A 42,540-nucleotide genomic window follows, 5' to 3' on the forward strand; every position below is an offset into this window, starting at 1 on the left:
CCCGGACGTGCTCCGCCTGCATCAGCTCCCTGGTGGCGGCTCCGACCGGCTCCTCGCCGCTCGCACCCAGGTGGAAGGCGGCGTAGCGGAGCTGGTCGCGCACCGACGACACCAGCCCGCCCTCGGGCATGCCTTCGCGGAACAGCCCCCACGTGTGCGCGACCTGCGGGCCGTCCTCTCCTACGGCGTGCCCGACGGCGTGCGACCGCGTCGCGGCTTCCCAGGGGAAGAAGAAGCTGGAGCTCATGCCCAGGGGTTCGAGCACGATCCGACTGACCGCGCTCTCGTACGGCTCGCCGCACACGACCTCGATGACCCTGCCGAGCAGCCTGAACCCGGCGTTGTTGTAGGAGGCGAGCGCGTCGGGCGGGAAGAGCTGGGGCAGCTGGTCGTAGGTACCGATCGAGGCGGCCAGCGCGCCGGTGTCCCAGCTCTCGCCGTCGTCGATATCGCCGAGGAATCCGCCGGTGTGGGTGAGCAGGTGCCGGATAGTCAGCTCGTCGGCGGCCCGCTCGTCGGCGAGCTGGAAGCCGGGCAGATACTGGCGCACGCGCCCGTCCAGGTCGAGCCGACCGCGCTCGACGAGGTGCATGATCGCTGTCGCCGTGATCGTCTTGGTGGTCGACCCGATCTGGAACAGCGTGTCGCCCGTCACGGGGGCCGGCGCGTCAACGCTGGTGACGCCGGCGGTGAGGACGTGGTCCGCGCCATCGAAAAGCACGCCGACGGCGGCACCGGGGACATGGAGGGATTTCACCTTGCTGTCGAGCAGGCTCTGCAGATGGTTAAGGTCAGCCATCCGTTCATCCTGCCGACAGCGAGAGCGGTGGGCTTCGTCCGCCCGCACCATTTCCGTCGGGCTGTTCGTCCAGGAGTCAGGGACGCCACCGCTGGCCCGCCGTCTCCGGTCATGCATCCTGGGGTGCCGTTAAGAACCGCGCCACCAACCCCAAGCGGCAGCATCTTCCCAGGCCGGGCGGGGTGTCCTCCGGAGAAGCGTCGACTCGCCAGGGCCGCCGCAGCTCTCACGTGTAAGCCATTGACCTGCATATTCTCGCTCGTTTGGGGCTGGTGGCGCGGTTCTTAACGGCGCCCCTGGTTGGATGCTGGAGGGTGTCCGGCCGGATTGGGATGAGGACTCCTATAAATCGTGAGCTATTTTCAACCTGACCTGGCTGCTTGGGACGGGTATGGGGCGCCAGGAAGGCCACCGGTAAGACGGCAGGCAATCAAGATCAATAATGGAATGCACGGATCTTGGGCGTTGGATAGCGTGCGGCGATGAGCTTCCGACTGGCAGGGTGATCCCCGCGGCCGCCCGCTTGCCCGGCCTGTCCGAGCACCAGAATGTCGGCATCTTCTACCGGGTACGTATCACCGGTGGCCAACTCCGGCCTGAGCCGAGCGGCGAGACCGCCGAGTCGGTCTGGACCCCGATGGCCGACGTCGAACGCCTCCGCCGATCATCGTTGGTCGATATCGGTCTCGCTCTGGCGCATACGCTTCCGCCGACCGGCCATGTCGATCCTGTCCCGGTCGGCGGTTTGATCCAGCACTGAAGGCCCTCCGCTCGGGTCCGTGCGATAAGCCGCAAACTAGCGGCGTGTTCCCAGGTCAATGGGACCCGACGATAAGGGGTTGCCGTAGCGTCCGCCGAACATCCGACAGATTTTGGCTGACCAGCGGAAACGCTGCCCTGTGACCGGTGGGTCAAGCCGTTGCAGGCGCCGCTGCCGTGCTGGCGTCGTGTTCGCGCAGCATCCGCAGAACGGTGGCCGGGGACGGGTGCCGGCCCTTCTTCTTGCCCTTGGTGATGACGAGCCGGGCGGCGATGTCGCGCAGGCTGAGGTCCTGACCACGCAGGTGCAGGGCCATGGACAGCATGGCCTCATCGGTGACAGCGGCGCCGCCGATGGTCTTGCCGCGGCTGCGGGCCGATTCGTGGCCTTCCAAGGTGCGGTCGCGGATGTATTCGCGTTCCATTCCCGACAGCGCGGCCAGCACGGTGAATACCACGCCGGACGGGTCGTGGGAGCCCTGCAGTTCGCCGGTGAGGAATTCCAGGCCAATGCCAGCGGCGCGCAGCTGCTCGGCGAGGGAGGCCAGGTCGAGTCCGCGGCCGAGCCGTTTGTGCTCGTGCACCACCAGGGTGACCGCGACGCCTGCCATCCGGAGCTCGCGGGCCAGGGCGACGGCCTTGTCGAGCTCGGGCCGAATGATGGCGCAGGTAGAGATCTTCTCGGAGAAAACACGCGTGACGCCGGCGGCCTGGAGCGCGTCGAGCTGAGTGTCGAGGGACTGGCGGACGGTGGAGGCGCGGGCGTAGCCGATCCGTACGTGCCCGGCCGGTTCGGTGCCGACGGCGGCCGGGCGGGGCAGCTCGATCCAGAGCGTGCCCGGCTTGCGGACCGGTGGGGTGGCCACGGTGAGCGCCTTGGCGAGCGCGCGCACGAGCCGGAAGCGGGCGGTGTGGTACTGGACGGCCACCTTCCCCTTGCCGGTCCGGCAGGGAGAGCCGGCCGGGGCGGCACAGGAGGTCATCGGGCAGTCGTGGGCCTCCACATGGAGGTAGTCGTCGTCGTGCACTGCGCAAGTGTTTCATAGGAGCGTTTCACTCGACCATCTGTTTGCATCGCCCCCATGAAACAGCGTTCGCCCTGGATGCGTCCGGTCATGAGCGGTGTTCATAGGTGGTCGCCTATGAAACATCGAGACGACTACCCCCCATGGTCATTCTCAGGGGTAACTGCTGTCCGCCGGTTCCTCAACCTGTTGCTGACCAGTGAGCCAGGCCGGACTCAGCGCGCGAAGTCATCCAAGGCGGCGGGAACGGCCTTGGCCATGGTGCTGCTGCCGGTATGCCCCGAGTCGTCCACCACGACGAGCCGGGCGTCGGGCCAGGCCTGGGCCAGTTGCCAGGCGTTCTCCAGCGGGCAGCCCAGGTCGAAGCGGCCGTGGATGAGCACGCCGGGGATGCCGGCCAGCTTGTGTGCATTGCGCAGCAAGATGCCTTCCTCCAGCCAGGCGGCGTTGGAGAAATAGTGGGCGCAGATGCGGGTGAAGGCCAGCAGATCGGGCTCTGGCCGGTCGCTGTAGGCGTTCGGCTTGCCGTTGACCTCCAGGGAGATCACCGCGTCCTCCCAGGCCGCCCAGTCGTGAGTGGCCTTGGCGCGTACGGCGGGATCGGGATCGGACATCAGCCGTGCGTAGGCGGCCAGCAGATCACCGTCGCGTTCGGCCTCGGGGACGCCCTCGCGGAAGCGCTGCCACGGCTCGGGAAAGAAGCGGCCCACACCGCGGTAGAGCCAGTCGATCTCAGAGCGGCGGGTCATGGTGACGCCACAGATGACCATCTCCGACACCCGCGCCGGATGGGCTTGGGCGTAGGCAAGCATCAGCGTGGATCCCCACGACCCGCCATAAAGCAGCCATCGCTCGACACCGAGGTGCTCGCGCAACCGTTCCATGTCAGCGACCAGGTGCTGGGTGGTGTTGGAGCTCAGATCGACGGCCGGGTCGCTGGCGTGCGGCAGGCTCCGGCCGCAGTTGCGCTGATCGAACAAGATGATGCGGTAGAGCTCGGGGTCAAAGCCGCGGCGTTGATCGGGCGTGCAGCCCCCGCCAGGGCCGCCATGGACGACGAGGCAGGCTTGCCGTCGGGGTTGCCGCAGACCTCCCAGTAGATGAGGTGGCCGTCGCCGGTGTCGAGGTGCCCGTGGTCGTAGGGTTCGATCGGGGGATACATCGCCCCAAGCTACAAGCGCCGGCGCCCGAGTCAGCGGCTCCACTTGCCCATGCTTGCGCTGCTACTGCAATCAAGATCCTTCTCAGCGCCAACGGCTGTCCGCCGGTTCCTCAACCCCGGTGTCGGGGCAGGCCGGCGACGAGTCGGGCGCGCCCCTATCGGCGGTGCACGTACAGGTAGACGGTGAAGAAGCCGTCCTCTTCGCACTTGTAGGTGCGGTAGACGCCGTTCTGCACACCGATCCTGCCGGTGCTGTCGCAGATGGCATAGGCGCGCTCGATGGGCCACCTGGTCCAGGAATCGATCGGACCTTCCCACTCGTCGGCGTGCGCGGCACTTCCTACGGCAAGCCCTCCGGTCACCGCGACGACGGCAGCGGCGACGGCGATGATCTTTCGCATGTCGGTTCCCCTTGACTGTCGCTCTCCAAGAGCGACGCGCTTCACCCGTTCAGCTACTTAGCGTGTCATTGTCGTCACAAAGTTTGCCTGGGATCGCCTCTGACGGTGCCGGGCGCTCACCGCACCTTTGCCGGAATGCCGCAGACATCGCCGAAAGTATCGACTACCTGCGCGAGCGGCCCTTGGAGCGGACGGGGCGTGCCGGTGCTCCAGGTCGAGGTCCTCGACGTTGAGGGCGAGGACCTCGGCGGCTCCGGCCGCGGCCGCGGCCAAGACCGCGAACAGAAACGGCCCTCCTTCGGAGGCCAGATCAAAGTTCTCCGTCAGCGGACACCACGGTGATGCCGCAGTCGCGCAGCTCGTTGACCGTGGTCAGCACGTGCCCCGCTGAGCGGCCCCACCGGTCGGACTTCCAGAACTTCAGGGTGGCACCCGCCTTGGGCAGCGCCAGGAGCGCCTCCCATGCCTGGCGGGTGGGGCGGCATGGAGCCCGGTCAGGCCCAGGCGCTGTACCCGATGGCGTCTCGGTAGACGGTGGCGGGGCATTCGAGAACCTCGCCGCCGGGCATGTGCAGGTTGAGTCGTCCGCCGTTGGTGGGTTTGCAGTGCGTGACGAAGACCGGCCCGGGATAGCGGACGCTCTCGGGCCGGATGCAGTCCACGTCGTACAGTCCCAGCGGGTTGCGGAAGCGAATGGCGCCAACGAATCCTGGATCGGTGCACTCACCGACCACGCGGGCCGTACCGGAGACACCCGCCCGGTCGGTCCGCACACCGTCAGCGGCTGCCGGAGCCACCGAGACACCCGTGGCTAGCGTGGCGAACGCCGCCACGACTATGGTCGCGCGTAGGGGGGAACGCACATGAACTCCTCTCTCCAGCCGCTGGCATCCAGCGGCTGAGCTTCTGAAACCATGGCTCCTGCCTGGTATCGGGGCCGGTTGGCCGCCATGCGAGTCAGCAAAGCCATGCAGCCGAGGCGTCCAACAGGGACTCGGACGGACTCGTCCAGACTCGACCACCGGCCGGCCGGTCCCCGGCCGGTCCCCTGCTGGAGCTGGAGGCGTTACCGCGCCGCACCCGGCGCTGGGACCAGACCGAGCCACCGCAGCGCCAGATCCCCACCCGTTCGGGCGAGCTCACCCGATCCCCAGCTGGATACCGACCGCTCAGCCGTACGGTGCGGTGGACTTGGGCAACGGCGGCAGTGTGGACCTCAACCCGTACGACTGACACAAACTGGGCGGGAGCCACCTCATTAACGTGTCGCGGTCATTGACAAGAGCTTGTCGCGCAACACGGGCCGCACCGCGTCAGCCTGGACGGCGATGTTCGTTTCAGTCTTGACCACCGGCCCAGCGCGCCGGCCGACACCCACGCATCGCGAGGCGGCTTCCGGACAGCACGCCACCCGGTTTCGCCTCCAGGCGCGCAGTGACCGAGTGTCACCCTCACTGACATCTACTTGTCGCGAGCCACTGCCAAGAACCTGTCGTTTCCACTGACAGAAACTCGTCGCTCAACATCGGAATTTGATGATTGCCACTTCTGACCTACAGGACTCATCATCAAATCAGAGCCAAGATCGCGATAAGGACCAAGGCATCTACGAAACGGAGAATCTCTCCGGGGGCGGGCGGACAGCACAGCCCGACCAGACCATGATCGGGTGCAAATTTTCTCTACCTCTATTCAAAGCCCCCGTTGCGCGAGCTCGCACTCCTCGCCCGCTGCCAGCCGCTCGACGGCGGCCAAGGTGCCCCTGCGGCCCCGGCTCAGCGCAAGGCCCGCCGCGAGTACGAGAACCGGGTCAGCGCACTCGCATTCTGACCATGATCGTTCTCACCGATAACCGCTGTGCCGATGTTCCCCGAGGCCGGAGTGCCTCCAGGCAGGACGCCCGCGCCCCCGGCCTGGAGTGACATACCTCCAGAACCTACTCAGATAGCTGTTACATCTGGAGGAACGGAGTGGAACGCCATTGGGGTGACACGTTCACACAATCAGGAGGAAATCGTGCACCGCTCATTCCTGGCCCTTCCCTTCGCGCTCGCGCTGGCCTTCGGCCTGTCGTCGGCCGCGCAGGCCGACACGCCGACCGCCATCCGGTCCGCCGCCTCCTTCAGCGCCAAGTGCATCGGCCTGGCCAACAACGGCAGCACCGCCAACGGCACCAAGCTGGTGTTGTGGGACTGCCACGGCGGCGTCGACCAGTCCTGGTTCGGCCGCTCCGACGTCTCCATCCGCAGCTTCGCCGGCACCAACAAGTGTGTGGGCCTGGCCAACAACGGCAGCACCGCCAACGGCACCTCCCTGGTGTTGTGGGACTGCCACGGCCACAACGACCAGCGGTGGGTCCTCACCCCCACCTTCGACGGCAACCACCACTACCTGATCCGCAACTCCAAGTCCGGCAAGTGCGCGGGTCTGGCCAACAACGGCAGCACCGCCAACGGCACGTCGCTGGTGTTGTGGGACTGCCACCAGGGCGCCGACCAGAGGTGGGTGCTGCCCGAGCCGTACAACTCCGGCAACTCGCAGTTCGTCTACGGTTTCAGCCGCTGACGATCTTTCCCGCTATGCTTGCGGTGTAATTATGATTACACCGCAAGACAGAGGGCGGCGCGTCCACGAGGACGACGTCGAAGGCATGGACACCGACGGCGGCCTGCCCCTGCGGGTCGGTGTCCACGATGAGCGTGCGCTGCCCATGGTCTGCCAGGAAAGCGCTCAGATTGACCGCAGCCGTGGTCTTGTCCTCGCCGCCGCGGTGGAGGGCGGCAAGGGCCAGTCCGACCGCTCGTGGTGTGTCCATGAGAGCAGCGTACGCTTCGGCCGATGTCGTGATGGATGAGTCAGGAGGCCGACCGCCGGGTCGAGGCCGCCAAGGAGGACGCCCGCGAAGCCTGGGCCCAGGTCGCCGAGCACGAACGCGCCCGGGGCGCGGCCGAGCAGGCCCGCGACGACGCCCTGGGCGAGCGGGATCAGGCCCAGGCCGAGCAGCACCGGACGTCCGCCGCGGTGCCGGCCACCCAGGCGGCCAGGGCCGGGCGCCGCTCGGCGGCTGGCCGGGCGAAGAAGGCCAGCCCGACGCTGCTGGACGCCGGAGCGCCCCAGGCGCCCGGCTCGGGCCGGGCCCAGTAGCTCGGTCACGGTGTCGTCCCAGGGGCGGACTGGTCGTCTGGATGCTCACGCGCAGGCGCGGTGGCGCGGTCGTAGGCGGCGCCGAGGGCGCGCAGTACGCCGTCCCAGTCCAACAGGGCGCGCGCGTCGGTGGCCAGGGTGCCGTGCAGCTCACCCTTCACCGCGATGCTGTCGCCGGCGAGCTCCACGTCCAGCAGATCGCGCGGGCCGCCGTAGCTGTCGCCGTGCTCGTCGGCGGTCAGCAACTCGGCGGTGACGCGGGTGGTCAGGCTGTCGCCGAGCGCGGTGTGGTTGTCGCGATCGGCGGCGCGGTCAGCAGCCAGCGTGAGCACAGGCACGCCGGCGGCCAGCAACGCCTCCTGCACGCACAACGGCAGGACGGTGGATTCGGACATGGTCGGCCCCCGCCCCTTCACCTACAACACTCCCCTCCTGGCCGACATCTGCGTCCTTCACGCGCTCGGAAGCGTGACCTCCTCATTCGCCGATCCTGGACACAGCCCTAGCGCACCGCTCCCAGACCGGCGTGCTTCGGCTGCCCCCTTAGCGCCCGGCGGCCGATCCCCTCGCGACCGAAAAGCCGCAGCCGCGCACGACCACGCCGCGCTTGCCGGTGACCTTCCACCTGCCCAAGCTCGCCAACCGGCTGCCCAGGACGCTCCACCCGGACACCAGTCGCCTCCTGCGCGAGAGCGGCGCATGGGCCCACGAACGCCTGGAATTCGCCTACGACGGCGACCACGACAAGATCGAACACAACCTCGGCGGCACCCTGCTGGTCCCGCTCAGCGTCCCGCACGCCGATTACCAGCTCACCCTGGTGGCCTGCAAGTTCATGAACTACCTCATCGGCATCGAGAACAGCCTCGTCGACAAGGGCGGCCTCGGGGGCAGTTCCTTCGCCACCCGGGAGGTCTTCGGCCGCATGATGGCCGCCCCGTTGAGCGAGGAGTTCGGCTGGCTTCGCCGACGCATGCCCCGCGCCGTGTGGGTGCGGTTCGTCTCCTACATGGAGAACTACGCCTACGGCTTCACCACCGAACTGGAAGAGTGGAGATCAGCCCCGTACCGCGACTACGACAGCTACATGCGCGAGCGGCGCAGCAGCCTCGGCGTCCGCTGGCTGTTCGGCTTCGCCGAGTTCGGCACGCCCGGGGTGCGCCTGTCGCAGGAAGCTTCCACCCACCCCGACATGGCTGCGATCCACGACACCGCCGTCGATGGATACACGCTCATCAACGACCTGGTCTCCTACCGCAAGGAACTGCCGGCAGGAGACCAGGTCAACCTCCTGCACCACCTCCAACACAGCGAAGGACTCACCCTGCAGGCCGCCATGAACCGCGTCTGCAGCCTCATCGATGCCACCGAGGACACCTTCATCGGGCTGCGCGAGCAGTTCACCACCGGGCCCCAAGGCACCGACCCGGGGATGCGCGCCTACCTCGACGAGATCGGCCACATTATGACCTCCAACCTCAGGTGGGCCGCCATCAGCCGGCGCTATGAGGAACACGGCCTGGGCTGGGACGGCACAACAGCGGGCACGATGACCTTCCATCAAGATCACGCCGAGTTCGTCCCCCGACCAGAGCGCGCTCCCTCGATCCGGACATCGCCGAGGTGAGCGCCCTGCCGCCACGCCCACTGATCAACGGAGTGGGTGCTTGCCGGAGCTGTAGGAGTTTCCGGCTATCACGGACCGCTACCAGGCGAAGAAGCTGCAGGGCGCCACCCGCCCATTTCTGCACTCAGCCGCCCGCGCCCTGCTGGATGAGCACACCGCACTGAACGGCCCCGGCACGGGCTGGGACCTGAACGAATTCCGCCGCTTTGTCACCGCTTAGAGCAGCTCACGCAATGAGGTGAGGCGCCGCCAGCAGATGAGCGCGCAGACCAGCTTGAGGAAGGCCTCGTAGATGTCCGCCCGGACCTCCCGGCGGATTCGCAGGCGTCGGGAGGCGTGCAGCAGGGCGAAGGTCTGCTCGACGACCCAGCGCTGTTTGCTCAGGCCGGAGCCGCGATCGGTGCCGCGGCGGGCGATCAGCGGGCGGATCTGCAGCTCGCGGACCAGGCGGCGGTAGTTGTCGTGGTCGTAGCTGCGGTGCGGACGGCCAGGTCGCGAATCCGGCGGGCGAACTCCCCGGCGGGCAGCCGCCTGCGGTCGCCATGGCCGGGCAGCAGCCATTCGAAGCGGATCCGCGGCGCCGTACCGGCCAGCGACGCGGCCAGTTCGGTGATGGAGTACCAGGTGACCGACTCGGCGACGGCGAGGTCACCGTGCGCCCGTTACTAAGGAACAGTACGCGCTGCACCAACGACTTCCATGATCGACCGTAAGTACGCTGCGCACATCGGATCCGCCGAACGGCGTCTGATGCCATAAATTCCGAAGGATTCTCAGTAGAGGGACAGGAAATGAGAAGAAATCTCAGGCGAGGGGGTGCCCTCGCTGCGGCCGTTTCCCTGGCAGGGGCCATGGTTGTCACGGGCGGGGCCACAGCGGCGCACGCGGACACCCGGTGCAGCGTGAGCAAGATCTACATCAACGACAGCCCCGGCGGAGACCCCAAGCAGGAGGCGTTCGGTCACTCCCACGACACCGGTAACCACTACGTCGCCAGATACGTATGGCTCACCAATGTGAGGAAGTGGTTGTGGGTGTGGAATGCCGACAATGACGGCGGATGGGACGGTGACACACCGGACACCTCCTACGGTACGAGCGAGTGCTACAACACCCCGTGGTAGCGCTCACGAACGAGCGAGACTCCGGTTCGTGAAGGCCTCGGCTGCCGCCGTGTGGGTCTTCTTAGGGGGCGTGGAGTGTGCGTACGTCGACCAGAGCGCTCATGTTCGGTTCAAGCCGCGGCTGACATCACGGTTGTTCTCTCGGGGATCGTGCGTCTCGATCACAGCGAGCGGCGGTCGCCTGATCCACCATCATCGCGAGCTCATGGGGTGCCAGGTCGCGGGAGCGGGCCGTTGCCGGGCGCGGCCTCGCACCGTCGTCGACGAGAACGAGGGTCACGCCCGCCGCGTCAGCCTGCCCTGTCAGAATGGTGATCTGCTCGTCCGTCAGGGTGGTCACGTTCGTCACGAGCCTGACGGATGAAGGATCTGTGCTGCCACTTCGTTGCAAGAAGGCCCGTAGCATCGCGGTGGCGTGAGCGGCGAAGGGCTGCCCGATCGGACGCGTCACATAACCCGATCCCGAACGCGGTGTCTGCATGATGGCTCAGCCTGCCAGAGCTCCACGGCCAGGCATTCACAGACAGGGGACTCTTGAGGAGAACCAGACCTCTGCCTTCATGGCGCCCTCAAGGAGCCCGCTCAGCAGGCCTCCGTTGCCAGGCATGGGAGAGGGGGCGAACTACTGTCCGCCCACGTGACGGTGGAGCGCATCACCGAAACGGATGGGCGTTGCCTGTCCAGGCCGCATGCTCCTCCTGGTGGATGCTCCTATGGATGTCAAGCGACGCGTTCTTGATCATTTGCTGTGATGAGCCCATAGAGCTCACGGGCGACATAGCGCTTCAGGCAGCGGATGATCTCTTTCTTGGACAGGCCATCTTGACTGCGTCGTTCCATGTAGGCGCGGGTACGGGGGTCCCAGCGCAGGCGACACAGGACGACGCGGTACAAGGCTGCGTTGGCTTGCCGGTCGCCACCGCGGTTGAGGCGATGGCGGGTGGTCTTGCCGGAGGAGGCGGGGATCGGCGCGACGCCGCAGAGCATGGCGAAGGCGGCTTCGCTGTGGATCCGGTCGTGGTTTTCGCCTGCGGTGACCAGAAGCTGCCCAGCGGTGTCGGTGCCCACGCCGTGGGCGGCGGTCAGCCGCGGGTTGATCGCCGCCACCAGGGCGTCCAGAAGTTCGTCGAGGTCGGCGATCTCGGCGGACAACTGCTGGTGGCGGCGAGCCAGGGACCGCAGCGCGAGTTGGGTGGCGGTGGCAGGGCCGGCGGCGTGGTCGCGATCAGGGGCCAGGCCGGCGCAGGCGGTGATCAGTTCCGTGGTGGTCAGGCCGCGCAGGCTTTGGCGCACCGCGTCCGGGGCGGTGACGATCAGGGCCTTGATCTGCCGTTGGGTGTCGGCCCGCTGGTCGACCGCGCTTCGCCGGGCGATGCGCAGGGTGCGCAGCGCCTCGACGCGGCCGTCGCGCTGCTTCGGGGTGCCGGTCCGGTCGCCGGCGAGCGCGGCTTTGGCGGCGGCGATGGCGTCGATCGGGTCGGACTTGCCCTGGAAGCGGCGGGTCTTGCGGTCGGGCCGATCGATCTCGATCACGTCGAGGTGCTCGGCCTGCAGCAGGCGGGTGAGCCCGGCTCCGTAGACGCCGGTGCCTTCGACACCGACCCGTGTCAGGTGCCCGAAGGTGCGCATCCAGACCAGCAGGGCGGCGTATCCGGCCGGGGTGGCGCGGAACTGCTCGGTTCCCAGCACCCTGCCGACCGGGTCGATCACGGCTGCGGTGTGGGTGTCTTGATGGGTGTCCACACCGCCGGCGACTTCGCTGATCGTCGGGTTGTCGGGTGTAATGGGGGTCATCGTCGTCCTGTCGTCTTGACCGAGGGGCAGGGCGGCACGCACCAGCCGGGCAAGCGGACAGGACAGTGATGGGGCCTCTGGCCAGGCTCCTATGAAGTCACAGGTGCCGCGTCCGGTGAGTGCACATGAGCGCTTCCCGACCGAGGTCGACAGATCCCGTTAAGGACCCAAGGTCAGTCAGGTGATGGGTCAGACCCTGGCGGGAAGCGCTAATCTCCATCCTCACTGTCAGGTGACGGCGACCAGTGGAGCTGCACAGGTGAAGGGCGCCCGGTCGCGGACCAGCCGTCCGGTGTCGGGATGGCGCCGGAGCAGCTCCTGCAGCTCAGAGCCAGCGGCGTGATCGTTCTGCGGGCCGGCCAGGTGCCGCTCGATCGCCGCTCGGAGGCGGTGGGAGAACTCCGGCGGCCAGGACGTCACGGCATGGGCGCCACCCGCCCGGTACAGCTGTCGGCCAGGTAGATGTTGATCGCGAACCGCTCGTCCGCGGGCAGGCCGGGGGGATAGGTGCCGACCTCGTCTTGGCGGATGGCTTGCCATGGCTGCAGTCCCCAGCCGCCGGTACCGAGGCGGTGGCACAGCACGAGCACGTTCGGTCGCTCGATGAAGGCGAACCGTGCCCGCCCTGACAGGCCATACGTGGCGGCCGCTTCCTCGGGCGTGGGGTCTGGCACGGAGATGAGCAGCTCCACGTCCGACGGGGACAGCCTCCAGGACATCGCCTCCGGCAACTGCGGGCGCAGCGGGTCATAGTGCTGCCCGAGCGCCGGGCGGAGTGTCATGGCCAAGCGTGGAGTGGCGGACTGGCATCGCCGATGCCATGAGCACGGGCGTCACGATCGGCCAGGCAGCGGCCTTCGCCCGCGTCACGATCAAGACCATACGCCACTACCACCGGCTTGGCCTGGTCGACGAACCGAGCCGTGACAGTTCCGGCTATCGCCGTTATGGGTCGTCCGATCTGCTGAGGTTGGTCCAGGTCCGGACGCTGGCTGAGTCCGGCGTACCGCTTTATGAGATCCGCACCCTGATCGACGCCGATCCGCAGCGGTTCGCCGCCGACCTCGCAGAGGTCAAAGGGCGGCTGACCGAGCGGATCGAGGAGCTGATCGCGCGCCGCGACTCGCTGGAGCGGCTGGCCAACAGCGACCGGGCCCTGTTGCCCGACCGCGCCTGCGCACTGTTGGACCGGGCCGCCGATCTCGGCTTCACCCCACAGGAGGTAGCCGCCCACCGCGAGGGCATGGTGCTGGCCCGGGCCCTGGTCCCCGACGGCTTCGACGACTACCTCACCCAAGCCGAGCGCGCCCTCGACGACACCCAGTTCATCGCCTTGAACAAGCAATGCTGGGCTGCCAAGGACCTGGAACCCGACGACCCCCGCGTCGAGGAACTCGCGACCGCCCTGGCTGACCGCTTCCTCGCCAACCCCGCGCTGCTCGCGATCTCGAACGGCCTCCAGGCACGCACTGACGCCACCCGATACGGCCTGCTCAACCACCACGGCGAAGACCAGGCGCCCGCCATGGCCCGACTGACCGCACTCGTCGAGACGAAACTGCGCTCCGCCGGCGTGGACATCCCCTACCAATAAGCGCGGGTCCCGGACTGACCGCTACCGGCCCCGTACCGCAGCTCACGGTCCGCAGTTCCCCATCGCAGCGGATCGTGAACTGAAGCGCCCTCGCGCCGGAACATCTGTCCGGCAGCGAGGACATCCTGCTGGGCGCCCTTCACGCGACTATCCACCTGCGCAGCTGGTAACAGCCGCCTGTGCAGGCACCGTGAGGCGGACCGAACCGGCTCGCTCATCGTGCCAGGGCCGGGCACCTACGCGTCAACTGTCCCTGTCACGTCCCATCCCACACTGCTCGCAAGCTCTTGGCCCGAGCGCGACACAGAGACGAGGAACCATGAAAATCCCCTTCCCATCCACGATCACGCCGACCGAGCGGCGCGTCCACGGCGTTCGTCAGCGGCCGGCCTTCCTCGGTACCGCCTTCCGGCGAGTGGCACTCTCGGCGCTGGCGGCCGCGGTGTTCGGCGGGGTGGCCACATCGGGGGCGGCCGCCGCGGACAGCAGGGCGGTGGCGAAGGCCGCTGCCGGGCAGGATCGCCCGGAGCTGCAGCAGGCGATCCAGGCGTTCGTCGATGCCGGTCTGGCCGCCGGGGTACAGATGCGCGTCAACGATGAACGGGGCGAGTGGATCGGCAGTGCCGGGGTGCGCAAGCTGGGCTCAAGCGCGAAACCGCCGACGAACGGGTTGTTCCGGGCGGGCAGCGTCACCAAGAACTTCATCGCCACCGTGGTGCTGCAACTCGTGGCCGAGGGCAAGGTCGGACTGGATGCCCCGGTGGCCGACTACCTGCCCGCGTTCGAGCTGGACCGGGAGATCACGGTGCGGATGCTGCTGCAGCACACCAGCGGGTTGTACGCCTACACCGGCGATTTCCGCCCGGACGGGTCGGTCGAGCCGGGGATCCCCGCGGCGGGCAAGGAGTGGGTGGACAACCGGTTCAAGTCCTACCAGCCGGAGGAACTGGTGCGGTTCGCGCTGTCCAAGGAGCCGCGGTTCGAGCCGGGTGAGGGCTGGAGCTACTCCAACACCAACTACCTACATCCGCCGTAGCATGCCAGGTCTGACCTGGTCAAACACAAGATAAAGCCCCAGCTCACAGCCTGAATCGTGAGTCTGGGGCTTCTTGTTGTTCCGGGTTGCTCATGCCTGTTGTCAGCACCGGTGCTGACGTTGTGCTGACTACGTTTCGACGGTCTCCCTTGACGGCTTCTCGTTCGCGGTTCAGGCTCACGGATGCAAGTTGGAGCACACTCGGAGCATCGGAGGGCACCATGGCGCTACGGTTCATCGGCATCGACCCGAACACGGACGGGAACAACTGTCCTTCTGTTTGGGTGGACGAGTCGGACGGCAGCATCGTCATACAAGGGTGGGAAGTGACCGGGCCGGAAGATCTTGCCCAAGTCGCCGCCCGTAGCCCGATCCCCGACAATGAGAAGATCGTCCGCGTCCCGCGACGTATGGCCAAGCTCCTGATGGAGGCATGTGATGGAGCCGCTCATGACCTTTGAGGAGATGCTGGCGAGCGCCCAGCACTCGGCGGTTCACCTGGAGATGCGGGACGCCTATGTCCCCGATGACCCGTCGTTCATCGCATGGCAGGGAGGGCCGCCGTACGACCGCACACAGCGGGAACGCGACTGGCATCAACTCATTGGGGAAGCCCGCGCAAGGGGTGTACTGGTTCGCCGGGCGCGCATCGTGTCTGAGCCCGTTACCGACTACATCCGGTTCGAGCACTCCGTGACCGATTCGATGAACATCAAGGCCGGGGAACTGGTCCGATGGCTCCCCCGGCGGCAGGCATCCGACCTGCTACTCCCCGGAAACGACCTGTGGGTGTTCGATGACCACCTGATTCGCTTCGGTCTGTTCGCCGGAGACGGGCGCTACCTCGGGGAGGAACTGGTTCGCGATCTCCATGTGATCAAGCAGTGCCTAACCGCCTTTGAGGCGGTCTGGGAACGTGCGGTTGACCATGCGGAGTATCGGCTCGTCTGATCCACACACATGCGTACCTCGCCATCTTCAAGCGCCCAGCAGGCACGCCAGGGCATCGCCCAGCGCCTACGCGAAATTCGCCTTGACGCCGGATTGACGGCCCGAGCTGTCGCACAGATGGCGGGGTGGCATGAGTCCAAGGCATCCAAAATCGAGCATGGCCGCACCGTTCCCTCGGAGTCGGACATCCGCACGTGGTGTGCTGCCTGTGGAGCCGAGGATCAGAGCACAGAACTGATCGCAGCGTCGCGAGCGGCCGACCTCATGTACGTGGAGTGGAAGCGGCTTCAAAGGACTGGGCTGCGTCAGCTTCAACTTCAAAAGATCAAGATGTATGAGCAGGTGCGGCACTTCCGTGTCTACTGCTCGAATGTCATCCCAGGTCTCTTCCAGACGGCCGCCTACGCCGAGTCGTTGCTGTCGTCCATCGCTGCCTTCAGAGAGGCTCCCAACGACGTAGCCGAGGCCGTAGCCGCGCGTGTAGCGCGTGCTCGGCTCTTGCATGAGGGAAGCCATCGCTTCGCGGTCTTGGTGGAGGAGTGGGTCTTGCGGAGTCGTATCGGCGACGCAGGGGTGATGGCGGGGCAACTAGGCCACCTGCTAGCGATCATGTCTCTTCCATCCGTGTCTCTCGGCATCATCCCGCGCGATGCCGACCGGCGGATGTGGCCAGTCGAGGCGTTCAACATCTTCGATGACACGTTGGTCCAGGTGGAGCTACTTACTGCGGAGATCAACGTTAACCAACCATCGGAGATCGCCCAGTACGTCAAGGGGTTCAACCATCTGTCGGAGTTGGCTGTCTACGGAACAGCGGCCCGACAACTCATCGCGGCAGCCATCGCCGAAGTTAGTTAATTACGAGCAAGTTCAAGCACACTCGTTGAGAGTGCTTCGCGCCCGCTCCTACCGTCGAGCCATGGCCCTCACGCACCCCACCCCCGCAACTGATGACACGGTAGGAGACTCGATCCCGGAGAACGCTGCGAACGCGCAGCGTGACGCGCTTGAACGGGTTCTTCCCCATCTGACGGTGTCGGGAGTGAACGCCCAGCTCGTCAAGCGCTGTTCCAGCAACCCAGGCCAGAGCGGGCCGGAGTCGCCTGCCGAACCGCTCTGGCATCCCCCGCAACTGGTCATCTACGCCGACGCCGGATGGAAGGTGGCCACTGTCACGCTGGGGGCGCGGTCGGGCAGTTACATGGTCGAGCTGGCGCGCGTGGCCGATGACAACGCGGCGCTTGCCGACCGCATGCGAGTGGTACCGGAGCACCGGCCCCAAGATGTCGCCCTGGAGATCGCCATGAGCATGGGGCACACATGACCAGCCTTGAGAAGCTGCGCCCGGCGTCCACCCCCGGCTATGACCGGGAGGCGTTGTGACGCTGATCACGAAGGTGTCGGAGACGGGTTTTCGCTACCCGTACGTGATCGGCTGGACAGGAGAGGCTCAGAACCCTCCGCTGAAGTGGGCACCGCGCCATGGCGGGTTGCGACTGAGCTACGCCGTGCCCCAACGGGGCGACTTCCGCAACGGTGCCCTCCTCCTGCGACAGGGCCAGAATCGCACGGGCCGACCCGACTTCACGACGGTCAACACGCTCAGGCAGTGGCGCTGCATGGAAAAGCGGTTGTGCCAGGTGTGCGCGCGGTCCGCTGTAGATCGGGACACGGGCCGGATCTGGTGGCTGTTGTCCGGTGACGGGGACGAGGGCGACGGCTACACCAATGCGCCACCCACCTGCCGTACGTGCATCCCCGAGGCGATCTCGCAGTGTTCGCACCTGCGGCGTAACGCTGCGGTCTTCACTGTGGCCGATTGCTCGCCGCATGGGGTGCGGGCGGATGTGTTTGTTCCTTACTTACCGCCGCTGGTGCCGTTCGAGAGAAACGCCGTCGTCAGGTTCGACGAGTACGACATGCATCACGTGGTGGCTCGTGAGCTGCTGATGCGGCTACATGACGTGCAGCCGGCCGTAACGGACCGTGAAACCCGGCGGGCCGCATAGGGGGCCCGTCTCCAGACAACCCCGGCTGAGAAACATTGACCGACCCGTCAAGCCTCAGCCGGGGTGCAGTATCCCCGGTGCTCTTTCTTCCCCGCCGGGGTGGGGGTCCTGGCCGTCCTTCCGCAGACACGTACCCCAGGTGGTACGGCCAGGGCTCCCCAAGTGACACGCGGCCGGTGGCTGACGAACCCCGCCACCAGCCGTGCAACCACCTCGGGCCATCCGGCCCGAGTGTGAAGGAGGGCAGACAGATGGACCTGTACGCCAAGGACCTCGGCCACCTGGAGTTCCGCCGCCTGTGCGGCGGCAACAACAACGAGGACGGCGAGGGCGAATCCTGCGTCGAGATCGCCCAGATTCCGGGCGAGACCGACACGTTCGCCTTGCGTGACTCGAAGAACCCGGACGCCGGGACTCTCCGGTTCACGGGACACGAGCTACGCGCCGCAGGGATGACCACCATCTAGTACCGCCACCGAGACGGCCCCTGCCCGCCTGAATCAGGCAGGGGCCGTCCCCATCGAATGTACGGGGAACGATGCACTGGCACGCATACACGTGGATCGGCAATGGCGCTGATCTGAAGCACGAGGCTGAGCGTCGGACCACTTCGGCAGATTTCGCCACCTCACCGCTACCGCCCATGCGGACAGGCGAATGGCTGGCCAAGCCACGATCGAGAATCGCCGAGACGTTCGTTGACGCGAACAAGGCCGGTGAGTGGATGGCGGCGGAGTATGCGGCACAACGGCCGGACAGTGACCGGATACCTGTGGTGGCGCGTCTGTCCACGGCTATCGATCTGCTGCCCCGTGGGGTGGATGTCCAGTGGGGCGAGTGGCTGCCCGGAGGACGGTTCCTCACGATTGGCATGGTCTGCTGCCCGAACCGACACGTGAACCATCCGTGCCCTCACCCGCCGGTGACGGCCTGATGCGCCGACGCGATCTCTACGTCCTTGCCCCGTTCTTCTTACTGGCGGGGGCACTCGGTTGGTGGCTGGCCGTCGCTGACTTCTGAGTCAGCCGCTCCGGCCGGTGGCCCTGTACGTCTGTGATTTCACGTACGGGGCTGACGTACCGATGGAACAGGCCCCCGGCCGTGAAGCCGGGGGCCTGGTGGTGCCGGGACTACTACGCGGCCACCTCGGGAGCCTGGAACAGCGCCTCAGGGGTGCCCTTGGCCCGGCTCCTGCGAGAAGCCTTGGTCACCGTGGCCGCCTGAGGAGCGCTGGCGGCGGCCTGCTTGGCCATCATGGTCATCAGGATTTCCTGAAGCATCTCCGCCCCCGCAGGGGAGGACAGATACGCCTTGACGGCCTCCTCCGAGACGGCAGGCTCCTCGGTGGTCTCCTCCACTGGCTCGGGCTCAGGGGCCGCCTCAGGCTCGGGCGTGACGCTCTGGGCGGCGTCGATCTCGTCCCACTCGTCATCGCTTAGGAAGGGCAGGAAGGCGGGAGCCTCCACGGGCGGAACAGGCTCCTCCTCCGGAACCGTCTCCTCGGTGGCGGTCGACTCGGCGGGCTCCTCCTCAATCTCGGCGGTGTCCTCCATGAAGATCTCGGGAAGCTCCTCCGAGTCGAGATCAGTAAGTTCATTCGAGCGCTCCGAAGTCTCTTCCGGGGCTTCGTAGCGGTAGACCAGGGCGGGCCTGCCCCCGCCCTGAGGCTGCACCTTGCCCATGGTCACGCTGGGGAGTTCGGCGATGATCTCGTTCATCTCGGCGGCCTTGCGGCCGAACTTGCGGAACAGGGCCGTGCTGTTGACGCCCTCAGGCCCAGCGGCCTTGATGAACTGCTCCACGCGCGTGGCGAGCGTCTCCTCAGCCGCCCCGGCACCGTGTGCGACCTCGGGCGACAGGTAGGTCACTGAGTCGCACATGTAGGAGACCAGGCCCACGGCGGCCTCCAGGTCCCGAGTCGTGATCTCGTCTCTCCGGTCGGCCAGCGCGTACAGGGCGCTGAGCCGCCACACGTAGTCAGCCGCACGTGCGGCGAACTGCTCCATTGCCTCACGCCCGAGCGTGAGAGCGTCGATCATCTCCGACAGCTTGTCATCCCACAGCGCCATGGCGCTGCGCGAGACCGTGATCTCCTCCACGTCCCTGGCATAGGCGACGGCGTTGCGGAACTCCCTGACGAGAGGCCGCATCAGGTCCGACCAGGCGCTTGCGCTGATCTGCTCCGAGAGCTTGATCTTCTTGGACCTCTCCACGTACAGGCACAGGAAGCGGTTCAGGGTGCCCCCGGCGCGGTCAGCCTTGCCGATGCTGGCCGCGAACTCAGCGGGAGTCACGTTCCCGATGATGGACACGTGGGGAGCGTCCACGTGGATCACGGCTTCCTTGGTGCGGTTGCTGATCGACGCACCTTCCCAGCTACGCCGGATGGCCTTACCGAACGACTTGTACCGGGCAGAGACCTTCAGCAGGTCGGCGAACTCCTCCTCGATCATCAGAGCGTTGCCGCTCATGTCCGCCAGGGTGGAGACGTAGGCAGGTCCAGACTGGGGGCAACCTTCCAAGACGGTGGACTTGGCCCAGTCGGGAAGCGCGCCCTTGACCACCTGGAGAGCGGCACGGGTGGCCGTCCCCTTGCGGCCCATGCCGGTGTTGCCGATGAGCACGATCCATGTGCTGAGCGTCTGAGACTGCGTGCCGTAGACCACCTGAGGGAGGTTGGTGATCGCTGAGCTGAAGGCGCTCAGCAGAGCGCCCAGGATGCCCACAGGGTCCGCCTCACTGTGCGGGGTGATGGTCTGCACGATCCTGCCCAGAAGGCCGCTGTAGACGATCGGGGAGACCTGGGGACGGGCAGCGACGGTGTTGGACTGCATGAGCTACGCTCCTTGATTGGGTAGCCCCAGAGCGCTTGCGACGACCAATCACTGTCGCTCTGGGGCTGTCTTGTGTCTGAAGCTGGTGAGTCGATCCCGAGTTTGTTTGTTTCGCAGTTCGGTTGATCAAGCCCAGCGATCAGCAAAGTGTCATAGGCGCGAATCTCGTGTCAATACTTCTGCTCGAATAAACTCCGAGAAAGTTAGTTAGAGCAGGTCAACGACAAGGGGTGTTGGGATGGTTAGTTAGAGGGCCGCCCAGGGGGTATGCACTTTTTGAAGACGGATTAGACCCCGTGGGGGGAGGTTCCTCCGACCAAGTACGGGTCTCGAACTTTCTAAGAAGGGCGCCATCTGTGCGCCGACCTGGAGTAACGCCTTCATGTGAGGGTGGAAGAAACTAACAAATCGGCAGCTCTGGAAACAAAAAACCCCCGAACCCATCACCTGGATTCGGGGATATTTGAGCCGTCGGAATGAATTTATGCGGCCCACTTCACGGCGGCCTTTACGAGGCCCTCAGAATTCTGCACGGCGACGTTGGGCGCGGTGGGCTGCTTGCCGCCAGGGAAGGACAGCACCCGCGCGCCGTAAAGGTGCAGGGCGTCAATCTGGTCACGCCGGTACTTCTCTACCGGCTGGCTACGGAAGTCGGTGAACTGGCTGGCGTACGTGGTGAACGACTTGTGCCCGGCCAGGATGTCAACACCGTTCGGCATGGCCGTGGTGGACAGCAGCGTGAACCCGGCCAGGCGGGCAACGACACCGTTGGCGGTGGCTCCGGCCTCACCCAGGGCGGCGGCGTTGGCCACGTCAGGGGCGCGCATCAGGTAGCGCTTGGCCGTAGGCGAGACGACCACGTATCGGCCTGCGGGTACGTCGCTGCCGTCAAGCTTCTCCATCATGTCGAAGATGGCTTCCAGCAGCGTCTCACCCTTCGCGACGCTTCCAGACAAGCCGCTGACGTCCACCTGAGGCAGGCTGGACGCAGACGCCGCGATGGTGACACCAACGAACGTGTCTGTCGAGGCCGCGAGAGCGCGGATGGACTCCAATGTGGCCGGCGCCGCCAAAGCGCCGGCTACCTGAACCGTCTCGATGTTGCGCACGTAGAAGGCCACGTAATCGGCCTCGGTGATGTCCACGTACTGTTCAACGGTCTTCAAGTCTTCGATCGTCATTCCGGCCACGTCGTTGTACTTGCCGACGTTGGGCCGGATGAGGCCGTTGACCACCATTCGGTCGCCCTGGGCGGTGATGTCGCCCTCATAGTCGGTGTTTACGACCAGAGGCGAGGCCCAGACCAGCAGAGGGTCAAACTGGGTGAGGAGCTCGCTACTCCACTCGGTGGGTACAAAAGTATGAGTCCCCGCATGTGCGTACGGAGGGATGGGGTTGATTGCCAATTAACTAACAAACCTTTCTTGGAGGAACGTCTACCGGCGTGCCCGTGCATCCAAGGGCACGGACTTGGGGCTGTCTGGCGGTCCGCCGCCCTGCGGGCCGATGCCCACGTTCTGAGGAAATCTCGGCTGGCTCGGGGCCGGTACGAGAGTGGCGATGAAATCAGTGATGGCGGCCGAGTCAACCTGTCCGGCCGCGTCGATGAACGATGACACGTTGAGTCGGCCGATGGCCTCAGGGCCAAGCTCTAGGCCACGGTCCTTGGCCGCATGGTCGAGCTGGATCACAGCAAGCTGATGCAGGTGCTCTGCCTGGCTGTCGGCAATGGCCTGTTGCAGTTCCGCGTTCTTAGCGGTCACGGCCTCCAGCTCGGCGCTGGCGGCCTTCCAGCGAGCTTCGTTGGTCCGACTCAGGCTCTTCCACTTATCGGCCTCAGAATCGAACTGAGAGCCTTCTACAGGCGCTTCGGCCACCTGACCCATTTCGGTGTCGGCGATGACGTCAGCGGAGTTGCTAGGCGAGTCATCCATTTCGGTTACTCCCTTCGATGGTCAATCGTCTGGTCCCCTGTGGGGCCTACCAGGTGCGCATGCGCAGCTCGTCATGCTCGGGCGTCGTCTGCCAGGCGTAGGTAAGCGACCTCGGGTTATCCAGGTCGCCGTTCACAGACACGATGCGAATAGTGGGGTCCAAATCGCCGTCACGCCAGGCGGCTAGGATCTCTAGGGCGCTCATATCCTCAAGCTGGGCATGGCTAATCATCAGTGTTCTCCCAAATGGTGTAGGGGTACGAAGAAGGCCCTCGGCACGAGGTCACCGAGGGCCTTCAACAGGCTTCACAAGTGGAGAGAGCCGAGGTATCTCTCTCCGCATCCTGTATTAGAGGGGGAAGCTTGTTATTTTGGCGAGAAATCTCACCTCACTAGGGTTCGCAGCTCCCAAAGAACTTCATCACAACGCGCCGAGCAGTATGGATGAAACTGCTCGACTTCGATCCTTGTACCGCACGACAGACATAAGCCGTTGGCAAGACGGTAGCGCTCCCGTGCTTGCTCACGGTCACGTACGCGCTTGGCGGCCTGACGACACCCGGCCGAGCAGTAGCGACGCCACGGGCCGGGGCGGCCCGCGCCGAGCTGGCGGGTCTCCCGAACCCGCTCACCGCAGTGCCCGCAGCGGAAAACCTGGGTGACATAGTCACCGGTCTTGCGACGCCCCAGTTCATTTCTCATGCCTTGGACCGCCGGTAGCGGTCCTGCAACGACTTGGCCGTATGGCACGCCCGATGGGCGCTACGAAGGTTGTCGTAATCCCAGCTACCGCCGTCGGCTACGGCGGTGACATGATCCACCTCGCTGGCACCAGCCAGCCCGCATAAGTAACAAACTCCGGCATCACGTTTGAGAACCGCCCTTCGGCGGCGGTTCCAATCCTTCGGCCGGAACAGGTTTCTCTTAGACGTCACCGCCCACGGCTTGCGGCGGTGGGCGGAACACTTTCCTTCGCCGCGTACGGCGATCTGATGACAACCACTCTCATTACAAATCTTGTTAGCCAGGGCCTACGGCCCTCCAATCGATATCTCATTGTCTCTCAATCCATGGCAGCCCCTCAAAGGGCTGCCATTAGGTCCAACTATTCGATGGGCCTTCCGGCTAGGGCCTCCAGGCCACCTAGATAACTGAACTAAGTGGGGCCAGCCAGCAAGCTGGCCCCACAACTATTTCTTCGCCTGGTTCGTCGTCTCTCCTCACCCGCCGAAGGGACATAAGAATAGAGAGGGCCTCGGATTGTCGCACGTCAGGAGCACAGTCGAGTCCAGAATATTCGGATCAACGAGTCCGGATTCTTAGGACTACCACGCTGGTCCTGCGCCGGAGGACTCTTCGCCGATATTCGAGGCATAGCCCGATTCCCAGGTTCGATGAACCGGACACATTGCCCCCTTGTCCAATCCGCGCGCCCAGAATTCCCTAGGCAGCCATACACAGGTTTCCCCGCCACCGGGGAGTACAAGCCCCGCCGCCCGCAGCTTTTTCAGAGCGCCATAAACAGTGGATCGAGAAGCGGGCTTTACACTTCCATCCAACTTTTCTCGGCTGAGGATCTGCCGCAGCTCTCCATCCTTGAATACTGCGTGGCCGGTGTTGTTGGCACGAGCAATAGCGGCCAGCAGAAGCCTGGCATCCATGGAAAGCTTGCGTCCTTCGCGGGCCACACCACCCGCATACCTTTGAAATACCTTGCCAAATTGATGCTCCGAAAAAGTCATCTAAGCCCCACTCTCATCCTAATTACCTGCTCAAACCTGTAGGTGATCACTTTCGCCCGGCCTCTGGCGCTCAAGGGATGACTTGGCGGTCAATCCAGGTTTCTACGTCGCGTTCCCTGAACATCAGGTAGCGGCCTATTCGATGCCCCCTCAGCCCCCAGGGCCTCCATCGGTCGTAGAGCGTGCTCTTGGACACGCCCAAGTAGGCGGCCACCTCGTCCACGCCCATCAGTCGGTTGCTTCCTCCGCTGGCCAATCGCTCTCCACGTGTGTCGTCGCTGTTCAGTTGTCGAGTGGCAGGCCCGAGCCGCCGTAATGCGACGGCTGGGCGTCTATCCATCGTCCCGTGTATAGGTGCAGACAGTCAAGCTATACATGAACAGGCTTCCGGCGTGACCGTGGATGCTGTAACGTTGTTGCTGTGACCGAACAACAGGAACCGCGCAGAAGCGCAGCGGAAGAGACGGCTCCCACCAGGCCGGGCTACCACCTCCAGCAGTGGTACGACGGCTGGCAAGTGGACATGTGGTGGTCCCCCAACAGCACAGGAGGCCCCACCGAACTACGCATCACCACCAACGACCCCGAACTGATGGCCCGAGGCATCACCACCGGCACGCTGCGGTCCATCCCCCTGGCCGACATCGCACGAGAGTTGAAGGGCGACCTCCAGCGCCTCAGCCGCGAGCAAGGCGTCTTCCACGTGCTCGAACCGCACACCGATTGGGCGATGCGGCACGTCCGGCAGACCGTCGAGGACAACCCCAAGCCAGGCCGCACCGGGCGGCCAGAATCCTTCCATCTCGCCGTAGCCGTCCTCTACGCCTGGTACGTGCTCATGCGTGAGCCCAACCCCGTACAGGACGTAGCCGAGATCGTGGGCGCAGAGCGCAGAGCAGCAGCCAACTGGATCTCCCTGGCCCGCAAGAACGGCATGCTCACCGAAGCCGCCGAACGCCAGTCCGGCGGCACCCTCACCGACAAGGCCATCTCTCTACTGAAGGCGATGAACGAGAGCGAGGAAACAAACTAACGTGGCCAGCCTGATCAAGAAATGCGAATGCGCCGACACCAAGGCCGGGCGCAGACTCGACCTCCGCAAGGCGGACGACCGCAAGACCGCCGAACGCGTGTGGGGCAAGTGCGGCCACTCCTGGACCGTCCGCTACCGACTCGGCGGACGAGGCACCAAGCAGCAAGAGCAGTCCTACCCCCACGCGATGAAGCGCGACGCTGAAGCGTTCATCCTGGAAATCAAATCCGACAAGGTGAGCGGCCTGCGCCGCACCATCGACCCCAAGGCGGGATCGATCACCTTCGCCGACTACGCGGCTAAGTGGCTGACCGCCAGAATCACGCTGGCCCCCAGCACCAGCACCGGCTACGCAGTCTCACTGAAGAACCGCATCAACCCCGCCATCGGCCACCTCCCACTGAACGCGATCACACGGCAGATGATCAAAGACCTGATCGCGGGCCTGATCGCGTCGGGCTACGCCCCCGGCACCATCCACAACACCTACCTCGTGTTGAACGCCATCTTCATAGAGGCCGCCAAAGCTGAACTGATCGGCAAGTCCCCCGTCTTCGACATCGAGCTACCCGAGATCACCCAAGTCCGCGACTTCTACGTCCCCACGTGGACACAGATCACCGCCCTGGCCGACGCCATGCCCGGCGATTGGGCGCTGACAATCTGGCTCATGGCCGGATGCGGCCTACGCATCGGAGAAGCCCGCGCCGTCGATCAGGACTGCGTGATGTTCGGCGGACGACGCTTACGCGTCCGGCAGCAAGTCACCCAGACACACGCCCTCGGACCGCTCAAGCACCGCAAGGAAGGCGAGCACCGAGACGCTCCCCTACCGCCCTTCGTCAACCAGCGCATCGCCGCCCACATCGACACACACGGCATCGCCGACGACGGCCTACTGTTCCGGGGACGGCGGGGCCGGTTCATCGACAACAACACCTACCGCGCGACCTTCGCTAAGGCGGTCAAGGCGGCCGGGCTCCCCGACGACTTCACCCCGCACGACCTACGCCACGCCTACGTCTCCATGCAACTGGCCAGCGGTATCCCCATCACCGACGTGTCCCGCTGGATCGGCCACAAGAACATCAACATCACCTACGCCATTTACGGCCACCTCGTTGATGAGTCCTGGGACCGAGCCCTTGACGTCATGCAAGCCCGCTTCGACGCAACCCCCATCAGCACGGCTGCTGCGTGCTGACCTTGTGCTGACGCCAGAGCCCTGCACACCCCCGTTTTCCTGGGACTTTTGCTCTCTAGTCGCACTTCAACACCAACTACACGCTGGCCCAGATCCTCATCGAGAAGGTCAGCGGCCGTTCGATCGCCGAGGAGATGAAGCGGCGGATCCTGCGGCCGCTCGGGCTGCGGCACACGGTGCTGCCGGGCACCACGAACATCCCCGGGCCGCATGCCCACGGCTACTACCGCTACGAGGAGGTCCCCGGCCAGTGGAAGGTGATCGACGTCTCCCGCCAGAACCCGTCCCTGCAGGCCGGCAACGGTGACATCATCTCGACCACCCAAGACCTGCACACGTTCTTCTCCGCGCTGAACAGCGGCAGGCTCATCCCCGCCCGGCTCCTGAGCGAGATGCGCACTCCGCACCCCAGCAGCGCCGGCATCTTCGGCAGCTACGGCCTCGGGATATACGTGCAGAAGCCGGCCCCGGACTGCGGCATCGTCTACAACCACAACGGCAGCGCCACGGGGGGCTACTCGGCGCTGATGTACAGCAGCCCCGACGGCAAGACGACCCTGACCGCCTCGGTCACCACCGGGGACCGCGCAGGCGATCTGGCGGCGTTCCCCAAGCTGCTGGACAACCTTCTCAAGGAAGTGTTCTGCGGGGCGAAGACCGCGCGCTGACGGGGCCGCTCCACCTGAGCCCCGTCCACCTTGAGGAGGGCTCCTGCGGTCACGCGTCAGGTAGAGGACGAAGCCGTGCCGGGTCCCACGATCGACGATGGCTTCCGTCGCCGACGTCAGTTGGTGCCGATAAGCGCCCTCACCGCGCATACAGCGAGGGTACGACCCGCCACCACGGCGGGGCGATGGCCCGGACCTCTCCTCTAATGTGGCCGCCGCCTCAGCGGCGTCCGGCGGGGCGAAGATGTAGGTGACGTAGTCGTTGCCGCCCTGGCGGAAGGCCAAGGGGCCGGTCTGTTCGGCCATCGCGGGCAGGACCTCGCAGATCAGCCGCATATCCGCGTCGGAGTCGGGGTCACCGGTGCACCACGGTCACCGGAACCTTGCCTTGCGGGGCGAGTGCGGCGTCGGCGAGGACTGCTTGCTCGGCCAGGCGTCGTGCCTGGTCCGCCTGCTCAGGTCGTTCCGGCGGACGCCGTTGGGGGTGTCCCGGGGGCGTGTCGGCGCTCATGGGGGAGTGCCCTTCGTTGGCGCGTCGGTTTGTGCCCGGGGACGATCAGCGGGGCGCTGTGTGTGGGGAGGCGCGGGTGGCCGTCAGGGCGTGGCCGGCCGCCCCGACTCCCTGTCGCACAGCCGAGCCTCCGCCGCGTACGAGCGGGCCGTCATGGATTCCGCCAGTCCGGACCTTCCTGAACCGCTTCCCAAAGGCGGACTGCCAGGCCGTGCGGGGCAGTGCAGGGCGACCGTCAGCCGGCGGTGCCGAAGATGGTCGCGATCATGCCCCGCACGGCGGCAAGCTGATCGTCGGCCAGGTCGCTCACCTTGGACTTGAGCCGGACGGCCGCCACGGTGCTGATTCGGTCCACCATAGCGGCGCGGCCCTCGCCCACGTCGACCACGAACGCGGTCAGGGCGTGCGCCATGTCGGCGGCCTCGACGTGCGCGGTGAGCACGTTGTCGCCGTACAGCGTGTGGTAAAAGTCGCCGGACACGATCAGGCGGACCTCGTTGCGGTTGCCGAGCTGGACGGTCCACAGCTCGCCGAATCGGTGGCTCAAGCGGCCTCGCCACGGCGCTCATCAGCGGCCCGGGTGATGTCCTCGGCGGTGACGCGCTCGTCGGCCTGTGCGGCGCCAAAACGCGGATACTGCTGCTGAGCTGGGCGTTTGCCGGACGATTAGGCTGCTCTGCGGTACTCGCTGATCAATCCTGTATGGTCCTTCGACGGTGAAATCCGGGAGGCCATATCGATCACCTCGCTGGGATCGTGCAACGGCGGGCGGAGGGAACGGCTCTGATGCGGGCGATGTTGGTTGTAGTGGTGTTCGTACTCGGTCAGGACTTTACGCAGGTGCCGCTCACCATTGATGAGCAGGTGGTCGAGGCACTCACGGCGTAGCGTTCCCGCAAACCGTTCGGCGAATGCGTTCGCTCGTGGTGACCGGACGGGTGTCTTGATGACTCGCACGCCGGCGGCGGTGAACAGCTCATCGAAGGAGCGGGAGAACTTGCCGTCACGGTCCCGGATGAGGAACTTGAACGCGCCGGCGCGTTCTCCCAGGTCCATCAGCAGATTCCGGGCTTGCTGGGTGGTCCATGCGCCCGTGGGGTTGGAGGTGAGGCCCAGCACGTGCACGCGGCGTGTCTCGATCTCCATGACGAACAGGACGTGCAAGCGTTTGAGGAAGACAGTGTCGACGTGCAGGAAGTCGCAGGCCAGGATGCCGGAGGTTTGCGAGGTGAGGAACTGTCGCCAGGTCGGTGAGGTCTGTCGTGGCGCTGGGCCGAGGCCGGCCGCGGCGAGGATCCGGCGAATGGTGCCCTCCCCGATTCGATGGCCGAGGCCGAGCAGTTCCCCCTGGATCCGCCGGTGCCCCCATCGGGGATTTTCCCTGGCCAGTCGGATCACCAGATGACGTAGCTCGCTCGGGATCGGTGGACGCCCGGTCGCGTTCAAACGTCCAGCGTTGGCTGACCAGCCGGCGGTGCCAGGCCAACAAGGTGCCAGGCGTCACGATCCGATGGAGGCGAAGCCGTGCAGGAAGCAGCCGCGCCAGTGCGGCCAGCAGCGCCCGGTCGGCCCAGTCCGGTTGCGGCCGGGAAACCTGACGACGCAGGACGGCGACCTCATGACGCAGCACCAAAATCTCCACGTCCTTGGAAGTGTCGCCTCGCGCGAGAAGCGCCAACCAGCCGAACAACCGGACCATCAGCAGATACAGCAGGCGTAGAAACACGAGTGCTGAGGATAGAAGGCCAGGTCAGACGCCATGGGCGAGTTTTGGCACCGCACAGGGCAACCACACGCTGACGGGTGAACCTTGTTCCATACCTCGGGGGCGAATCGCCGGCATGCTCCCGGCCTGGTCCACGTCCCTGAAGCCGAGAAGCTGCGTCTGAGTCCGCGCTCGCCGGACGCCAGGCCGGCCCTGCCTGGACGGAAACTGCCGTGAAGAAAACCTGCCGAGCGGCGAACACTGGATGACAGTTGCCTTCGGAAGGACGCCATGACTGCACCACCTGACGCCAACGACGTGATGGAAGACGTCACGGTGGTCGAGCGGTCGCTGCACAGTCCCGACCTTTTCGCCCTGCTGTACGACCGGTACTTCCAGGAGGTCCACCGTTATCTGGCCGCCCGGCTCGGCAGTGAGCAGGCCGAGGATCTGGTCGCGGACGCCTTCCTGCTCGCGTTCAACGGCAGGCACGGCTTCGACCCGCAGCGGGGAACCGTGCGGTCGTGGTTGTTCGGCATCGCCACGAACGTCGTGGCCCGTCACCGCCGCAGGGAGGGCCGCCGCCTGAACGCGCTCAGCAAGGTGGCTGCCGAGGAATCCATCGACGGGCACGAGGATCGGGTGACCGCGCAACTCGCGGCGCGGGCCAGCCGGCCGGAGCTGGTACGGGGGCTGAAGGGGCTGGCGAAGGGCGATCGCGACGTGGTGTTCCTGCTCGTGTTCGGCGGGCTGGGCTACGAGGAGATCGCCACCGCTCTGGACATACCGGTGGGGACCGTCGGGTCCCGGATCAACAGGGCGCGCAGGAAGCTGCGCAAGGCCCTGGGCGACGTCAACCCGATCGGGGAGTGGTGATGGACGAGTTGAAGCTGGTCGAGGCCGTGTTCGCCGAGCCCGAGCCCACGCCGGAGGTGGCGGCGAGGGGGCGTGACCGCCTTCTCCGCCTGACCGGCGAAGCACGGGCGTCACGGTTGCGCCGTCCGCGCCGCGGGTGGCCCGCCGGGCTGCCGATCCGGCGCGTCGCCCTGGTCGGCGCCATGGCGGTGATGCTCACCGGCGGCGTCATCGTCACCCAGACGAGTCTGGGGGGCTCCGATCCACGTACCCCCGGGTATCTGCTCGCCGCTCCTCCGGCTGACGCCAAGGCGCTGCTCACCCTGGCCGCGCGGGCCGCTGGCGACCGCCCCGACACGGTGCCTGCCCGCGGCCAGTACGTGCACCTCAAGACGCTGGCCCAGCGCAGTCTGCACACCAAGGACGAGTCGGGCCGGACGCTCTATACCAAGGTGATGGTCAACGAAGAGCGGTGGGAGGCCGCCGACGTGGGCAAGCCCTGGCTGAGCCGCAGCCAGAGCCTGTCGGGCACGGGACCGGCGCCCCGGAGATACTGGGACCACGGCGTCGAGGACATCGTGTACGAGCCGGGAACCTGTCCCGGCCAGCCGGCCTACGCGCGGCTTGGCGCGTGGCCGACGGATCCCGACCAGGTGCGCGCGAAGATCGTGGCCGACACGGGCGAGGAGCCGCTGCGCGTCTGGCGCGCTCTCCAGGGCCTGGTCCGCGAGTCCGTGATACGGCCCAGCCTGGGGGCCGCGCTGTACCAGGTCGCGGCCGGGCTGGACGGCATCGTGCTCGTCGGCGACGCCGTGGACGCCGCCGGCCGCCCCGGCCTGGCCGCCGCCATGGACGAGGGCGACGGCACCCGGTCCGAGCTGATCTTCGATCGGACGACCTACCACTATCTGGGTGAACGCACAGTGAGCACCAGGGACCGCAAGGTGAAGGTGTCCTCCGGCGTCGAGTACACCGAGAAGAAGGGCACCGTGACCGGCAGCGCGGTCCTCGCCGTCGATCTCGCCCCCGCCTTGCCCCAGGTGTCGCCGAAGGCGTCCCGCATGAAGATCCCCTGCTGAGACTTTCCCACCTGATCCGGCCATTCCGGCCGTGAGTTCTGTTTCGCATGCCTTCAGATCGATCCGGCATGCCCTCAAGGAAGAAGGAGAACATCCATGCTTGTTGCCAAGGTGGTCGCTGCCACCCTGCTCGCCGGCACGTTCGGCGGCCTCACCGCGTCGCCGTCGGGGGACGCCGCCGCGTACGAGAAGCAGACGCAACTGGAGGCCAAGCGCGTCGCCTGCATGACGGAGCGGGGCCTGGACTACGTGGCCTCCCCGGAGCCTCGCTACACGTGGCAGCCCGGGGAGCAGGAGCGGCTCGCGGGGGACCTGGCGGCGCTGCGGGCATATCGCACCAAGTACGGCTTCGGCGTCTGGTCACCGAACGTCTATCCCAAGGACAAGGTCGTCAACCCCGTCCAGCACGAGAACCCGAACAACAAGATGCTGATGTCACTCTCGGCCGGCCAGCTGAAGAAGTGGCACGCCGCCGACGACGCCTGCTTCTCCCAGGCGGTCAAGGAGGTGCTGGGCAAGACCGTCACCTCCCAGGACGACTACGGCGACCAGCTCGAAGCGGCGGTACGGAAGTCGCTGAGCGTCCTGGACCAGGACAAGAAGCTCGTCCAGCTCGGCAAGCAGTTCGCCACGTGCCTGGGCGTCAGCCGGACCGAGCCGACCGCGCTGGACGGTCTGAGCCACACGAAGATCGTGCGGCAGGCTTCGGACGTCGCCAAGAAGACGTGGAAGGGCGAACTACCCAAGGACGCCGAGGGCAAGACCGTCATCTTCCGGCCGAACCTGAAGCCCGCGCAGGCCAGGCCGTACCTGGACAAGGAGATCAAGGCGGCGCTGAAGGACCTGGAGTGCGGCAAGGACTTCTACCCCGCCTACTCCCCCAAGGCCGTAGAGATCACGTCGCGGGTCTACCAGGAGTTCGGCAGGGAGGGCGCGGCCCAGGCGGTCCCGACCCGGATCTACCACAAGCTCGGCTGACCCAGCACTCCCGAGGTGCCGCTCGTGGCGCGCGAGCGGCACCTCGATTCGTCCGCCTCCAAGGTTCCTGCCGGTGGCACGGCAGAGTCGCTTCCCAGGCCATCAGCGTCTCTGCTCCATCGGACGAGCAACTCTCCGCACATCGACCACGAGAGAGCAGATGAAATCAACACACGGAACCCTCGCCATGCTCGTGGCGGGATGTCTCATCGCCGGCGGATCCACGAGCGCCGCGCAGGCGGCAGAGCCGGCATCTCCGGTGACCGAGGTGTCGGGCTCGGTGACGCTGCTGACCGGTGACCGGGTGACCGTCACCGCGAACGGTCACCGGATCGAGCCGGGACCGGGCAGAAAGGAACGCTTCGACGTTCAGCGCCGTCAGGGACACCTCAACGTCATTCCAGAGGACGCGAAGCGGCTGCTGGCCCAGGGTCTGCTGGATGAGCGTTTGTTCGACGTCACGCAGTTGCTCGCCTGGCGGTACGGCGACGCCCACAAGGCGGAGATACCGCTGATCGTGCAGTCAGCCGAGGGGAAGCCGGCACAGACGCTCAGCGGAACGCGGAAGGCGAAGGAATTCGCCGGGCTGGGGCTGGCCGCCACGAGCGTTCCCAAGGTGTCAGCGGGCCAGACCTGGCAGAGCCTGGTCGGCGGCGCCCGATCACTGGCCGCGGGCAAGTCGAAGATCTGGCTGGACGGGAAGCGGCGCATCACCCTTGACCAGAGCGTCAAGCAGATCGGGGCCCCGCAGGCGTGGCACCAGGGGCTGACCGGAGCCGGCGTCACGGTCGCCGTGCTCGACTCCGGTTACGACGCCACGCACCCCGATCTCAAGGACGTGGTCACGCAGTCGCGCAACTTCTCCGACGAACCCGACATCACCGACCACGTTGGACATGGCACCCATGTTTCCTCCATCGTGGCAGGAGCCGGAGCCAAGTACCGGGGTGTCGCACCGGGGGCGAAGATCGCGTTCGGCAAGGTCGGCGGAGAGTACCCCAGCGAATCGGCACTGTTGGCAGGCATGGAGTGGGCCGCCGCCGAGGTCAAGGCGAAGATCATCAACATGAGCATCGGCGGCCCGGACACGCCCGGCGTCGATCCGCTGGAGCACGCCGTCAACACCCTGTCAGCGCGTACGGGAGCGCTGTTCGTCGTCGCGGCGGGCAACGACGGAACACCCGGCTCGGTCAACAGCCCGGGCAGCGCCGACGCGGCACTTACGGTCGGCGCGGTCGACAAGTCCGACCAGATGGCCGGATTCTCCAGCCGCGGCCCGAGATTGGGCGATCACGCGATCAAGCCCGACGTGACCGCCCCCGGCGTCGACATCACGGCGGCGGCCGCGCAGGGCACGGCAGAGGGCCCGTACGTCGCCCACAGCGGCACCTCCATGGCGGCGCCACACGTCGCGGGCGCGGCGGCGATCCTCGCCCAGCGGCACCCGGACTGGAACGGGGAGCAGCTCAAGGCCGCGCTCATCGGCAGCGCCGCGCCGCAGGCCGGCGCCACCCACTTCGACCAGGGCGCCGGACGCGTCGACGTGGTCCGGGCGATCGGTCAGCAGGTGTACGCCAGTCCCGCGAACATCGGCACGGTCTTCCGCTGGGGCGAACCCGGCGAGCGGCGGGCGGCCAAGGAGCTCACCTACACCAACGCCGGCGATTCCCCGGTCACGCTCGACCTCACCGTGGACGGCGACGTGCTGCGCACCTCGGCACAGCGGGTCGAGGTGCCCGCCAAGGGCACGGCGTCCGTCACCGTGACGATCGACGGGACCGGCAGACAGCCCGGTGATCACTCGGGCACCGTCACCGCCCGATCGGGTGACCTTCTCATCCGTACCGTCGCCACCGCGTACGTGGAGCCGGAAGCCTACGACGTGAAGATCAGCGCACTCGGCACCGACGGCCGGCCCGTCGACGCGGTCGGGGAGTTCTACAACGGCAAGGGCGAGAGCGTTCGGATGGTCCTGCGCGGCGCGCCGGACACCTACCGGCTCCCCGCCGGCGAGTGGAGCCTGTACGCGGACATCTACGAAGGATCACGCATCACGACCACACACCTGCCGGTGAAGGTCGGCGAACAGGGCACGGAGGTGATCCTGGACACGCGCAAGGCCAAACCGATCAGGTTCACCCTGGACGAACCCACGGCCGTCACCAGTGGATGGGTCGAGATGTGGGTGATCAACGGTTCATGGTGGCTCGGCTGGTCCGGAGGCAGGCCCGACCCCAGCTCCGTGTACTTCGTGCTCGGCTCCAAGCAGCCCGGACTGAAGTACATCAGCAGGATGCACTTCCACAAGAAGGACGCCTCCCCCACCCCCGTCCGCTACGACCTGGTGGACGAACGCCAGGACGGCATCCCCGAAGACCCCACCTACACGGCCAGGGTGAAGGACCTCGACAAGGTGACCACGACCTTCCGCGGCGCCGGAACGGCCGCGAAGGGCACCTACTTCGTGGCGACAGCCATCGAAGGCCTCTCCGACGGATTCCTGACCCCCACGAACGATGTGCCGCTGCCGGGCAAGCTCACGGAATACCGGACACGAGGGCACAAGTGGTCCAGCGCGCTGCGCGTCGGCGAATCCGCGGTCACGGGGGCCACGGAACCCACCGGCCACGGCCGCGATCGGCAGACGTGGGGCGTCGCGGTGAGCGGCCCGTCCTTCGCCACCGTGGGCGGCTGGCGAGAGGGGGACACCGTGGTGTTCGACGGCGGCCGGCTGTTCTCCGAGGGCGTGCCCGGCCGGGTCGGCATGGACGGCACGGCGACCGGCACCGTCAGCCTCGCCAGGGATGGTCAGGTCATCTCCACGATCGACTACACCAGGTGCGGGCCGTGGGAGCTCGATTCCTGCCGGTTGACCGCCGGCGTCCCGGCGAAGCCCGCGACGTACACGCTCAGCGCGACGGCCGATCGGCAGGTGCCGTACTCCACGCTCTCCACGAGGGTGGAGTCGACGTGGACGTTCCGCTCGGCGCACACCGCCGAGCGGGGAGCGCTCCCCCTGTCGGCGGTCCGCTACGCCCCCAAGGGGCTGGACGAGTACAACCGGGCCAAGCCCGGATCGTCCACCCGGGTGCCCCTCTGGATCGAACGCAATCCCGGCGCTCCCGCGGCGGCCGTGAACTCCATCCACCTGCAGATGTCCGTCGATGACGGAGTGACCTGGCGCGACATCCGGGTCAGGGCCAAGGGTTCGGCCTGGACGGCGCGGATCGACAATCCGCGCACAGCAGGCTTCGTGTCCCTGCGCACCACGGTGACCGACACCGCGGACAACCGCGTCAGCCAGACCATCCACCGCGCCTACGCGGTCGGATAACCTCCCCAGCCGCGGAGCCGGAGACGACCACCGTCGCCTCCGGCTCCGCACATGTGCGCGCCTGCGATCAGAACACCTGCACCGAGTGGCACTGCCGGTACGCAGGCCATGAACGGTGCTACGAGCAGCACCGCGCCCGGCAAGCCCTGGACCAAACAGCCCCGCCACACCTACGGCAAGCAAAAGATTCTGGTGGACGGGATGACAGTGAACGGCATCCCGAACGAGCCGCTCCTTGGCGGCCACAGGTGCCGGACGAGCCGGAGCCCGGCGTCGCTACACCGGGTTCGTGTTCACCCAGCCCGACGGCAACCGCCTGCACCCCCAGCACGTCTCCGACCAGTTCCTGTGGCTGGCCTACCTGGCCGGCCTGCCACCCATCCGGCTCCACGACCTCCGCCATGGGGCCGCCTCACTGATGCTGGCGGCCGGGGTGGAGATGAAGGTGGTGCAGGAAACGCTGGGACACACCTCCAGCGCGTTCACCGCCGACACCTACACCTCCGTCTACCCGCAGGTGGCCACAGCCCCCGCTGAGAAAACCGCGGCCCTGCTGTTCGGCAAGGGGGACCAGGGCGAGAGCGGGAGAGTGGTCTCGTTGAGGAGCTGACAGTCGGATTAGGCGTCCGGCCCCGCGTTCGTCGCCTGCTCGCGGCGAGGCGAGGCCGCTGCTCTTGCCGCACAGGCTCGGAGATGCCGGATGATCATGGTGTGTGCAGGGTTGGTGCAACCGAGCACGCACGGAGCACGCAACCGCTAGACGAAAATTCTAGAACGCATCCGATCCCGCATAGCCGCAGGTCAGGCCATGATCAAAGCGCGCCCTGCAGGATTCGAACCTGCGACCGTCGGATTAGAAGCAAGATCCTTTAGTGTCGCGGAGTGCCATTTGACGGTAGTTCGTGCCGCCTTCGCGCGCATTGCGTGTCGAGCACTGCCGGGCTATGACGACGCGTGATGTCCGTGGCCGTGCAAAAGTAGCCGCAGGTGGCCGGGTTGAGGTCACCACTGGTGGCCAGTTTTAAGTCCCCACGTCTCGTATGCCTGTCCGTGTGTCGTGGGGAGGGGTGTGCCCCTGAACGGTGATCGTGACGGTGTCAGCCAGTCACAAGGTCACCGCTCAGGGAGTCTGCCGGGCCATGAAATCTTCGGGGGAAGTCATGGACATCATCGCTGCCTACCGCGAGGTAGGCACCTATCGTGGGGCCGCTGAAATGTGCGGCACCACCCACAAAACCGTCAAACGCATCATCGAACGGGCGCTGGCCGGGGACAAGGCGCCGCCCCGCAAGCAACGAGACCACAACTACGATACGGTCGCCCAACTGGTGGCCGACAAGGTCCGCGCGACGCACGCGAAGATCTCGGCCAAGCGGCTGCTGCCCTTGGCGCAGGCAGCCGGGTACGGCGGGTCGGCGCGGAACTTCCGGCGGCTGGTCGCACAGGCCAAGAGTGACTGGCGGCGGACCAACCCGCGCGGGCGGCGCCCGGCCATCTGGACGCCGGGTGAGATGCTGGTTATCGACTGGGGCGACGCGGGCGACGGGCTGCACGTGTTCTGCGCGGTGCTGGCCTGGTCACGTTTCCGGTTCGTCCGCTTCGCCGACAACGAGCGCGCCGCCACCACGCTGGCCTTCCTGGCCGAATGCTTCGAGGCTCTGGGCGCGGTGCCCAAGGTGGTGCTGGCCGACCGGATGGGCTGCCTCAAGGGCGGCGTGGTCGCCAACAAGGTCATTCCCACCGCCGACTACGTGCGCTTGGCCACCCACTACGGCTTTCGGCCCGACTGGTGCGAGGCAGGCGATCCAGAGTCGAAGGGGATCGTGGAAAACCTGGTCGGCTACGCCAAGCGGGACCTGGTCGTCCCGCAGGCGCCGTTCGAGGACCTGATGGTGGCCAATCTTGCCGCCCGCGCCTGGTGCGCCGAGGTCAACACGGTGACTCACTCGGAGATCTGCGCCGTCCCGGCCGAACGGCTGGCCACCGAGCGGCAGGTGATGAGCGCGCTGCCGTCACTGCGGCCGCCGATCGGCAAGCCGCCCATCACACGCAAGGTGGACAAGCTGTCGTGCGTGCGGTTCGGCTCGGCCCGTTACTCGGTGCCCAACCGCCTGATCGGGGCGCGGGTCGTCATCGCCGAGGCCGACGGCCGGCTCCTGATCACCGATCTGAGCACCGGGGAGATCGTCGCCGACCATGCTCCGGTGACGCCAGGCGAGGCCGCGATCTGCGATGAGCACTACGGCGGGTCCAGGCCCGCGCCGCGTCGCGCCGCCCGGCCGCGTACGCCGACGGAGAAGGCGTTCCTGGCGCTCGGCCCGGTCGCCGAGGCCTGGCTTACCGGCTCGGCTGCCTCCGGCAACACCCGCCTGGCCGCCGATCTGGTCGAGTTGGCCGCTCTGCAAGCGGCCCATGGCGATGCCACGCTGGTGGCCGCGTTGGAGCGCGCGATGCGGTTCCGCCGCTGGCGAGCCGATGACATCCGCTCCATTCTCGCGGCCGGATCCGGCACGCCACAGCCGACACCCGCCGGGGACGCGCTGGTGATGGCCTGCCCACCGTCCCGACCCGGTCACTGGATGACTACGCCCTCGACAGGATCGGAGAGGCCGGATGACCGCGCCCACCACGCCCGCTCTGCCCGCCGACCTGGATGCCGGGCTACGCCGCCTGAAGCTGGCCACCATGCGCCGCCTGGCACCCGAACTGCTCATCACCGCCCGCACGCAGCGCTGGAACCCCGAAGAGTTCCTCCGCACCCTGCTGGAGGCCGAACTGAGCGCGCGGGATGAGTCCAACGTCCGCACCCGGATGAAGGCCGCCTCCTTCCCGGTGATCAAGACGATCGAGGAGTTCGACATCGGCGCCTCCTCCATCCCTCGCGCGACCTTCGACTACCTCGCCGGTTTGGAGTGGATCCGCGCCCAAGAGAACTACTGCGCGGTCGGTCCAGCGGGCACCGGCAAGTCCCACAGCCTGGTTGCCTTCGGCGTGGCCGCCGTCCACGCCGGTTACAAGGTGCGCTACTTCACCGCGGCCGAGCTGGTCGAGACGCTCTACCGGGGCCTGGCCGACAACTCCGTCGGCCGTGTGATCGAGAACCTGCTCCGCAACGACCTGCTGATCATCGATGAGGTGGGCTTCGCCCCGCTGGACGACACCGGCGCGCAGTTGCTGTTCCGGTTCGTGGCCGCCGCCTACGAACGCCGCGCGCTCGGCATCGGTTCGCACTGGCCCTTCGACCAGTGGGGCCGTTTCCTGCCCGAGCACACCACCGCCGTCAGTCTGCTGGACCGGCTCTTGCACCACAGCGTCGTCGTGGTTACCGAGGGCGAGTCCTTCCGCATGAAACAGGCACGAACCCGGACAGGCGGACCCTTCACCAAGAAATAGTCAACTACGAGGGAGTGGATACCTCGATCTGGCCACCAGCGGCGACACGCACTCGGCCGTTGACACGTGACGGGGCGTACGAGCACGCACCGAGCACGGCGGGCACCCTGATCAGCTATCGTGCCACACCTCCGCATTGTGGATCCCACGCCAGCCCGCACCCACATGAAGCCTGGATTGACGCCTGTGCACTCGGCGCGTGCTCCAACGCCGCCGACCGCTCTGCCTGAACCGCGCCCTGGGCGACGTCACCCAGTCCTGTGCCGGCCACCCATGACGATCTGCCCACGGGCATCGAGAACCTGGACCCGCTGCCGCTTGACCTGCACGGATGTAATTTTCGGCAGGCGCAGGCGCCACCCGGTACGACAAACTCGCCGTCCGCTACGAAGCGACTGGTCATATCGCCGCCATCAACGACTGGCTGACAATCCTCTGAGACACGATTTAGACGCAACACCAGGGAAGATCATCAGGAGCAGAATTCGCTTCGCACGCGAGCACGGAAATCCTGCTCGGACATTTCACGCCCGGAATACCCGAGCACATTCCCATTGCTGGAAATACTGGCGGGGACGGCCGCCCGGTCTATTCGAATCCCCGCCCCCGAGCCATCGGCGAACTGAATATTCACCCCGATGACCGGCACGTCGTCCGGAGCCCCTTCGGTCTCCACCTGCTTGAACTGCTTCGCGTCGCCCAGAGTTATCCGCCCCCCTTGACTGATCTCCTGATCGGGACCTGAAGCCATCCACAAAGGCTTGAACGTGTCATAGTCGACAACTTCAACCCTTTGCACCCTTTCGCCGTCACACAGCGGTGCGAAGAACTGAATCTCCCCTTTACCGTTCAACCCCACGCCGACCGGCCTCGCCTCCGGATGCTGGAATGGAATGCTGGCGCACCCGGCGAGCACCGTCATTGAAAGGGCCCCGCCGGCCACCAGGAGCAGTCGGCGCGCAAGACGCGACACGAGCACCACCCTCTAGCATTCGCTGTATGTTTTGTACACGGCATCCGCCTGCCGTTCATAGTTATTCTTGCACGGATCCAGCGGCTCGTTCAGATAGTAGACCAGAAAGGCATACCATTGGCCAGTCCTGTTCGCGTACCAGTACCCCTGCTCCATGTGCTTGGCCTCGTGCTTCAGTCGCCCGGGGGAGACCTGCCAAGCTTCCTTGCCCGTCAGGTACGTGTGGCCTATGGTTATCCCTCCGCGGCCATAGTAACTCTTCTCCAGCCCCGTGCACACGTTCAGCCCAGTTGCGCTGTTCCATGAACATTTGACGCCGGGAACTTTGGCGGCCCAATCTCTGACGCGCGTGCTCAATTCGCCGAGGGTGAGGTTGTCCGGCTGCTTCGCAAGGAATGCGAAGAGATCCACCGGCATCCCGAACACCGACGCCACCACGGTGGTTAGGTTTGCCCCTCCACAGTCGGGCGTGTTGGTTATCGCAGCGCACAACTTCGCCTTCTGATTCTCCCACTCCCGCTTTATGAGCTTTTTGCAGTCGCTGGTCCTGAGACTCTTGTCGTTGTCGCACCGCTTCAGGGTGAGTTCGATCCGTACGGTCTTCCCGGCAGCCACATTCTTCGCGAAGGTCGCATAAGCCTTCATCGCCTTACGACTCTTCGAGACGTCCTTCGCCGCCTTCCATACGATCTCGTAGTCGGATTCGCTGATGTAGGGAGCCACGGCCGTCCATCGGTCGCGCTCTGCGGCACTCCTCTTCCAGAAATCCTTCATGTTCTTGGGAAGAGGGCTGCCGTTCGGCAGGACGCCGATCCGTTCGGCCTCTTCGTCGTCGAAGACCGGAATGGTGGGCCGGACGAAGTTGTCGTAATACCACTTACGGTCGATCTTCGCGACGACGCTGAAGTCGGGGGCACCGCAGATGTTGAGCGCGGCCCCACTGCAGGCTATCGATCCTCCCCCATCGCCGATGGAACTCCCGCTCCCGCCACCACAGACCGCGACGACGGTGAGCGCGCTGCACGGGTCACCCGAGTAGCCGGCGGAGGTGTCGCCCCAGCCGGAGGTTCCGCCGCTGTTCCATGAGGTGGAAGGCTCGGTCGCGTGGCCGGTGGGGTCTGCGCCGGTGAGCGGGGTGGCGTTGGCGTAGGTGTAGTGGTTGGCCTGGACCGATGGGGCGGGGGCCAGGGTGGTGGTGTCGCGGCTGACGAAGGTACCGGCGCCTGGCTGATACCAGCGGGCGTGCATGTTCGCCTTGCCGGTGTCGGGATCGGTGTATTCGGATTGGTAGCCGAGGTTGCTCTTGGCACCGGTCTGCGCGGTGACGGCGCCGAAGGGGTCGTAGGCCGTACTCGTGGTCAGGCCCGTGGAGTTGACCGTGGCGACCAGGTCACCGTGGAGGTCGGTGAGGGTCGCGGCCGCAGCGCCGGCGCCTTCCTTCAGGCCGAGCAGTCCGCCGTCGGCGTCTCGGGCATACCTCGCCACGAGGCCGCCGGTGCTGGTGTCGGTGAGAGCGGCCAGGTCGTTCCCAAGGCCCGAGTAGGCGAAGGTCTGCTTACCCATGCCGCGGATGCGAGAGGCGACGCGGTCGAGGGCGTCGTAGGCGTAGAGGCTGTCGCCATCGGCGATCATGCGATCGAAGGCGTCGAAGGTGTAGCTGGTGGTGGTTCCGGCCTTGGTGCTGGTGGCGAGGGTGCCGCGTGGGGTGTAGGTGGAGTCGGTGCCGTCGCCGCTGGTCAGACGGTTGCGTTCGTCGTAGGTATAGGTCGCACTGCCGGCCTTGGTGCGGTTGCCGGAGGCATCCCATTCGTAGCTGGTGACAGCGTCGCCAGGGGCAGTCCAGGAGGTGAGGCGTCCGGTGTGGTCGTAGCCGTAGGTGTTGGTGCCCGCGCCGGTGGTGCCTACGGTGGTCTTGGTGGTGAGGTTGTCGTCCTTGTCCCACCCGTATGTGATCTTGGCGAGCTGGGTGCCGGAGTGGACTACATGGCCGGGCAGGTGAAGGTCGATGCTGCGCTGTTTTTCGGAGTATCGGTGGTCGGGGTCCACACCCTGCCCCTGGCGGTGTGCACTGCCCCGATGAGGCCCTGTCAGACGCCTTGGCGTATGTACAGGTCGCGCAGCAGGCCGATCTCGCCGCCGTGATGCGAGACCTCGACCAGGGCGTGCAGCGCGAGCTTCAGGTAGGTCTCATCGGCCCAACCGCCGGGACCCATGCCGATCGGGGCCAGCAGACGCTGGTCGCCAAGGGCGGCGATGCGGGAGGTGAATTGCTCCCAGTCCTCGGCGAGCGCCTCGATGCCCTCTTTCGCGGTGCCCGGCCACTCGTCGCGCTCGCCGAACTCGGGGGCGTCGTCGAAGAGGTAGATCACGTAGCCGCGCAGGCAGAGGTTGCCGATGTGCCAGACGCGCCAGGCGATCGTGGTGACGGGGTCCGGCGCATCCGGGCTCGACTCCGGAAAGACCGCGTCGACGCGGAAGACGCCGTCGTCGCCGGGGCGCAGGCCGACGCAGTCGCTGACCGGCTCCCAGTGGTACTCGGCGTCGGTCAGGCCCTCAAGGCGCCTGAACAGCATGGATCGCGCGCGTTCGAAGCTGGCGAGGATGTCTCGGGTGGCGGGATCAGTCATGTCCACCTGATGCACCCTATAGTCCGGATCATGGAGCGCTATGCCGCCCACGGCGTCAGCCGCGCCGCCATACGGACCGCCCTCGCCGATCTCCTTCCCAACCAGCCAGCCCCGGCCAGCGAGCCGTAAACCACGAGCCACAATCGTGATCTAGTGGCCCGTCTCTGAACGTTGACCCGGTAATTGATCTCGGCTGGTGAACCCGGAAAGCTGGCTGCCTCTGGAACCTGGGAGGTAGCCGTGGC

Annotated in this window: 44 protein-coding genes and 4 pseudogenes (1 of these 48 cut by a window edge); 24 read left to right on the forward strand and 24 right to left on the reverse strand. The window is 66.3% G+C overall.

Going from position 1 to position 42,540, the window contains the following annotated elements:
* Positions 1-799: the 5' portion of a serine hydrolase domain-containing protein gene (locus tag ABZ444_RS32085; protein ID WP_358004981.1), read on the reverse strand. Its footprint begins 524 nt before the window's first position; only the first 799 of its 1,323 coding nucleotides appear in the window; its start codon is at positions 797-799; its stop codon lies beyond the left edge, outside the window.
* A gap of 502 nt (positions 800-1,301) precedes the next feature.
* On the opposite strand from ABZ444_RS32085, the gene ABZ444_RS32090 reads away from it, so the two are divergent.
* Positions 1,302-1,559: a hypothetical protein gene (locus tag ABZ444_RS32090; protein WP_358004984.1), complete on the forward strand. Its 258-nt coding sequence runs from the start codon at positions 1,302-1,304 to the stop codon at positions 1,557-1,559.
* Positions 1,560-1,710: 151 nt separating this feature from the next.
* On the opposite strand, the gene ABZ444_RS32095 is transcribed toward ABZ444_RS32090, so the two are convergent.
* The 5 genes and pseudogenes from ABZ444_RS32095 to ABZ444_RS32115 form a co-directional block, all read right to left on the reverse strand.
* Complete coding sequence (locus ABZ444_RS32095; protein ID WP_358004987.1) at positions 1,711-2,586, reverse strand: recombinase family protein; 876 nt, start codon at positions 2,584-2,586, stop codon at positions 1,711-1,713.
* 212 nt (positions 2,587-2,798) lie between these two features.
* Positions 2,799-3,788, reverse strand: a complete 990-nt coding sequence (gene pip, locus ABZ444_RS32100) for a prolyl aminopeptidase (RefSeq protein WP_358004990.1) — start codon at positions 3,786-3,788, stop codon at positions 2,799-2,801.
* 112 nt (positions 3,789-3,900) lie between these two features.
* The gene (locus tag ABZ444_RS32105) at positions 3,901-4,146 is read right to left on the reverse strand and encodes a hypothetical protein (RefSeq protein ID WP_358004993.1); all 246 of its coding nucleotides are present in this window, start codon (positions 4,144-4,146) and stop codon (positions 3,901-3,903) included.
* Between the two features lie 310 nt (positions 4,147-4,456).
* A pseudogene (locus ABZ444_RS32110) lies at positions 4,457-4,606 on the reverse strand (recombinase family protein); the annotation flags it as partial.
* 34 nt (positions 4,607-4,640) lie between these two features.
* Positions 4,641-4,808 (reverse strand): hypothetical protein, encoded by a 168-nt coding sequence (locus tag ABZ444_RS32115; RefSeq protein ID WP_358005075.1) that lies wholly within the window; start codon positions 4,806-4,808, stop codon positions 4,641-4,643.
* Between the two features lie 1,354 nt (positions 4,809-6,162).
* Between ABZ444_RS32115 and ABZ444_RS32120 the strand changes: the two genes are divergently transcribed.
* Positions 6,163-6,711 (forward strand): RICIN domain-containing protein, encoded by a 549-nt coding sequence (locus ABZ444_RS32120; protein ID WP_358004996.1) that lies wholly within the window; start codon positions 6,163-6,165, stop codon positions 6,709-6,711.
* On the opposite strand, the gene ABZ444_RS32125 is transcribed toward ABZ444_RS32120, so the two are convergent.
* On the reverse strand, positions 6,701-6,961 hold the full coding sequence (locus ABZ444_RS32125) for a ParA family protein (protein WP_358004999.1): 261 nt from the start codon (positions 6,959-6,961) through the stop codon (positions 6,701-6,703). The genes ABZ444_RS32120 and ABZ444_RS32125 overlap by 11 nt on opposite strands.
* Before the next feature lie 35 nt (positions 6,962-6,996).
* Between ABZ444_RS32125 and ABZ444_RS32130 the strand changes: the two genes are divergently transcribed.
* The gene (locus tag ABZ444_RS32130; RefSeq protein WP_358005001.1) at positions 6,997-7,290 is read left to right on the forward strand and encodes a hypothetical protein; all 294 of its coding nucleotides are present in this window, start codon (positions 6,997-6,999) and stop codon (positions 7,288-7,290) included.
* Positions 7,291-7,295: 5 nt separating this feature from the next.
* On the opposite strand, the gene ABZ444_RS32135 is transcribed toward ABZ444_RS32130, so the two are convergent.
* Positions 7,296-7,685: a hypothetical protein gene (locus ABZ444_RS32135; protein ID WP_358005004.1), complete on the reverse strand. Its 390-nt coding sequence runs from the start codon at positions 7,683-7,685 to the stop codon at positions 7,296-7,298.
* A gap of 218 nt (positions 7,686-7,903) precedes the next feature.
* On the opposite strand from ABZ444_RS32135, the gene ABZ444_RS32140 reads away from it, so the two are divergent.
* Positions 7,904-8,917 carry a terpene synthase family protein gene (locus ABZ444_RS32140; protein WP_358005069.1) on the forward strand — a complete coding sequence of 338 codons (1,014 nt, stop codon included), beginning with the start codon at positions 7,904-7,906 and terminating at the stop codon, positions 8,915-8,917.
* 216 nt (positions 8,918-9,133) lie between these two features.
* Here ABZ444_RS32140 and ABZ444_RS32145 read toward each other — a convergent pair.
* Positions 9,134-9,394, reverse strand: a pseudogene (locus ABZ444_RS32145) (IS5/IS1182 family transposase); the annotation flags it as partial.
* Between the two features lie 314 nt (positions 9,395-9,708).
* Between ABZ444_RS32145 and ABZ444_RS32150 the strand changes: the two are divergent.
* On the forward strand, positions 9,709-10,041 hold the full coding sequence (locus ABZ444_RS32150) for a hypothetical protein (RefSeq protein WP_358005007.1): 333 nt from the start codon (positions 9,709-9,711) through the stop codon (positions 10,039-10,041).
* Positions 10,042-10,761: 720 nt separating this feature from the next.
* On the opposite strand, the gene ABZ444_RS32155 is transcribed toward ABZ444_RS32150, so the two are convergent.
* The 3 genes from ABZ444_RS32155 to ABZ444_RS32165 all read right to left on the reverse strand — a co-directional run bounded on the left by ABZ444_RS32155 (position 10,762) and on the right by ABZ444_RS32165 (position 12,623).
* Entirely contained in the window at positions 10,762-11,835 is a 1,074-nt protein-coding gene (locus tag ABZ444_RS32155; RefSeq protein WP_358005010.1) for an IS110 family transposase, read from the reverse strand.
* 228 nt (positions 11,836-12,063) lie between these two features.
* Positions 12,064-12,255: a hypothetical protein gene (locus ABZ444_RS32160; protein WP_358005013.1), complete on the reverse strand. Its 192-nt coding sequence runs from the start codon at positions 12,253-12,255 to the stop codon at positions 12,064-12,066.
* Entirely contained in the window at positions 12,252-12,623 is a 372-nt protein-coding gene (locus ABZ444_RS32165) for a hypothetical protein (protein ID WP_358005016.1), read from the reverse strand. Before ABZ444_RS32165 ends, ABZ444_RS32160 begins: the two co-directional genes overlap by 4 nt.
* A 32-nt stretch (positions 12,624-12,655) precedes the next feature.
* On the opposite strand from ABZ444_RS32165, the gene ABZ444_RS32170 reads away from it, so the two are divergent.
* The 9 genes from ABZ444_RS32170 (at position 12,656) to ABZ444_RS32210 (ending at position 18,359) form a co-directional block, all read left to right on the forward strand.
* Positions 12,656-13,429 carry a MerR family transcriptional regulator gene (locus tag ABZ444_RS32170; protein ID WP_358005020.1) on the forward strand — a complete coding sequence of 258 codons (774 nt, stop codon included), beginning with the start codon at positions 12,656-12,658 and terminating at the stop codon, positions 13,427-13,429.
* Positions 13,430-13,748: 319 nt separating this feature from the next.
* A complete protein-coding gene (locus tag ABZ444_RS32175) occupies positions 13,749-14,465 on the forward strand; it encodes a serine hydrolase domain-containing protein (RefSeq protein WP_358005023.1) in 717 nt (238 codons plus the stop codon).
* A gap of 221 nt (positions 14,466-14,686) precedes the next feature.
* Positions 14,687-14,926, forward strand: coding sequence for a hypothetical protein (locus tag ABZ444_RS32180; protein WP_357972035.1), 240 nt, complete (start codon positions 14,687-14,689; stop codon positions 14,924-14,926).
* Entirely contained in the window at positions 14,916-15,416 is a 501-nt protein-coding gene (locus tag ABZ444_RS32185) for a DUF6879 family protein (protein ID WP_357972033.1), read from the forward strand. Before ABZ444_RS32180 ends, ABZ444_RS32185 begins: the two co-directional genes overlap by 11 nt.
* A gap of 9 nt (positions 15,417-15,425) precedes the next feature.
* Positions 15,426-16,274, forward strand: a complete 849-nt coding sequence (locus ABZ444_RS32190; protein WP_357972031.1) for a helix-turn-helix transcriptional regulator — start codon at positions 15,426-15,428, stop codon at positions 16,272-16,274.
* A gap of 61 nt (positions 16,275-16,335) precedes the next feature.
* Entirely contained in the window at positions 16,336-16,740 is a 405-nt protein-coding gene (locus ABZ444_RS32195; RefSeq protein ID WP_357972029.1) for a hypothetical protein, read from the forward strand.
* Positions 16,741-16,795: 55 nt separating this feature from the next.
* Positions 16,796-17,425 (forward strand): hypothetical protein, encoded by a 630-nt coding sequence (locus ABZ444_RS32200; RefSeq protein ID WP_357972027.1) that lies wholly within the window; start codon positions 16,796-16,798, stop codon positions 17,423-17,425.
* 251 nt (positions 17,426-17,676) lie between these two features.
* A complete protein-coding gene (locus ABZ444_RS32205) occupies positions 17,677-17,892 on the forward strand; it encodes a DUF397 domain-containing protein (RefSeq protein WP_357972025.1) in 216 nt (71 codons plus the stop codon).
* Between the two features lie 71 nt (positions 17,893-17,963).
* Positions 17,964-18,359, forward strand: a complete 396-nt coding sequence (locus ABZ444_RS32210; RefSeq protein ID WP_357972023.1) for a hypothetical protein — start codon at positions 17,964-17,966, stop codon at positions 18,357-18,359.
* A 199-nt stretch (positions 18,360-18,558) separates the two neighbouring features.
* Here the strand turns inward: ABZ444_RS32210 and ABZ444_RS32215 are convergent, their stop codons facing one another.
* From ABZ444_RS32215 to ABZ444_RS32245, 7 genes are all read right to left on the reverse strand, one after another.
* Positions 18,559-20,259, reverse strand: coding sequence for a hypothetical protein (locus ABZ444_RS32215; protein ID WP_357972021.1), 1,701 nt, complete (start codon positions 20,257-20,259; stop codon positions 18,559-18,561).
* 482 nt (positions 20,260-20,741) lie between these two features.
* The gene (locus ABZ444_RS32220) at positions 20,742-21,665 is read right to left on the reverse strand and encodes a hypothetical protein (RefSeq protein WP_357972019.1); all 924 of its coding nucleotides are present in this window, start codon (positions 21,663-21,665) and stop codon (positions 20,742-20,744) included.
* A gap of 30 nt (positions 21,666-21,695) precedes the next feature.
* Entirely contained in the window at positions 21,696-22,193 is a 498-nt protein-coding gene (locus ABZ444_RS32225; protein WP_357972017.1) for a hypothetical protein, read from the reverse strand.
* Positions 22,194-22,239: 46 nt separating this feature from the next.
* A complete protein-coding gene (locus ABZ444_RS32230; RefSeq protein ID WP_358005026.1) occupies positions 22,240-22,425 on the reverse strand; it encodes a hypothetical protein in 186 nt (61 codons plus the stop codon).
* 466 nt (positions 22,426-22,891) lie between these two features.
* Positions 22,892-23,128, reverse strand: a complete 237-nt coding sequence (locus ABZ444_RS32235; RefSeq protein ID WP_357972015.1) for an HNH endonuclease signature motif containing protein — start codon at positions 23,126-23,128, stop codon at positions 22,892-22,894.
* Positions 23,129-23,518: 390 nt separating this feature from the next.
* Complete coding sequence (locus tag ABZ444_RS32240) at positions 23,519-23,935, reverse strand: hypothetical protein (protein WP_357972013.1); 417 nt, start codon at positions 23,933-23,935, stop codon at positions 23,519-23,521.
* A 70-nt stretch (positions 23,936-24,005) separates the two neighbouring features.
* Positions 24,006-24,275, reverse strand: a complete 270-nt coding sequence (locus ABZ444_RS32245) for a helix-turn-helix domain-containing protein (protein ID WP_358005029.1) — start codon at positions 24,273-24,275, stop codon at positions 24,006-24,008.
* Positions 24,276-24,356: 81 nt separating this feature from the next.
* Here ABZ444_RS32245 and ABZ444_RS32250 point away from each other — a divergent pair, with 81 nt between their 5' ends.
* From ABZ444_RS32250 to ABZ444_RS32260, 3 genes and pseudogenes are all read left to right on the forward strand, one after another.
* Positions 24,357-24,968, forward strand: coding sequence for a hypothetical protein (locus ABZ444_RS32250; protein ID WP_357972009.1), 612 nt, complete (start codon positions 24,357-24,359; stop codon positions 24,966-24,968).
* Between the two features lies 1 nt (position 24,969).
* Positions 24,970-26,172: a tyrosine-type recombinase/integrase gene (locus tag ABZ444_RS32255; RefSeq protein WP_357972006.1), complete on the forward strand. Its 1,203-nt coding sequence runs from the start codon at positions 24,970-24,972 to the stop codon at positions 26,170-26,172.
* Between the two features lie 80 nt (positions 26,173-26,252).
* Positions 26,253-26,840 (forward strand): annotated as a pseudogene (locus tag ABZ444_RS32260) (serine hydrolase domain-containing protein); the annotation flags it as partial.
* 746 nt (positions 26,841-27,586) lie between these two features.
* On the opposite strand, the gene ABZ444_RS32265 reads toward ABZ444_RS32260, so the two are convergent.
* A complete protein-coding gene (locus ABZ444_RS32265) occupies positions 27,587-27,898 on the reverse strand; it encodes a type II toxin-antitoxin system PemK/MazF family toxin (protein WP_358005033.1) in 312 nt (103 codons plus the stop codon).
* Between the two features lie 119 nt (positions 27,899-28,017).
* The gene (locus ABZ444_RS32270) at positions 28,018-28,797 is read right to left on the reverse strand and encodes an integrase core domain-containing protein (protein ID WP_358005036.1); all 780 of its coding nucleotides are present in this window, start codon (positions 28,795-28,797) and stop codon (positions 28,018-28,020) included.
* A 550-nt stretch (positions 28,798-29,347) separates the two neighbouring features.
* Between ABZ444_RS32270 and ABZ444_RS32275 the strand changes: the two genes are divergently transcribed.
* The 7 genes and pseudogenes from ABZ444_RS32275 (at position 29,348) to istB (ending at position 38,695) form a co-directional block, all read left to right on the forward strand.
* Complete coding sequence (locus ABZ444_RS32275; protein WP_358005039.1) at positions 29,348-29,932, forward strand: RNA polymerase sigma factor; 585 nt, start codon at positions 29,348-29,350, stop codon at positions 29,930-29,932.
* On the forward strand, positions 29,932-30,990 hold the full coding sequence (locus ABZ444_RS32280) for a CU044_5270 family protein (RefSeq protein ID WP_358005042.1): 1,059 nt from the start codon (positions 29,932-29,934) through the stop codon (positions 30,988-30,990). Before ABZ444_RS32275 ends, ABZ444_RS32280 begins: the two co-directional genes overlap by 1 nt.
* 96 nt (positions 30,991-31,086) lie before the next feature.
* Positions 31,087-31,968 carry a hypothetical protein gene (locus ABZ444_RS32285; protein WP_358005045.1) on the forward strand — a complete coding sequence of 294 codons (882 nt, stop codon included), beginning with the start codon at positions 31,087-31,089 and terminating at the stop codon, positions 31,966-31,968.
* Between the two features lie 160 nt (positions 31,969-32,128).
* The gene (locus tag ABZ444_RS32290) at positions 32,129-35,302 is read left to right on the forward strand and encodes a S8 family serine peptidase (RefSeq protein ID WP_358005048.1); all 3,174 of its coding nucleotides are present in this window, start codon (positions 32,129-32,131) and stop codon (positions 35,300-35,302) included.
* A gap of 235 nt (positions 35,303-35,537) precedes the next feature.
* Positions 35,538-35,912 carry a tyrosine-type recombinase/integrase gene (locus ABZ444_RS32295; protein ID WP_358005050.1) on the forward strand — a complete coding sequence of 125 codons (375 nt, stop codon included), beginning with the start codon at positions 35,538-35,540 and terminating at the stop codon, positions 35,910-35,912.
* Between the two features lie 529 nt (positions 35,913-36,441).
* A pseudogene (istA, locus tag ABZ444_RS32300) lies at positions 36,442-37,919 on the forward strand (IS21 family transposase).
* Positions 37,920-37,987: 68 nt separating this feature from the next.
* Positions 37,988-38,695, forward strand: coding sequence for an IS21-like element helper ATPase IstB (gene istB / locus ABZ444_RS32305; protein WP_358005072.1), 708 nt, complete (start codon positions 37,988-37,990; stop codon positions 38,693-38,695).
* 472 nt (positions 38,696-39,167) lie between these two features.
* Here istB and ABZ444_RS32310 read toward each other — a convergent pair whose 3' ends face one another.
* Genes ABZ444_RS32310 through ABZ444_RS32320 form a run of 3 tightly spaced genes read right to left on the reverse strand, consistent with a single transcriptional unit; the run spans position 39,168 to position 42,310 of the window.
* Positions 39,168-39,668 (reverse strand): hypothetical protein, encoded by a 501-nt coding sequence (locus ABZ444_RS32310; protein ID WP_358005053.1) that lies wholly within the window; start codon positions 39,666-39,668, stop codon positions 39,168-39,170.
* 12 nt (positions 39,669-39,680) lie between these two features.
* Positions 39,681-41,714 carry an RHS repeat-associated core domain-containing protein gene (locus ABZ444_RS32315; protein ID WP_358005056.1) on the reverse strand — a complete coding sequence of 678 codons (2,034 nt, stop codon included), beginning with the start codon at positions 41,712-41,714 and terminating at the stop codon, positions 39,681-39,683.
* A 41-nt stretch (positions 41,715-41,755) separates the two neighbouring features.
* The gene (locus tag ABZ444_RS32320) at positions 41,756-42,310 is read right to left on the reverse strand and encodes a DinB family protein (protein WP_358005060.1); all 555 of its coding nucleotides are present in this window, start codon (positions 42,308-42,310) and stop codon (positions 41,756-41,758) included.
* Positions 42,311-42,540 lie beyond the last annotated feature (230 nt).

The organism is Nonomuraea sp. NPDC005730 (assembly GCF_040630865.1).
Classification (GTDB): Bacteria; Actinomycetota; Actinomycetes; order Streptosporangiales; family Streptosporangiaceae; genus Nonomuraea.

What these genes read in the sequence shown, in the direction of transcription:
- ABZ444_RS32180 (WP_357972035.1), top strand. Translation starts at nt 14,687, where the DNA reads ATGGCGCTACGGTTCATCGGCATCGACCCGAACACGGACGGGAACAAC.
- ABZ444_RS32105 (WP_358004993.1), bottom strand. Translation starts at nt 4,146, where the DNA reads ATGCGAAAGATCATCGCCGTCGCCGCTGCCGTCGTCGCGGTGACCGGA.
- ABZ444_RS32205 (WP_357972025.1), top strand. Translation starts at nt 17,677, where the DNA reads ATGGACCTGTACGCCAAGGACCTCGGCCACCTGGAGTTCCGCCGCCTG.
- ABZ444_RS32190 (WP_357972031.1), top strand. Translation starts at nt 15,426, where the DNA reads ATGCGTACCTCGCCATCTTCAAGCGCCCAGCAGGCACGCCAGGGCATC.
- ABZ444_RS32210 (WP_357972023.1), top strand. Translation starts at nt 17,964, where the DNA reads ATGCACTGGCACGCATACACGTGGATCGGCAATGGCGCTGATCTGAAG.
- ABZ444_RS32240 (WP_357972013.1), bottom strand. Translation starts at nt 23,935, where the DNA reads ATGACTTTTTCGGAGCATCAATTTGGCAAGGTATTTCAAAGGTATGCG.
- ABZ444_RS32245 (WP_358005029.1), bottom strand. Translation starts at nt 24,275, where the DNA reads ATGGATAGACGCCCAGCCGTCGCATTACGGCGGCTCGGGCCTGCCACT.
- ABZ444_RS32155 (WP_358005010.1), bottom strand. Translation starts at nt 11,835, where the DNA reads ATGACCCCCATTACACCCGACAACCCGACGATCAGCGAAGTCGCCGGC.
- ABZ444_RS32215 (WP_357972021.1), bottom strand. Translation starts at nt 20,259, where the DNA reads ATGCAGTCCAACACCGTCGCTGCCCGTCCCCAGGTCTCCCCGATCGTC.
- ABZ444_RS32185 (WP_357972033.1), top strand. Translation starts at nt 14,916, where the DNA reads ATGACCTTTGAGGAGATGCTGGCGAGCGCCCAGCACTCGGCGGTTCAC.
- ABZ444_RS32125 (WP_358004999.1), bottom strand. Translation starts at nt 6,961, where the DNA reads ATGGACACACCACGAGCGGTCGGACTGGCCCTTGCCGCCCTCCACCGC.
- ABZ444_RS32130 (WP_358005001.1), top strand. Translation starts at nt 6,997, where the DNA reads ATGAGTCAGGAGGCCGACCGCCGGGTCGAGGCCGCCAAGGAGGACGCC.
- ABZ444_RS32150 (WP_358005007.1), top strand. Translation starts at nt 9,709, where the DNA reads ATGAGAAGAAATCTCAGGCGAGGGGGTGCCCTCGCTGCGGCCGTTTCC.
- ABZ444_RS32195 (WP_357972029.1), top strand. Translation starts at nt 16,336, where the DNA reads ATGGCCCTCACGCACCCCACCCCCGCAACTGATGACACGGTAGGAGAC.
- ABZ444_RS32290 (WP_358005048.1), top strand. Translation starts at nt 32,129, where the DNA reads ATGAAATCAACACACGGAACCCTCGCCATGCTCGTGGCGGGATGTCTC.
- ABZ444_RS32285 (WP_358005045.1), top strand. Translation starts at nt 31,087, where the DNA reads ATGCTTGTTGCCAAGGTGGTCGCTGCCACCCTGCTCGCCGGCACGTTC.
- istB (WP_358005072.1), top strand. Translation starts at nt 37,988, where the DNA reads ATGCGCCGCCTGGCACCCGAACTGCTCATCACCGCCCGCACGCAGCGC.
- ABZ444_RS32230 (WP_358005026.1), bottom strand. Translation starts at nt 22,425, where the DNA reads ATGATTAGCCATGCCCAGCTTGAGGATATGAGCGCCCTAGAGATCCTA.
- ABZ444_RS32275 (WP_358005039.1), top strand. Translation starts at nt 29,348, where the DNA reads ATGACTGCACCACCTGACGCCAACGACGTGATGGAAGACGTCACGGTG.
- ABZ444_RS32175 (WP_358005023.1), top strand. Translation starts at nt 13,749, where the DNA reads ATGAAAATCCCCTTCCCATCCACGATCACGCCGACCGAGCGGCGCGTC.
- ABZ444_RS32280 (WP_358005042.1), top strand. Translation starts at nt 29,932, where the DNA reads ATGGACGAGTTGAAGCTGGTCGAGGCCGTGTTCGCCGAGCCCGAGCCC.
- ABZ444_RS32170 (WP_358005020.1), top strand. Translation starts at nt 12,656, where the DNA reads ATGAGCACGGGCGTCACGATCGGCCAGGCAGCGGCCTTCGCCCGCGTC.
- ABZ444_RS32135 (WP_358005004.1), bottom strand. Translation starts at nt 7,685, where the DNA reads ATGTCCGAATCCACCGTCCTGCCGTTGTGCGTGCAGGAGGCGTTGCTG.
- ABZ444_RS32225 (WP_357972017.1), bottom strand. Translation starts at nt 22,193, where the DNA reads ATGGATGACTCGCCTAGCAACTCCGCTGACGTCATCGCCGACACCGAA.